The 57,671-nt window shown below is 34.0% G+C and carries 56 protein-coding genes and 1 tRNA gene (2 of these 57 running past the window's edge); 31 read left to right on the top strand and 26 right to left on the bottom strand.

All coding sequences use genetic code 11. The features are described from left to right. A protein-coding gene (locus Q0X14_RS03000; protein ID WP_297842239.1) for an outer membrane protein transport protein crosses the window boundary here: on the top strand, positions 1-1,110 show its 3' portion. It extends 156 nt beyond the left edge of the window; the window shows 1,110 of its 1,266 coding nt (coding positions 157-1,266); the start codon falls outside the window, past its left edge; the stop codon is at positions 1,108-1,110. A 45-nt stretch (positions 1,111-1,155) separates the two neighbouring features. Here Q0X14_RS03000 and Q0X14_RS02995 read toward each other — a convergent pair whose 3' ends face one another. Next, entirely contained in the window at positions 1,156-1,470 is a 315-nt protein-coding gene (locus tag Q0X14_RS02995; protein ID WP_297842236.1) for a carboxymuconolactone decarboxylase family protein, read from the bottom strand. Positions 1,471-1,492: 22 nt separating this feature from the next. Beyond that, positions 1,493-2,548 (bottom strand): hypothetical protein, encoded by a 1,056-nt coding sequence (locus tag Q0X14_RS02990; RefSeq protein WP_297842234.1) that lies wholly within the window; start codon positions 2,546-2,548, stop codon positions 1,493-1,495. Positions 2,549-2,740: 192 nt separating this feature from the next. Between Q0X14_RS02990 and lpdA the strand changes: the two genes are divergently transcribed. The 16 genes from lpdA to Q0X14_RS02910 all read left to right on the top strand — a co-directional run bounded on the left by lpdA (position 2,741) and on the right by Q0X14_RS02910 (position 25,559). Beyond that, positions 2,741-4,144 (top strand): dihydrolipoyl dehydrogenase, encoded by a 1,404-nt coding sequence (gene lpdA / locus Q0X14_RS02985; RefSeq protein WP_297842231.1) that lies wholly within the window; start codon positions 2,741-2,743, stop codon positions 4,142-4,144. 12 nt (positions 4,145-4,156) lie between these two features. Beyond that, positions 4,157-4,441: a nucleotidyltransferase domain-containing protein gene (locus Q0X14_RS02980; RefSeq protein WP_297842228.1), complete on the top strand. Its 285-nt coding sequence runs from the start codon at positions 4,157-4,159 to the stop codon at positions 4,439-4,441. Continuing rightward, positions 4,438-4,881, top strand: coding sequence for a hypothetical protein (locus Q0X14_RS02975; protein WP_297842226.1), 444 nt, complete (start codon positions 4,438-4,440; stop codon positions 4,879-4,881). Before Q0X14_RS02980 ends, Q0X14_RS02975 begins: the two co-directional genes overlap by 4 nt. Continuing rightward, positions 4,874-5,566, top strand: coding sequence for a lipoyl(octanoyl) transferase LipB (gene lipB, locus Q0X14_RS02970; protein WP_297842225.1), 693 nt, complete (start codon positions 4,874-4,876; stop codon positions 5,564-5,566). The genes Q0X14_RS02975 and lipB overlap by 8 nt, the downstream gene beginning before the upstream one ends. Positions 5,567-5,577: 11 nt before the next feature. Beyond that, entirely contained in the window at positions 5,578-7,686 is a 2,109-nt protein-coding gene (locus Q0X14_RS02965) for a dehydrogenase E1 component subunit alpha/beta (RefSeq protein ID WP_297842224.1), read from the top strand. A 43-nt stretch (positions 7,687-7,729) separates the two neighbouring features. After that, positions 7,730-9,424: a 2-oxoglutarate dehydrogenase, E2 component, dihydrolipoamide succinyltransferase gene (gene sucB, locus Q0X14_RS02960; RefSeq protein ID WP_297842222.1), complete on the top strand. Its 1,695-nt coding sequence runs from the start codon at positions 7,730-7,732 to the stop codon at positions 9,422-9,424. A gap of 41 nt (positions 9,425-9,465) precedes the next feature. After that, positions 9,466-10,386 (top strand): lipoyl synthase, encoded by a 921-nt coding sequence (gene lipA, locus Q0X14_RS02955; RefSeq protein WP_297842220.1) that lies wholly within the window; start codon positions 9,466-9,468, stop codon positions 10,384-10,386. 136 nt (positions 10,387-10,522) lie between these two features. Next, positions 10,523-12,601: a hypothetical protein gene (locus Q0X14_RS02950; protein ID WP_297842217.1), complete on the top strand. Its 2,079-nt coding sequence runs from the start codon at positions 10,523-10,525 to the stop codon at positions 12,599-12,601. A 10-nt stretch (positions 12,602-12,611) separates the two neighbouring features. Continuing rightward, entirely contained in the window at positions 12,612-14,762 is a 2,151-nt protein-coding gene (locus Q0X14_RS02945) for a T9SS type A sorting domain-containing protein (protein WP_297842214.1), read from the top strand. Between the two features lie 88 nt (positions 14,763-14,850). After that, positions 14,851-16,434 carry a fibronectin type III domain-containing protein gene (locus tag Q0X14_RS02940; protein ID WP_297842211.1) on the top strand — a complete coding sequence of 528 codons (1,584 nt, stop codon included), beginning with the start codon at positions 14,851-14,853 and terminating at the stop codon, positions 16,432-16,434. After that, a complete protein-coding gene (locus Q0X14_RS02935) occupies positions 16,431-19,238 on the top strand; it encodes a TonB-dependent receptor (RefSeq protein WP_297842209.1) in 2,808 nt (935 codons plus the stop codon). Before Q0X14_RS02940 ends, Q0X14_RS02935 begins: the two co-directional genes overlap by 4 nt. Positions 19,239-19,289: 51 nt before the next feature. Beyond that, positions 19,290-20,273 (top strand): PorV/PorQ family protein, encoded by a 984-nt coding sequence (locus tag Q0X14_RS02930; RefSeq protein WP_297842207.1) that lies wholly within the window; start codon positions 19,290-19,292, stop codon positions 20,271-20,273. After that, positions 20,270-21,349 (top strand): hypothetical protein, encoded by a 1,080-nt coding sequence (locus tag Q0X14_RS02925; RefSeq protein WP_297842205.1) that lies wholly within the window; start codon positions 20,270-20,272, stop codon positions 21,347-21,349. Before Q0X14_RS02930 ends, Q0X14_RS02925 begins: the two co-directional genes overlap by 4 nt. Beyond that, positions 21,346-23,661 carry a phospholipase D-like domain-containing protein gene (locus Q0X14_RS02920; RefSeq protein WP_297842202.1) on the top strand — a complete coding sequence of 772 codons (2,316 nt, stop codon included), beginning with the start codon at positions 21,346-21,348 and terminating at the stop codon, positions 23,659-23,661. Before Q0X14_RS02925 ends, Q0X14_RS02920 begins: the two co-directional genes overlap by 4 nt. A gap of 78 nt (positions 23,662-23,739) precedes the next feature. Further along, complete coding sequence (gene atpD / locus Q0X14_RS02915; protein WP_297842199.1) at positions 23,740-25,152, top strand: F0F1 ATP synthase subunit beta; 1,413 nt, start codon at positions 23,740-23,742, stop codon at positions 25,150-25,152. Next, positions 25,152-25,559: a F0F1 ATP synthase subunit epsilon gene (locus Q0X14_RS02910; protein WP_297842196.1), complete on the top strand. Its 408-nt coding sequence runs from the start codon at positions 25,152-25,154 to the stop codon at positions 25,557-25,559. Before atpD ends, Q0X14_RS02910 begins: the two co-directional genes overlap by 1 nt. 21 nt (positions 25,560-25,580) lie before the next feature. Here the strand turns inward: Q0X14_RS02910 and Q0X14_RS02905 are convergent, their stop codons facing one another. From Q0X14_RS02905 to Q0X14_RS02825, 17 genes are all read right to left on the bottom strand, one after another. Then, a complete protein-coding gene (locus Q0X14_RS02905) occupies positions 25,581-26,216 on the bottom strand; it encodes an LON peptidase substrate-binding domain-containing protein (protein WP_297842193.1) in 636 nt (211 codons plus the stop codon). A gap of 75 nt (positions 26,217-26,291) precedes the next feature. Next, positions 26,292-27,017: a superoxide dismutase gene (locus Q0X14_RS02900; protein WP_366522788.1), complete on the bottom strand. Its 726-nt coding sequence runs from the start codon at positions 27,015-27,017 to the stop codon at positions 26,292-26,294. A gap of 18 nt (positions 27,018-27,035) precedes the next feature. Further along, positions 27,036-27,386, bottom strand: coding sequence for an iron-sulfur cluster insertion protein ErpA (erpA, locus tag Q0X14_RS02895; protein WP_297842190.1), 351 nt, complete (start codon positions 27,384-27,386; stop codon positions 27,036-27,038). 17 nt (positions 27,387-27,403) lie between these two features. Then, positions 27,404-27,718 carry a hypothetical protein gene (locus Q0X14_RS02890; RefSeq protein WP_297842189.1) on the bottom strand — a complete coding sequence of 105 codons (315 nt, stop codon included), beginning with the start codon at positions 27,716-27,718 and terminating at the stop codon, positions 27,404-27,406. Positions 27,719-27,726: 8 nt separating this feature from the next. Next, positions 27,727-28,899, bottom strand: a complete 1,173-nt coding sequence (locus tag Q0X14_RS02885; protein ID WP_297842187.1) for a cysteine desulfurase family protein — start codon at positions 28,897-28,899, stop codon at positions 27,727-27,729. Continuing rightward, positions 28,896-29,252 carry an Rrf2 family transcriptional regulator gene (locus Q0X14_RS02880; RefSeq protein ID WP_297842185.1) on the bottom strand — a complete coding sequence of 119 codons (357 nt, stop codon included), beginning with the start codon at positions 29,250-29,252 and terminating at the stop codon, positions 28,896-28,898. Before Q0X14_RS02880 ends, Q0X14_RS02885 begins: the two co-directional genes overlap by 4 nt. Before the next feature lie 120 nt (positions 29,253-29,372). Beyond that, entirely contained in the window at positions 29,373-30,866 is a 1,494-nt protein-coding gene (locus tag Q0X14_RS02875) for an NADH-quinone oxidoreductase subunit N (protein ID WP_297842182.1), read from the bottom strand. Between the two features lie 23 nt (positions 30,867-30,889). Next, positions 30,890-32,494, bottom strand: coding sequence for an NADH-quinone oxidoreductase subunit M (locus Q0X14_RS02870; RefSeq protein ID WP_297842180.1), 1,605 nt, complete (start codon positions 32,492-32,494; stop codon positions 30,890-30,892). A gap of 20 nt (positions 32,495-32,514) precedes the next feature. Continuing rightward, positions 32,515-34,599 (bottom strand): NADH-quinone oxidoreductase subunit L, encoded by a 2,085-nt coding sequence (gene nuoL, locus Q0X14_RS02865; RefSeq protein WP_297842178.1) that lies wholly within the window; start codon positions 34,597-34,599, stop codon positions 32,515-32,517. A gap of 5 nt (positions 34,600-34,604) precedes the next feature. Continuing rightward, positions 34,605-34,916 (bottom strand): NADH-quinone oxidoreductase subunit NuoK, encoded by a 312-nt coding sequence (nuoK, locus tag Q0X14_RS02860; protein ID WP_014560490.1) that lies wholly within the window; start codon positions 34,914-34,916, stop codon positions 34,605-34,607. Between the two features lies 1 nt (position 34,917). Next, a complete protein-coding gene (locus Q0X14_RS02855; RefSeq protein ID WP_297842174.1) occupies positions 34,918-35,406 on the bottom strand; it encodes an NADH-quinone oxidoreductase subunit J in 489 nt (162 codons plus the stop codon). 8 nt (positions 35,407-35,414) lie between these two features. Continuing rightward, a complete protein-coding gene (locus tag Q0X14_RS02850; RefSeq protein ID WP_297842171.1) occupies positions 35,415-35,969 on the bottom strand; it encodes an NADH-quinone oxidoreductase subunit I in 555 nt (184 codons plus the stop codon). Beyond that, positions 35,969-37,042: an NADH-quinone oxidoreductase subunit NuoH gene (nuoH, locus tag Q0X14_RS02845; protein WP_297842169.1), complete on the bottom strand. Its 1,074-nt coding sequence runs from the start codon at positions 37,040-37,042 to the stop codon at positions 35,969-35,971. Before nuoH ends, Q0X14_RS02850 begins: the two co-directional genes overlap by 1 nt. Further along, on the bottom strand, positions 37,039-38,154 hold the full coding sequence (locus Q0X14_RS02840) for an NADH-quinone oxidoreductase subunit D (protein WP_297842166.1): 1,116 nt from the start codon (positions 38,152-38,154) through the stop codon (positions 37,039-37,041). The genes nuoH and Q0X14_RS02840 overlap by 4 nt, the downstream gene beginning before the upstream one ends. A gap of 1 nt (position 38,155) precedes the next feature. Next, positions 38,156-38,686 (bottom strand): NADH-quinone oxidoreductase subunit C, encoded by a 531-nt coding sequence (locus Q0X14_RS02835; protein ID WP_297842162.1) that lies wholly within the window; start codon positions 38,684-38,686, stop codon positions 38,156-38,158. Continuing rightward, positions 38,683-39,174 (bottom strand): NADH-quinone oxidoreductase subunit NuoB, encoded by a 492-nt coding sequence (gene nuoB, locus Q0X14_RS02830; protein ID WP_290663176.1) that lies wholly within the window; start codon positions 39,172-39,174, stop codon positions 38,683-38,685. Before nuoB ends, Q0X14_RS02835 begins: the two co-directional genes overlap by 4 nt. Before the next feature lie 2 nt (positions 39,175-39,176). Continuing rightward, on the bottom strand, positions 39,177-39,611 hold the full coding sequence (locus Q0X14_RS02825; protein ID WP_297842158.1) for an NADH-quinone oxidoreductase subunit A: 435 nt from the start codon (positions 39,609-39,611) through the stop codon (positions 39,177-39,179). Between the two features lie 159 nt (positions 39,612-39,770). Between Q0X14_RS02825 and alr the strand changes: the two genes are divergently transcribed. The 11 genes from alr (at position 39,771) to ftsE (ending at position 50,919) form a co-directional block, all read left to right on the top strand. Then, the gene (gene alr / locus Q0X14_RS02820) at positions 39,771-40,889 is read left to right on the top strand and encodes an alanine racemase (RefSeq protein WP_297842156.1); all 1,119 of its coding nucleotides are present in this window, start codon (positions 39,771-39,773) and stop codon (positions 40,887-40,889) included. After that, positions 40,889-41,743, top strand: a complete 855-nt coding sequence (locus tag Q0X14_RS02815; RefSeq protein WP_297842153.1) for a hypothetical protein — start codon at positions 40,889-40,891, stop codon at positions 41,741-41,743. Before alr ends, Q0X14_RS02815 begins: the two co-directional genes overlap by 1 nt. Positions 41,744-41,756: 13 nt before the next feature. Beyond that, positions 41,757-42,824: a mannose-1-phosphate guanylyltransferase gene (locus Q0X14_RS02810; protein WP_297842151.1), complete on the top strand. Its 1,068-nt coding sequence runs from the start codon at positions 41,757-41,759 to the stop codon at positions 42,822-42,824. Positions 42,825-42,925: 101 nt separating this feature from the next. Continuing rightward, a complete protein-coding gene (locus tag Q0X14_RS02805) occupies positions 42,926-43,687 on the top strand; it encodes a dihydroorotate dehydrogenase electron transfer subunit (protein ID WP_297842148.1) in 762 nt (253 codons plus the stop codon). Then, positions 43,684-44,601, top strand: coding sequence for a dihydroorotate dehydrogenase (locus tag Q0X14_RS02800; RefSeq protein ID WP_297842146.1), 918 nt, complete (start codon positions 43,684-43,686; stop codon positions 44,599-44,601). The genes Q0X14_RS02805 and Q0X14_RS02800 overlap by 4 nt, the downstream gene beginning before the upstream one ends. Position 44,602: 1 nt before the next feature. After that, positions 44,603-45,859: a folylpolyglutamate synthase/dihydrofolate synthase family protein gene (locus Q0X14_RS02795; RefSeq protein WP_297842144.1), complete on the top strand. Its 1,257-nt coding sequence runs from the start codon at positions 44,603-44,605 to the stop codon at positions 45,857-45,859. A gap of 162 nt (positions 45,860-46,021) precedes the next feature. Further along, positions 46,022-47,269: a transcription termination factor Rho gene (gene rho / locus Q0X14_RS02790; RefSeq protein WP_290663205.1), complete on the top strand. Its 1,248-nt coding sequence runs from the start codon at positions 46,022-46,024 to the stop codon at positions 47,267-47,269. A gap of 18 nt (positions 47,270-47,287) precedes the next feature. Beyond that, on the top strand, positions 47,288-48,550 hold the full coding sequence (locus tag Q0X14_RS02785) for a GWxTD domain-containing protein (protein WP_297842141.1): 1,263 nt from the start codon (positions 47,288-47,290) through the stop codon (positions 48,548-48,550). After that, positions 48,547-49,533, top strand: a complete 987-nt coding sequence (gene pdxA, locus Q0X14_RS02780) for a 4-hydroxythreonine-4-phosphate dehydrogenase PdxA (RefSeq protein WP_297842138.1) — start codon at positions 48,547-48,549, stop codon at positions 49,531-49,533. Before Q0X14_RS02785 ends, pdxA begins: the two co-directional genes overlap by 4 nt. Further along, positions 49,490-50,245, top strand: coding sequence for a class I SAM-dependent methyltransferase (locus Q0X14_RS02775; protein WP_297842135.1), 756 nt, complete (start codon positions 49,490-49,492; stop codon positions 50,243-50,245). Before pdxA ends, Q0X14_RS02775 begins: the two co-directional genes overlap by 44 nt. Beyond that, positions 50,245-50,919: a cell division ATP-binding protein FtsE gene (gene ftsE / locus Q0X14_RS02770; RefSeq protein WP_297842133.1), complete on the top strand. Its 675-nt coding sequence runs from the start codon at positions 50,245-50,247 to the stop codon at positions 50,917-50,919. Before Q0X14_RS02775 ends, ftsE begins: the two co-directional genes overlap by 1 nt. Here ftsE and Q0X14_RS02765 read toward each other — a convergent pair. The 3 genes from Q0X14_RS02765 to Q0X14_RS02755 all read right to left on the bottom strand — a co-directional run bounded on the left by Q0X14_RS02765 (position 50,916) and on the right by Q0X14_RS02755 (position 52,412). After that, on the bottom strand, positions 50,916-51,575 hold the full coding sequence (locus Q0X14_RS02765; protein ID WP_297842130.1) for an adenylate kinase: 660 nt from the start codon (positions 51,573-51,575) through the stop codon (positions 50,916-50,918). The genes ftsE and Q0X14_RS02765 overlap by 4 nt on opposite strands. A 44-nt stretch (positions 51,576-51,619) precedes the next feature. Then, positions 51,620-52,114, bottom strand: a complete 495-nt coding sequence (gene tadA, locus Q0X14_RS02760; protein WP_366522793.1) for a tRNA adenosine(34) deaminase TadA — start codon at positions 52,112-52,114, stop codon at positions 51,620-51,622. A 224-nt stretch (positions 52,115-52,338) separates the two neighbouring features. Beyond that, positions 52,339-52,412, bottom strand: a tRNA-Arg gene (locus Q0X14_RS02755). Positions 52,413-52,528: 116 nt separating this feature from the next. Between Q0X14_RS02755 and Q0X14_RS02750 the strand changes: the two genes are divergently transcribed. The 3 genes from Q0X14_RS02750 to Q0X14_RS02740 all read left to right on the top strand — a co-directional run bounded on the left by Q0X14_RS02750 (position 52,529) and on the right by Q0X14_RS02740 (position 56,160). Beyond that, positions 52,529-53,575 carry a tyrosine-type recombinase/integrase gene (locus Q0X14_RS02750; RefSeq protein ID WP_297842125.1) on the top strand — a complete coding sequence of 349 codons (1,047 nt, stop codon included), beginning with the start codon at positions 52,529-52,531 and terminating at the stop codon, positions 53,573-53,575. A 199-nt stretch (positions 53,576-53,774) separates the two neighbouring features. After that, on the top strand, positions 53,775-54,932 hold the full coding sequence (locus Q0X14_RS02745; RefSeq protein ID WP_297842121.1) for a hypothetical protein: 1,158 nt from the start codon (positions 53,775-53,777) through the stop codon (positions 54,930-54,932). A gap of 1 nt (position 54,933) precedes the next feature. Beyond that, the gene (locus Q0X14_RS02740; protein ID WP_297842119.1) at positions 54,934-56,160 is read left to right on the top strand and encodes a DNA methyltransferase; all 1,227 of its coding nucleotides are present in this window, start codon (positions 54,934-54,936) and stop codon (positions 56,158-56,160) included. 3 nt (positions 56,161-56,163) lie between these two features. On the opposite strand, the gene Q0X14_RS02735 is transcribed toward Q0X14_RS02740, so the two are convergent. The 4 genes in view from Q0X14_RS02735 to Q0X14_RS02720 are tightly spaced (at most 10 nt apart) and all read right to left on the bottom strand, a layout consistent with a single transcriptional unit that may run on beyond the window. Next, positions 56,164-56,379, bottom strand: a complete 216-nt coding sequence (locus Q0X14_RS02735; RefSeq protein WP_297842115.1) for a hypothetical protein — start codon at positions 56,377-56,379, stop codon at positions 56,164-56,166. Position 56,380: 1 nt separating this feature from the next. Then, a complete protein-coding gene (locus tag Q0X14_RS02730; RefSeq protein WP_297842113.1) occupies positions 56,381-56,665 on the bottom strand; it encodes a hypothetical protein in 285 nt (94 codons plus the stop codon). 10 nt (positions 56,666-56,675) lie between these two features. Continuing rightward, positions 56,676-57,095, bottom strand: a complete 420-nt coding sequence (locus tag Q0X14_RS02725; protein ID WP_297842110.1) for a hypothetical protein — start codon at positions 57,093-57,095, stop codon at positions 56,676-56,678. 1 nt (position 57,096) lies between these two features. Next, on the bottom strand, positions 57,097-57,671 hold the 3' portion of the coding sequence (locus Q0X14_RS02720; RefSeq protein ID WP_297842107.1) for a hypothetical protein. Its footprint extends 157 nt past the window's final position; the window shows 575 of its 732 coding nt (coding positions 158-732); its start codon lies off the right edge, out of view; it ends in the stop codon at positions 57,097-57,099.

Here is a 57,671-nt window from a genome sequence, read left to right as displayed (position 1 = left end):
ACTAATCCTGCTTCGATAATCAGAACTAACAATTCTATAGAAATTAATCTTTCAGTATTTAGTCCGAATCGTGATTATACAATTACCGGTAATCCAAGTGGTTTCCCACAAACATTTGGATTAACTCCAGGCAAAATAGAGAGTAATAAAAATATTTTCTTCTTCCCAACAATTGGATTGAAAAGAGGAATCGCAAATAATATGGCAATTGCACTTTCAATTTATGGAAATGGGGGTATGAATACTGACTATCCGGCTCAGACTTTTTATGAATCTTCTTCACCGAACACAGGAGTGAATATCGAGCAACTGTTTGCGAATCTAACTTACGCAATTGAATTAACAAAAGGACATACATTTGGTGTGGCTGGTATTTTTGGTTGGCAAAGATTTGCTGCAAAAGGTTTAGCAGCTTTTAGTCCATTCTCAAGTGACCCGGCTAATCTTTCTGGTAATTCATGGTCAACTTCAACTGGTTTTGGATTCAAGGTTGGATATCAGGGAATGCTGACCGATTGGTTAAGCATTGGTGCAACTTACCAATCAAAAATTAATATGAGTGAGTTTGAAAGATATGCTGGTTTGTTTGCTGAAAAAGGTGATTTTGATATTCCGGCAAATTGGACTGCAGGGGTTGCTGTTTCTCCGAATAAAGATTGGACATTTTTATTAGATGTAAAACAAATTCTTTACAGTGGAATAAAATCAGTAAGCAATCCGATGCTTCCGAATCTTCAGACAAGTCAACTTGGTAAAGATGATGGTGCAGGATTCGGTTGGAAAGATATTACAGCAGTGAAATTTGGTGTGATGTACAAAGCTATCGAAAATTATACTTTAATGGCCGGATATTCTTATAATGAAAATCCAATAAAAGAATCTGAAGTAATGTTTAACATTCTTGCTCCAGCCGTAATTCAGAATCATATAACTGCAGGAGTTACCAGAAAAATCAGCGAAGATAGTGATTTAACATTAGCATTTATGTATGCACTGAACAACAGTGTTAAAGGCGCTAATCCACTTGAAGCACCAGGACAGCAATCCATTGAAATTGCAATGCGTCAATGGCAAATTGAAATTGGTTATTCTTTCTGTCTTATCAAATAAACCAATTATCTCTTTTTATCAAAAGGCATCGATTATAGATGCCTTTTATTTTTTCTCTAATACATCTTCAACCCAACTCATAGCTGCCATTGTTGAAGGCAAACCAATCGTTGGTAGTGCAAGCATTACTGTCTGCATAATTTCTTCTTTTGAACAACCAACCTCGAGTGCTTTTCTGGTATGTGAATGAACTGCACCTTCAAGTCTGGCGCCTGTAGAAATTGCCAGTTTAATTAATGCTCTGGTTTTATCATTCAACGGACCTGCTTTGTGAACCGCTTTACCAAGTTGTTCGTAAGCGTTTGCTACATCAGGAAAATCCTTCTGAAACTTTTCAAATCTTTTTGGTAAATCACTCATTGCAATGCTCCTTTATTTGTGTTTAATTACTAAGTAACAGATAATAAAAAGATCTTGATAAAAAATATTTTATTCTTTTTATACCTCTTTCTGATTGAGAATCTTTCCAGCAGAAGGCAACTATTTTTCTGAATTGAGGAAAAAGATTCAGCATCTCATTAACTTCTTCAGCATATTTAGATTTATTCCTGTTAAGAAATTTTTGGAATAGTTTTCTGAAAAAAGTTGAAAGAAAAACATACCAGATAAATGTCAGGATCAGAGAGCGAATAATCATTACAAGTACTTCATATCTAGTATCGGAATATTCAGGAAACAAAAAAGTTAATAATAAAACAATTAAAGAAATTATAATTATTATCAAACCTGTTGGTCTTAAAATCCATAAACGTTTCTTTTTTCTTTTATCTTTTTTAGGTATTGCATCAACATTGTCGCTGAAATTAATTTTTTGCAATGTTTCAGAGTAAAGTTTAATCTTATCTGGCAATTTACCTGCATACAAACCTATTATAATTCCCACAATCACATGAATTCCAACATAACTTAAAATTATAATTAAACTATAATTCAAATCAGGATGAATACCGATTTGTAAAAATTCATTGCTTACTCCTTTTATAAAAATATTAATTGATTTCCATAATGTGTTTCCGAATAGTACTGTTAACACAATTATTTTCTGAATACCGGAATATAAAAGAGTAAGTATTCCGAGTATGAGAGCCGACAATCTGAAAAACTTTTTATTGTAAAAAACCAGAAAACCCAAAAGTCCCTGAATAAAAACAGCAAGATATGCTGTTAAAGGTGAGTGTGGACTAACGGCAGCTTTAACCAATATTACAATCAATGTAGCTTTTAGGATTTCTTTACTTTTTTCCGAGAACAAAGCAATTAAGGAAATAAACAGAACTGCTGCAGCATTTATAAACGCTCCACGAAATGGTAATGACAGAGCGTGAAGTATTCCTCCAAAAGCAGATTCACTGAAAGCCCATAACGCTGTTATACGGAAAATGGATAAATCTTTAGCAGATAAAGAATTGTTTTGCAAATGTGTAAAATTATCTTTCATGTAGATTTTATTTTCTTTAACTAAACTAAGGAAAAGCAACTTTTATTCAATATTATATAAAAAATGTTGGGTTAATACTCAAATGAGATCTTTCTGAACTCAAAAGTCATAAAACCTGTTAATAAGGTTTAATTATTAAAAGTGAGTTTTTATATTTGTTTCGCAATTAATAACTAATCAGGAAAATTTTTAATGGCAAATCATTATCAAATTGCCGTCCTCGGTGGCGGACCGGGTGGCTATGTTGCTGCAATTCGGGCTGGTCAGCTTGGTTTCAAAACAGTTGTTATTGATAAGGATAATTTAGGCGGTATTTGTTTGAATTGGGGCTGTATTCCAACAAAATCCTTGTTAAAAAATGCCGAGATATACGATACATTTAAAAATCATGGTAAAGATTTCGGCATCACTGCCAAAGAATTGACATTCTCTTTCAAAGACATTATCAAGCGAAGTCGTGATATCGCAGATCGCATTTCTAAAAATGTAGAACTTCTTGTTAAGAAAAATAAAGTTGACAGAATAAGAGGTTTTGGTAAACTCATCAGTCATAACCAGATTGATGTGTTTGATAAAGATGGAAAAAAGATTGATTCTATCATTGCTGATAAAATAATAATTGCAACAGGTGCACGACCACGAACTATTCCACAAATTCCTGTAGATAGAAAAAATATCATTACCAGTACAGAGGCAATGATACTTGAAGATTTGCCGAAAGAACTGATTGTTATTGGTGCCGGTGCTATCGGGATTGAATTCGCATACTTTTACAGTGTGCTTGGTACAAAGGTAACAGTTGTTGAAATGCTTGATAATATTCTTCCAATAGAAGATAAAGAAGTATCTCAAACTCTCGAAAAGAATTTTAAGAAAAGAGGAATCGAGATTTATACTAAAGCAACCGTTGAAAAGGCAGAAGTAAAAGGGAAAAAAGTAATTGTTACAATTAATCAGAATGGTAAGAAGATAGAACTCTCTGCAGAGAAATTATTAAATGCAATTGGTGTCGTTGGAAATGTTGAAGGTTTCGGACTCGAAGAACTTGGAATTGAGATATTCAAAAATCATATTAAAGTTGATAAGAATACTTACCAAACGAATATTCCGAATATTTATGCAATTGGCGATGTTATCGGTCCACCATGGTTAGCACATGTTGCATCAGCAGAAGGAATACATTGTGTTGAAGGCATAAAGGGAATTAAAAATCCACCAATTGATTATGATAACATTCCGGGTTGTACATATTGTCAGCCACAAGTTGCCAGTGTTGGATTAACAGAGCAAAAAGCAAAGGAACTTGGTTACGAAATTAAAGTTGGTAAGTTTCCTTTTATGGCAAGCGGAAAAGCATTTGCAGTTGGGGAAAGAGAAGGATTTGTTAAATTAATTTTTGATGCAAAGTATGGTGAAATATTAGGTGGACATATAATTGGTAGTGAAGCTACTGAATTAATTGCAGAGGTTGCGCTAGCAAGAGCACTTGAAGCAACAGGTCATTCAATTATTAAAACTGTTCACGCTCATCCGACTTTGTCTGAATCAATAATGGAAGCAGCAGCAAATGCTTACGGAGAGGCAATTCATATTTGATGAGTAAAGAATATGAGACTAAGCAAAGCCGAAATAGAAATTTTGCGAGAAGCTTTAAGAGAAATAGACCCTGATGCCAAATTATATCTTTTTGGTTCAAGGTTGTTCGATGATAGAAGAGGTGGAGATATTGATTTACTTGTTGTATCTAAAAAGTTGACTAAAAAAGATTTAAGAAAAATTAAAAGAGCATTTTATAATAAATTCGGTGAACAGAGAATAGATATTATTCTTGATAATGGCAGTTCAGATGATCCGTTTATCACAAAGGTAAGATCAGAAGCAGTTTTATTATGAGTAATCAAATATTAAAACAAAATATTGAATCACTTAATAAACAATTAAAATGGCTCGAAAGGTCTTTTAACATCTGTAAATCAATTGGAATTAAAGATTCTTACCGCGAAACTGAATTAGATAATTTTGAAACTCTCTCAGGAAGATTTGCTCGGTCGATTGATTTTTTAGTCCGTAAAGTTTTTAGATCTTTAGATGATATTGAATTTGAACCTCAAGGAACTTTAATAGACACAGTCAACAATGCTCATAAAAGAAATTTAATCAATGATATTAATATTTTTAATTCAATCAGAGATTTACGAAATGAAATTGTTCACGAATACCTTGAAGAAAACCTAATTGATAATTTTGATGAACTTTTGAAACTAACACCTGAACTAATTGATGTGATTAATAAAACTATCAAATACGCTAATCGATATATTTCGAATGAATAGACAATTAACATATTGCGATCTCGAATTTATTGATTATAAAGAAGCATGGGATTTACAATATCTTCTTCATAAGCAAAGAATAGAGGATATTATTTCAGACACTTTACTTTTACTTGAACATCCGAATACTTATACTCTTGGTAAAACTGCACACATTGAAAATTTAGTCGGTGGAAAAGATTTTCTCGAGAAAAATCATATCTCTGTTTATAATATCGATAGAGGCGGAGATATAACTTATCACGGACCCGGACAAATTGTTGGTTATCCGATTATCAAATTAACTGACTGGCATCAGGACTCTCACAAATATCTTCGCACACTTGAAGAAGTCATAATAAAAGTTTGTAATGATTATGGACTTACAGCCGGAAGAATTGAGGGATATACTGGTGTATGGATTGAAGATAGAAAAATCGCAGCAATAGGAATAAAAATCAGTCGCTGGGTAACGATGCACGGTTTTGCCTTCAATGTGAATACTAATCTCGATTTGTTTAATGGAATAATTCCCTGTGGAATTTCAGACAAAAGTGTTACATCACTTCAGAAAGAACTTGGCTGCGGAATTCCAATTAACGAAGTAAAAGAAAAATTGCTTCATCATTTTATGAATGAATTTAACTATACAGAAGTTGAATTTATTCCTAAAGAAAGTTTATTAAATCCAACTGTAAAAAACTGAAAGGTTTTTTGATGACAAAAAAAACAAACACACAGAAAACAAAAGTGAAATCATCGCTAAAGCCAACAAACGGTAAATCTATGATTGCGAAAATAAAAGCCGGTAATAAGGAGTTCACAAAGGATGAGCTGTTGCATGTTTTGAGAATGATGTTAAGAACAAGGACACTTGATAACAAAGCAATGAACCTATTAAGGCAGGGTAAAACATTTTTTCATATTGCTGCATCCGGACACGAAGCTGTTCAGGTTGCGATTGGAATTTCGCTCAATCCAAATAAAGATTGGTTATTTCCATATTACAGAGATTTAGGTACTGTATTGACATCAGGAATTACTCCGGAAGAAGTATTCCTTCAAACATTCGCAAAAGCAACTGACCCTGCAAGTGGTGGAAGACAATTACCAGTGCACTGGGGTTCAAAAAGAATTAATCTGCCAACTCAATCTTCTCCAACAGGGACACAATTTTTACAAGCTGTTGGAACTGCATTGGCTTCTGTGAAAAGAGGCGAAAGAAATATTTCATATGTAAGTAGCGGTGAAGGAACTACAAGTCAGGGTGAATTTCACGAAGCAGTAAACTGGGCAAGCAGGGAAAAGTTGCCTGTGTTGTTTGTAATTCAGAATAACAAATATGCTATATCAGTTCCTGTGAGTGCTCAAAGCGGAGGCAAAGGTCATTCAATTGCTGAAATGATGGCAGGCTTTGGAACTTTACACAGATTAAAAATTGATGGAACTGATTTTTTTGAATCTTATGAAAAGGTTCAGGAAGCAATAGATTATATCAAAAGTGGAAAAGGTCCGGCACTGATTGAAGCTGAAGTTGTAAGACTTCAATCCCATTCTTCTTCAGATGATCAGAAAAAATATCGCGATGAAAAAGAAATTGAAGAGGATATGAAAAAATGTCCGATTGAAAAGTTTGCAAAAGTTTTAATGGCTAAAGGAATTTTGACTGAAGAAGAATATTCGGAAATCAAAAAAGAAATTACTGATGAGATAAACGAAGCTTCAGACAGAGCATTCAAAGCACCTGATCCAAAACCTGAAGACGCAACAAAATTTGTATATGATGAAAGTGGTTTTAGGGAATCATTAGAATATGAAAAGAATGAGCCATCCGGAAATAAAATAGTGATGGTCGATGCAATTAATCATGCACTTCACGAAGAGATGGAACGAAATCCTGATATGTACATATTTGGAGAAGATATTGAAGATGGTAAAGGTGGAGTATTTACTGCAACAAAAGGTCTCTCAACAAGATTCACAAGGAAAAGAGTTTTCAATTCACCACTCGCAGAAGCAAGCATAATGGGTGTTGCAATCGGTATGGCATTCACAGGTTTGAAACCTGTTGTTGAAATTCAATTTGGTGATTATATCTGGCCTGCATTTATGCAAATGAAAGACGAATTAGCTACTATAAGATATCGATCTAACAATGCGTGGGAAAGTCCTGTTGTTACAAGAGTTGCAGTTGGTGGTTACATTCACGGAGGTTTGTATCATAGCCAGAACATCGAATCCATTTTTGCTCATGTTCCGGGAATATTTATCGCTTATCCTTCAAATGCAGCCGATGCTAAAGGACTTCTTAAAACAGCATGCAGAATTAAAGATCCGGTTCTTTTCTGTGAGCACAAAGGATTATACAGACAAAGTTTTGCAATGTCGCCGGAACCTGATGAAGAGTATTTGATTCCTTTTGGAAAAGCTAAAGTTGCTAAAGAAGGAAATGATGTTACAGTTGTTTCGTGGGGTGTGAGTTTCTGGGATGCGATGATTGCTGCAAAGAAATTGGAAGAAGAAGATGGTTATTCTGTAGAAGTAATTGATATCAGAACAATCATTCCTTTGGATGAAGAAACTATTTATAACTCGGTAAAGAAAACAAATAAGGTTATAATCATTCACGAAGATACTTTCACTGCAGGTTTTGGTGCAGAAATAGCAGCCCGGATTTCAGATAAGTGTTTCAGATTTCTGGATGCACCTGTAAAAAGAATAGCAGCTAAAGATGCGCATATTCCATATTCACCGATTCTTGAAAATGCTGTGCTTCCGAGTCGCGAAGAAATTTATAGAGGTATTAAAGAATTAATTCTCTACTAATAATCAATTAAAAGTCTGAATAAATTTTTATAGGAGTTACAAAATGGATATCATAATGCCGAAGATGGGTGAAAGTGTTAATGAAGGCACAATCATCAAATGGCATAAAAAAGTTGGCGATAAAGTAAAACGAGATGAAATTATTTTTGAAATAAGCACTGATAAAGTTGATACAGAAATTCCCGCTCCCGAAGATGGAGTTTTATCTGAAATCCTGGTAAATGAAGGTGAGACTGTCGAAGTAGGAACTGTTGTTGCCAGACTTCAAACTGAAGGTGGTGAAGTTGTGCAAAAAACAGAACCAAAGATCGTGGAAGAAGTTCCTCCGGTTCAAAAAGTAGAGGAAGTTGTTGAGCAAAAAGTTGAATCACAATCTGTAACATCATCCGCAACCTCTAACGGTAATATAATTGAAATCGCAATGCCTAAAATGGGCGAATCAGTTATGGAAGGAACAATAATCAAGTGGCATAAGAAAGTTGGCGATAAGGTTAAGAAAGATGAAACAATTTTTGAAATAAGTACAGATAAAGTTGATACAGAAATTCCATCACCTGAAGAAGGAACTTTAGTTGAAATTCTCGTGGGTGAACAGGAAACAGTTGAAGTTGGAACAATCGTAGCAAAGCTGGCAGTTGGTAGTGATGTAGTTATATCAAAACCTGTGACAGAAAAAGAACCGGTTACTGAAGTTAGAAGAGAAGAACCAGTTTCGATGCACGATAACTTTTCAGTTACAGAAAATATCAGAGAAGAATTAAAAACTGAATCTGACAGATTTTATTCACCATTGGTTTTAAGCATTGCTGAAAAAGAGAATGTAAGCTTCGATGAATTAAGAAAAATTTCTGGTAGCGGAATAGATGGAAGAGTAACAAAAAAAGATATTCTTGCATATATAGAACAAAGAAAATCAAAGACAACTAAAACACAAGAAGTTGTCTCGCAGACTTCTCAGCCACAGATTACCAAAACTGCTGCCCCTGCGCCATCATTTGTACCTGAAACTTCATCAACATATTCCTCAAGCGATGTTATTAAAATTCCAATGGATAACATCAGAATGAAGATAATGGAACATATGGTTCATAGTCGCGATACTTCAGTTCATGTTACAAGTATGATTGAAGCCGATATTACTCTTATTCATAATTTTATTAATCAGAAAAAAGATGAGTATCTGCAGAAAGAAAATGTTAAACTTACTTATATGGCATTCATTGCCGATGCAGTTGTAAAGTCACTTAAAAAATATCCACTTCTTAATTCAACAATCGATGGAAACACAATCCTGCAAAAGAAATTTATTAATCTCGGAATAGCTGTAGCAATTGAGCCAACAGGATTGATAGTTCCGAACATCAAAGGAGCAGGTGAAAGAAATACAATCGGTTTAGCAAAAGCAATCGCAGATTTAGCAAATCGTGCAAGAACCAAAAAGCTTACACCGGATGACATTTCCAATGGAACTTTCACAATTACAAATTATGGCGTCTTCGGAACTATTTTCGGAACACCGATAATAAATCAACCTGAGGTTGCAATTCTTGGTGTCGGAACCGTTCAGAAAAAACCTGTTGTTGTAGAAGTTAATGGATTAGATTCAATAGCCGTCAGACATATTGTTGCATTAACTTTATCACACGATCATAGACTGATTGATGGTATGTTAGGAGGACTGTTCCTGAAATCAATTAAAGATATTCTGGAGAATTTTGATCCGGAAAATTTTAACTAAGTTATTTGATATTAAATTGATTAGATGAAAGATCATTCTATATGCAGAAAATAAATCAACATCAGAAAGCATTTAAAGAACAAATTGAAAAGTCCAGACAGGATTTAGGAAAAAGACCTGAGTGGCTTAAAGTAAAATTACCGACCGGTGAAAACTACACTGATGTTAAGAATCTGATGCGAAGACAAAAGTTAAACACAGTTTGTGAAGAAGCCAGATGTCCAAACATTGCAGAATGCTGGAATCATCGCTCAGCTACTTTTATGATTTTAGGTGATACCTGCACACGAAGCTGTGGTTTTTGTAATGTAAAACTTGGAATTCCAAATGAACTTGATTTGAACGAACCTTACCGTGTTGTTGAATCAGTTATTGAATTGGATTTGAGACATGTTGTAATTACTTCAGTCAATCGTGATGAGCTGAAAGATGGTGGAGCAACAATTTTTAAAGAGTGTGTAAGATTAATTCGTGAACGAAAACCGGATTGCACTGTTGAAATTCTTATCCCTGACTTTAAAGGTGATGAAAATGCATTTGAAATAATTATGCAATCACCACCAGATATTCTTAATCATAATCTTGAAACAGTACCGAGATTGTATCACGCAGTCCGGCCACAGGCAAAATATGAAAGAAGTCTGAATCTTATCAGATGGTTCAAAAGTAAAGGACTTAAAACAAAAAGTGGAATTATGGTCGGAATCGGTGAAAAACCTGAAGAGGTGATTGAGTTGATGAAAGATTTGGTAAGTCACGGCTGTGATATTCTTACAATCGGACAATATCTTCAACCGACAAAACAACATCTTCCGGTTGACAGGTTTGTTACGCCTGAGGAATTCAGAATGTACAAAGAAGAAGGATTAAAAATGGGATTCAAAATTGTTGAATCCGCTCCTTTAGTCAGAAGTTCTTATCACGCTGATCAGCATGCGAGGGCGATTTTTAGCAACGACTAAATTTCAAATCATAAATTTGAGATTTTCCCTGAATGTGAGTTAAATTCGATCAGAATTAATTAATCAAAACTTAATACTTGATTTAAGAATTTTTTTTAATTTAGCAGCCGCTATCAAAAAGTTTAATTATTAATTGATGAAAAATTTTCTACGATTCTGTTTCATTCTGTTTTTTACTTCTTATATTGCTGCACAGCAAAATCCTGACAAAATATTTAAATCTTTAGATGATGATAATTCCAAATTCACAAATGTTGGTAACATTGGTCTTACAATAACTAACTTCGGAACTTACGGACATGGTTTTACACTTTGGCCCAGACAACCAAGTTGCGAATATCCTATCGGTTCAGGTATCGAACACATTTTTGATGGAGGACTTTGGATTGGCGCTTTCACTTCAAATGATTCACTTGGAAGTGGAAGACAAGGTCCGTTTGTAACTACTGCTGCAGTTGATGCTGCTTCAGTTTCTGCAAGAGGCGGAGGATTTGAGTTTACCAACAAACCTGGTGACAGAGTAGTTGAACGCTCGGCTTTACTCGATTCAAAAGTTTATAGCCCGCTTGCAATTTCACACCAGGACTTTGTGATGGAATATTCCGATACAAGCACTACTTTATCTGGTGGTGAAATTATTCCTGATCACAATCCCATCGGCGTAGTTGTTCATCACGAATCATATTCCTGGAATCTTTCCTTTGCCAATAACTTTGTTATAATGAATTACTGGATTAAAAATGTATCTGGCAAATATCTAGATAGTGTATTTGTTGGATTATGGACTGATGCAGTTGTCAGAAATACAAATATCACTTCACCAAGAAGTGGGTCAACATTTTTTGATAAAGGTGGGAATGGATACTCGCAAGAATTCAGAGTTGCTTACGAATTTGATGCAACAGGTGATATTGGATTTACTGATAGTTATGTTGGAATGCAATTCTTAGGAGCTTCAGCACCTTATGACTCAGTGAATTTTGTTAGCTGGCAATTCAGAAACACAACTGATCCAAACTTATTTGCCCCTCAAACCGATGTTGAACGGTACAGGAAAATGGAAGGATACTTCGGTGGAAATAATCGCTTTCCATGGCAGGTTTCACCGGCAACATTAAAATCTCCTTCCAACAGATCAGTTCTAATCACCGCAGGTCCTTTCAGAAAAATTTCTCCGGGCGATTCAATCAATGTTGTTTTTGCAATTATCACCGCTAAAAAATTCGGAACCGATCCTGCAGCATTAGATAATGATGAGCAGAAAACAAATTTATTCACCAGTGCCGAATGGGCATTAAGAGCCTACTATGGCGAGGACAGAAACAGAAATGGAGTTCTTGATGTTGGTGAAGATTTAGACGGCGATGGGAAGATAACTCGTTATATTTTGCCGACACCACCTCAAAATCCTAAAGTAAAAGTTGTTCCTGAGAGTCAGAAAGCAACGATTTATTGGGATAAAAGAGCAGAAGTTTCGGTTGATCCAATTACAGGTGAAAAAGATTTTGAGGGATATCGCCTCTACAGAACAATGTCCGGTTTTGATTTAACAGCAAGTCAGGATTTAAATGTTGCTCTTGTTAAAATGGCTGAGTTTGATAGTCTTGGTAATGATGTTGGCTTAAATACAGGATTCTCTTTTGTTGAATTATCTGAACCTATTACTTTTCCTGGCGATACAACGGAGTATTGGTATAAATTTGAAATTCAGAATCTTCTGAATGGATGGCAGTATGTCTTTTCTGTTACAGCTTTTGATAAAGGTGATGTTACATTTAATCTTGAAAGTCTGGAATCAGGAAAATTAGTTAATGCGATAAAAATAATTCCAGGTGTGCTTCCAACTTCAGATGAAAATGTTGAGATTGGTGTTTATCCAAATCCATATTATGCAAATGCTTATTGGGATGGAAATTCTGAGCGGCTTAGAAAAATTTATTTTTATAATTTGCCAGCAGAATGTGAAATCACTATTTATACTTTGGCCGGCGATGTTATAAAAAGAATTAATCATGACCTGTCGAGTAATGGTTCTGATTTAAGATGGTTTCAAACTTTTTCCAAAGATGGAAAACAAATTATGTCTGGCGGTGAACATGCGTGGGATTTAATTACGGATAATGATCAGGCAATTGCAACAGGTTTATATCTCTTCTCAGTTAAAGACCTGAGCAATGGAAACATTAAAACAGGAAAATTTTTAATCGTTAAATAAAGGTGACATTATGAAAACAAAATTATTATTCATTCTGATTCTGGTTTCGGGTTCTCTGATCTTTGCCCAGAATTATCCGAACATCAGTATTCGAGATATACAATTTCTTCCGAATGATTCATTATCTGCAGGCAGAGATGGTTCTTTGCATGTTGGAGATACTGTGCAGGTTACCGGTGTTGTAATGGTTTCACCGGTTGTTGATCCAACTTTCGACAGAAGACCGATTATGTGGGCAGGTTCGAGATGGCAGACTTATCTGCGAGATACAAATTTCACTTTTACCGAATGGGCAGGATTAAATATTATACAAAATGATACTAGTGCTGCTGCTCAGGGAACTTTGATGGATCTTCTGGATACTGCTCAGGTAGTAACGATAACTGGTGTGGTAGCGGAATTTGGCCAACAAACGCAATTAAATGTTCTTACTAATCCTTTAACACCGATTCAGTTTCATGGTGTTAAACCAAGCAGAGGCGAACCTCTTGAAATTACAATTGCAGATTTGAATACAGGAACACCTCCTGTAGGAAATTTATTGACCGGCGAAAAATATGAAGGAATGTATGTGATAATAAGAAATGTTATCACATCTGACAGAAACACATCTACCGGTACTTTTGCAATTAATGACGGACAGGGAAATCAGATATTCATTCATGATCAATCGGGCTATTTTACAAGAAGAAATCATCAACTTAGAACTTTTGATCCTCCGATTGATGGAACAACTATTCAATATATCAGAGGAGTTGTAGGTCATTTCAATAATCCTTCAAGATATGTCCTTCGCCCAATGTACCCTGATGATTTGTTGATTGGTCAATCACCTCCATCAATAACAAATATCAGAAGAAATATTGATTTGGTTGGACCAAATGATGCTGTAACCATCACAGCAACAATTACTGATATTGATCAAGGTGGAGATGTTACAGAAGCAAAAGTCAGATACAGAATTAATGGTGGAAATTTAAGCGAGCTTAATATGGTCGAAGGCTTAAATAATCTTTGGTCTGCAACAATTCCGGCAGTGGGATTGGATTCAGCATTAGTAGATTTTTATGTCTGGGCAAAAGATAACGATGGAATGATTTCAATAAATCCTGCTGATACAGTAAGAAACAAATATTTCTATTTAGTTCTTAACAGACCTGTTACCATTTATGATGTTCAATACAGTCCTTTTGGAAGCGGCTTCAGCGCTTATAATAATTACAGAGTAACAGTCTCAGGTGTTGTAACAGCAGATACTTCTGATTTACAGGGAGACGGAAATCAGGTTAGCCGAAGAGTTTATATGCAGGATGGAGTTGGTCCGTGGCGTGGAATCTGGATTGGTGGTCTTGCTGCTGATCCGTTGCAAAGAGGACAAAATGTAACTGTTAGCGGTTTAATCAGAGAAAGTAACAGCAATACATTTATCGATAGTATTACATCTGTTGTTGTAAATTCAACCAGCAATCCTTTACCGGATTTCGTTACTGTTTCCACTGCTGACATTGGAACATTGCCAAATGGAACTATTTCCGCTGAACAGTATGAGGGTGTCTTGATAAAATATCTTAATGTAACAGTAACAGATGATAATGCAGATGGAAATCCAGGTCCAAATGGTGGCGGAAACAGCAACTTTGGTGAAATACTCGTTGCAGATAATTCCGGAATTAATACCAGAGTTGAACTTCAGGAAGGAAATCACGAATATCATAATCTTTGGGTTGCAGGGTTAGATACAGTTCCAGGAAATATACGTGTATTGCAGAACAGTACATTTGAAGAATTAAGAGGTATTCTTTTCTACTCATTTGGAAATTATAAATTGGTTCCAAGAAAATCTGATGACTTTGTTGGATATGTATCCGATGTTAATGATAATGCAATAATGTCTGTTAACCAATATAAATTAGAACAGAACTATCCTAATCCATTTAATCCGATTACTACTATTCAATACAATATTCCGAAGGAAGGTTTTGTCCAGATTAAAGTATTTAATATACTCGGACAGGAAGTAATGACTCTTGTTAATATGAATCAGGTACCCGGAAATTATAAAGTTATATTCGATGCTTCTTCTTTATCATCAGGTGTTTATTTGTATCAAATTAATGTGAATGATTTTCAGCTGACTAAGAAAATGATTCTGATGAAATAAGAGTATTTAATGAAATTGTCAGTCTGCGTTGAATTTTTACAAGGACTGACAATTTCTAAATTATTTTTTTGAAGCTTAAAAGATGTAAATGAAAAAAACTTTACTAACTATTATAATTCTTCTTCAATCAGTCCTTCTGATTTCTTGTTACGATGAACTGATTGATGCACCGGTTGGAAATAAACCTCCAGATACTTTTATCTCCGTTTTTACTGACAGTACTATAACAAAACAACCGAGCAGTGTTAAGTTATATTGGTGGGGAGATGATTCTGATGGTTTGATAATTGGTTATTTCATTTCTATTGACGGTATAAACTGGACATTCACATCAAAAAATGATTCACTTATTTCATTTACTCTTTTAGGTTCTGATACAACATATCTTTTCAGAGTTGCTGCAGTTGATAATTCTGGCAATGGTATTTATGATAATCAATTAGTTTCGGGCAATATCAATTTCGGACCGGAACCTTTCACCGATCTCAACAATAATGGAAAATGGGATAATAATGAGCCGTTTATTGATTGTGGAGCAATTGACTCAGAACCTGCAACATTACTTCTGCCGCTTAAGAATTCGGCTCCAATAATCAAATTTCTTGTTGATAAAAATGATAATACGATTTTAATTCCCGATACAACTTTTCCTGTTGCTTCTTTTGGTTGGACAATAACTGATCTTGATGGAGATAACACAATCAGTAAAGTTTTCATTGCATTGAATGATACATCGCAGAAAATTCAATTGCCGGCATCAACACGATTTGTAACTATTAAAGTTGAACCTCCTTATAACTCGGATATCGTAGATTGTGATGTTTATCTCGGAACTTCTATCACAACTCCATATCACACAAAATTGCCGGGCTTAAAATTAAATGACCTGAATAAATTCTATGTCTATTGTGAAGATATTGCAGGCAGCGTAAGTCAGTTATTATCAATGCCATCAGAAAACAGCAGTCTAATTTGGTATGTTAAAAAACCAGCCGGAGATATTCTTATAATTGATGATTATGCCACCAACGATAATGCTGCTTCATTTTACTATCAGATTGCAGATAGTCTTAATTTATCATCTAGAGTTGATGTTTGGGATATCAAACTTGGTAAAACATCTACAACTCCAGCTAAACTTTTACCAAAATTTATTTCACCACAGTTCACTGAAACCTTAAAACTTTTCAAAGCTGTTTATTGGTACACTGATAATGATCCGACACTTGAACCAGCACAAATTTCTGTAAGAGAATATATCATCAGTGGTGGAAAAATATTTTTCTCAATGATATTTCCTCAGCAATTTGATCCAAGAGGATTAAGTGACTTTTTACCTGTTGATAGTTTAAGTCCTGCTCCGATTAGTTTTATTCCGAGGAATACTTTAATCAATCCTGCAGATGATGGAATCACCCTAAACTATCCATTACTTTCGATTGATGACAGCACGGTTCCTGTTGCACGCATTAGAACTTATTATCCAAATCCTTTTGCTGCAAAAACTCTTTACAAGTTAGCTTTAAGTGGTGAACCGATAATCGGATTCAAAACATCTGATTCTAAATTAATTTATATGGGGATTCCTCTGCATCGTGCTAATGGAAATCCGTTTAATATTAAAAATTTATTCGATAAAGTATTTTTTGAAGAATTCGGACTTCAAAGATGATTAAACATATTACATTTTTAATATTACTTGTATCATTAACAGTCTATCCGCAAGGCACAGGCAGTATTTCCGGAACAATTAAAGATAAAGCTAATGGTGAACCGCTACCTGGTGTTAATGTAGTTTTGAAAGGAACTTATTACGGTGCAGCGACTGATATAAACGGAAAATATACTATCCAATCAATCAATCCCGGAACATATATAGTTGAAGTTTCTTTAATTGGATATAAAACAGTTCAGTTTACAGGTGTGCAGATTGCAGCAGGTCAGAATAAAAAAATTGATGTTGAACTTGAGGAAACAGTCTTAACACTTGGTCAGGATGTAGTAGTTGTTGGAGAAAAACCTTTACTTGATGTTGAAGAAACTCAGAGCAAAAAGACTATTTCAAAAGAAGATATTGAAATTGCTATTATTGAGAATATTACTGATTTGGTTAGTCAACAAGCTGGTGTTATCAAATCCGACAATGCAATTCATATTCGTGGTGGCAGGTCTTATGAAAATGCATTTTTACTCGATGGAGTTTCAGTTCAGGATCCATTAGCAGGAACTGGTTTTGGTTTACAACTTTCTTCAAGTGCTTTGGAAGAAGTTGAAGTAATAACCGGTGGATATAATGCTGAATTTGGTCAGGCAACTTCTGGTGTTGTGAATGTCAGAACAAGAGAGGGTGGTAATAAATATCATGGTTATCTTTCTTATAAGCGAGATAATTTTGGCAATAAATCATCTTATCATGTTTTCAATATTGACATCACTGAGGCAAATCTTAGTGGACCTGAACCAATCACAACATACATACTTCCGGCAATTGGAGTTAATATTCCGGGTGAGTTAACTTTTTTCGGAAATTTTTATGCTGGCTTTAGTGATGGAATAACCCAGGGTTACTTTAAAGGTAAAGCAAAGCAACTTTATTCATCTACATTTTACGGTACTCGCTTTGCACCTCGCTCTGAAAACAGTTGGTTCTGGATGGGAAAACTGACTTATAAATATTCACCTACATTAAAGTTTAATTATTCCTTTAATCAGTCGGTTAATATTAATCAGAATTCTCAATCGCTTCAATCAAATCTTGAATATGTAGAGCCAAGTCCGGGTTATCAATACGAGTTTCAATACATTCTGGATAATGCAAATACTTTTACACATAATAATAAGTATCATACATTTACAATCACGCATACCTTAAATACAAAAACATTTTATGAGTTAAAGTTCAGTAATTACTATACAAATCTTCGTGCCGATGCAAATGGCAAGATGTGGTATGAATATCAGGAACCAAAAGATATCACGAACTTTCCAATAGAATATTACAACATTGATCGGGATACAATTGGTGTTATTCCCGGTGATGGATTCTGGGATTTGGGTAATCCATTTACCTGGCGTGATCACTTTCTTCAGGAGTTTTCTGTTCGTGGTGATTTAACAAGTTTCTTCGATGAAAAAAATAAATTTAAAGCCGGTTTTAGTATGCAATTTCAGGAAATGCAGGTTATTGATATATACAAACCCTGGATTGGTGAACTTGGTTTGAATAACGATTTATACAAAGTTTATCCCGCACTTGGTTCTCTTTATGCTCAGGATAATATTAATTTCAGCGGAATGATTTTGAATTTTGGTTTGCGTTTCGATTATTGGTTTCCCGGAAAATATGTTGACGATGCAGTTGAAAATCCTGAAGTTGTTACCATTCCGGATGAAACACGAGATAGGTACAGATCTAATTCATTTAAGTGGTTTGGTAACAGAAGATTTAAAGCAAGATTAAGTCCGAGACTTGGAATTTCACATCCGGTATCAGATAATCAAACATTATTCTTTTCTTATGGACACTTCAGTAAATGGCCTAAACCACAATTTGTTTATGCGAAATTAAGTCCTGCAAACGCAAAATCATCTTTCCAGAGATTTGGAAATCCAAACCTAAATCCTGAAACCACTGTAGCTTATGAACTTGGTTTGCGAACTCAATTTACAAATGACGATGTGCTTACAATTACAGCTTATTACAAAGATATATTTGATTATGTAAGCACAAGAACTGCACAGATTTCTTCAGCACGATTTGCAACTCAGCGATTCATCACTTATGTAAATACTGATTATGCTCGTTCCAGAGGTATTGAATTTGAATTCAAAAAGAGAATAGGCAAATGGTTCAACGGAAACGCTCAGTTTGCATATTCTATTGTAACCGGAAAAAGCTCAAGTGCAGACGAAGGTGTTCTGGTTTTAACTGGTGATTTAGATGAATCTATTAAAGAAGAATATGTTAGCTGGGATAGACCTATCAACGCTTCTATCTCAACAAGTTTTTATGTTGAAAAGGGAAGTCCACTCTTTGGATTTCTTCCGGGAATACTTGATGATTACAATATCTATTTAAGATTCTTCTATCAATCAGGCAAAAGATATACACCTGCAGTTTTCACTGGTGCATATCAAACTGATGGCAGACCTATTTATGAATTTGTGAGAAGAGAAAGAAATTCAAAGCTGGGAGATGATTGGTTCTGGATAGATTTAAACTTCGAAAAATATTTTGTTATCGATAACCTGAAATTTTCATTCTTCATAGAAGTGAATAATATTCTTGACCAGAAAAATTCTGCAATCATTAATCCTGTTACCGGAAAAGCTTATGAATACGGTGATCCGGTACCTTCAAGCTGGAATGATCCGAAATATCCGGATTTGCAGGCACCGATTAATCCGTATCCATTTAATCCGGCAAGATATTTAACAAGAAGAAATGTAAAGTTTGGAGTTAGTTTCAGGTTTTAAAAAACAAATTATTTAAATGATTAAAAAATCCCATAAGGGATAAAAGAGAATATGAGATTTAAGTATTACATCATAACTTTAATTTTGATTTTATTATGTAAGGATATCAATGCACAATTATTTCCAGTGCTTGGAGGTCAGCGTGCGGGCATTTCAACAGCTCAGTTTCTTAAAATAGGAGTTGGAGGAAGAGCATCTGCATTGGGTGATGCATTCGTTGCTATTGCTAATGATGCATCAGCTTTGTATTGGAATCCGGCTGGTTTAACTCAGTTTAACCAAAACCAGGTTTTCTTCTCACATAATAAATGGGTTGTTGATATAAATCATGATTTTCTTGGTGCAGTCTATCATCTTGATGAAACCAATTCTTTCGGTATTGCTCTCACTGCTTTAACAATGCAGGATATGCCAGTAACTACTGAGTTTGCACCATTCGGAACTGGTGAATATTTTGGTTTCAGTGATATTGCAGTTGCAGTTTCATACTCAAGAAAGATGACAGACAAATTCAGTTTTGGCGGAACTGTACGATATATTGAAGAAACTCTCGACAAACTTAAAATGCGTGGTGTAATGATTGACCTAGGTACATATTATTGGACCGGACTTGGATCAACCAGATTTGCAGTAGCTGTTACCAACTTCGGAAGTAATTTAGCTCCTGACGGCAAAGTTGTATTAGTCGGAAAAAGGGAAGTTTCATCCTGGCAGGATTTTGCACCACCAACAGTATTCAGAATAGGTTTTGCATTTGAACCTTATGAAGATGAACAACATAAAGTTACAACATCATTTCAGCTGAATCATCCAAACGACAACAGTGAAAATCTTTCCACCGGAGTTGAGTATGTATGGAACAACATGCTTTTCATTCGTGCGGGTTATAAGTTTAATGTAGATGAACAGAATTATTCTTTCGGTGCAGGAATAAATGTACCACTCGATATTGCAAACTTTACTCTTGATTACGCATTCTCAAATTTCTCAAGACTTGGATCAGCACATAGATTTTCAATTTTATTAGGCTTATGAAAATAACTTTAATTAAAATACTTCGAACTATTTCTCTGGTTTCTCTGATTTTATTCTTTCTCAGTTGTGAAGATAAATTCGAATTACCAACTACTTCCGGACCTGGAAATATTGCTGGTGACACAGTTTATGTTCAATTAAATCCTCCTTGGGAAGGTTTTAACAATCCGCAGGACATTTACATCGGTAATGAACCATTTATTTATGTTGCCGATACTGATAATGATAGAATTGTAATGATGAATCTTGCAGGAACCATCCTTGGAACAAGAACAATAAAAAAACCAGTTGCAATTGCTCAGGATTATCAACTTAATCTGATTGTTTGTTCAGAGTTCGACACACTTGGCAGTACATTCGGAGCGGTTTACAAAATAAATTTGGTTGCTGCAAATCATAATTTATCAGAAGCTCCGATTACAAGATTATTACCAAGACCAAATGTTCCTTCTGATTTGAAAACAGGAATTCGATACACTGGTATTGCAGTCTTTTATGATAATTCATTTTATGTTGCGCGAACCGGACCAAATAATTCAAGCATCTTCGATCCGGATAATTCAATATTGATTTTTCAGAAAAAATTATTGGATGATGGATCAAAGAAAGATACATTGATAGGCAGATTACCATCAATCGAACCAGTTGGAACAGGACTATTAACTGCATTTAATATCAGTTCATTAGCTTCATTCAAAAAAAGAAATACAGATTTTGTGATGACGCTTACTGGAAATTCCACATTCAAAACTCAATGGCTATATTTTAATTTCGCATCTGAAACACCTGGTTATGAAAGTAAACTTAGTCCTGGCACAAATCAGATGATGAGTGTAAATAAATTTTCCCGACCAGAAGGTGTTACAGTTGATAACTCAGGAAATATTTATGTTGCAGATGCTGGCCGTGATAGTGTTTACAAATTCAATTCTTTCGGAGATGAACTCCAATCCTTTGGAGGTCCTCAATTATTTAATCAACCTTATGCAGTAGCACACTTTGATAAAACATTGTATGTTGTTGATAAGGGTAATAACAGAATATTAAGATTCATATTATCAACGGATTTAAGATGAAAAAACTATTTTTATTTCTCGCTGTTCTTACATTCAATTTTTCATTCCCACAAACAGTCGTTCCAATCGCTGACTTAAAAATGAACGATCCGAATGGAGTTCCTCTAGATACTGGTCAGGTATTCACAGTAACAGGAATTGTAACATCTGCAAATCAGTTCGGTACAAATGGTCCTGGCTCAATTCAGGATGCAACTGCCGGACTTTCAATATTCGGGAGTGGTTTTGCAGGTCAGGTTCAAATTGGAGATTCAGTAACTGTTACATCAACATTAACACATTTTAACGGATTGACGCAATTCGATTTCCGAAGAGCGGGCTCAGTTTTGGTTAAACATTCCTCCAATCATTACTTTGATACAACCATTGTTACGATAAGTGATATAGCATCTCAACAATGGAATGGGTTTGAAGAATTTGAAAGCAGACTGATAAGAATAAATAATGTCACAATTCAAGCTACAGGAAATTTTGCAAGTGCAACCAACTATAATATCACCGATGCTACCGGAACATTATCAGCAGGACTAAGAATAGATAATGATGTTACATCAATAATTGGTCAACCTATTCCACAAACTTCTGTTGATTTGGTTGGAATTCTCGGTCAGTTCAAAACTAGTGCGCCTTACAATACAGGTTATCAGTTGCTTCCGCGTTTTCTGAGTGATATTATCTATGATAACTCACCTCTTATTCTTAATCCGGTTATCGCAAGCAATATTACTCCTGAAGGATTTACAGTTTACTTCAACACCGCACGAAATGGTAACAGTCAGGTGAAATATGGCTTGACACCATCTCTTGAACTTGACTCAGTTGTAATAAATAATGATACGACTGTTCATATTGTACCAGTATCTGGCTTGCAGGAAGGCACTTTATATTATTTCCGGGCTTATTCAACTAACAGTGCCGGAACAAGTTTCAGTTCATTGCAAACAGTTACTACCGCATCAGCAAATCCTCAAACAGGAACAATCAATGTTTATTTTAACTTTTCTGTTGATACAACAGTAGCTATGACAGGAAATGCAGCAAAAGGAAATGTTAACTTCGCTCAGAAACTTATTGAAAGAATAAATGCTGCTACATATTCAATTGATATGGCTCTATATAGTTTTTCAGATTTACCTGATGTTGCTAATGCTATAATTGCAGCAAAAAACAGAGGTGTTAAAGTTCGTGTTGTTTATGAAAATCGTACAACTCAAAACAGTATGCAGGCACTTATTGATGCTGGTATTCCGGTTATTAAAAGAACCTCAGGACTTAATGGAATTATGCATAATAAATTTTTTGTCTTTGATGCAAGAGATACAATTGCAGTTAACGATTGGTTATGGACCGGAAGCTGGAATGTTACATTGACTGAGAGTAATTGGGAAAATAATGTTGTTGAAATCAATGATCCTACAATTACACAAGCTTACAAAATTGAATTTGAAGAAATGTGGGGAAGCACAGGAGATTCTCCAAATCCATCAAATGCAAAATTCGGTTTTCAGAAATCAGATAACACACCTCACATATTTAACATCGGTGGCAGAGAAGTTAAAGTTTACTTCAGTCCTTCCGATGGTGTAATGGGTAAAATTGTAAATACCATTAACACTGCTAATAAAGATATTTACTTTGCTTTATATGCATTTACCCGTTCAGATATAGCTACAGCAATGAATAATCGTTTCAACGCTGGTGTTACTGATATTCGCGGTCTGATTGACCAGGTTAGTACTTCAGGTAGCCAATATTCTTATTTGAACACTTTTGCAGAAATGTTTGGAAATCAAGGGGCAACAATGCATCATAAATATGGATTAGTTGATGCAACTCAGACATATAGCAATCCTTATGTAATAACAGGTTCGGCTAACTGGTCAAATTCGGCATCAAATGATAACGATGAGAATATTTTAATCATTGATGATATTTTCATCGCTAATCAGTATATGCAGGAATTCAAGCGAAGATATAACGAAGATGGCGGGACAAATACATTTATTATTCCAATAATCATCAGTAATGATGATAAATCGTTTGAGATAGATGACTTTAAACTTTACCAAAATTATCCAAATCCATTCAATCCAACCACAACTATTAGATTTGAAGTAGCTAAAGCACAAAATCTTAAGCTCGTAGTTTATGACCTTCTTGGTAGGGAAGTAAAAGTTCTTTTCGATCAATTTGCACCGGTCGGTTTGGTCACAGTGGATTTTAAGGCGGATGATTTATCAAGTGGACTTTATATTTATCGGCTAATTGGTGAAAATGTTAATTTTTCAAGAAAAATGATGTTGCTTAAGTAGTAACTATGTCTAAATTATTTGTATTAAAGAGCTTACATTTTTAATTTTGTAACTCAAAATTCAATAAGAAAGGTTAAAATGAGTCAGTTAAAAGGTAAAATTATTCAGATTATCGGTCCCGTTGTTGATATTGAATTTGAAGGCGGGCAGTTACCATTGATATATAATGCAATCAGAATTCCAAGAACATCTGTTGAAGGCGTTCAAGAAGATTTAATAGTTGAAGTTCAACAGCATCTGGGAGAAGATAGAGTTAGAGCAGTTGCTATGGATTCAACTGATGGACTTGTAAGAGGTATGGAAGCATTTGATACAGGAAAACCAATTTCAGTTCCTGTCGGTCCTAATACACTCGGAAGGCTTATCAATGTTGTTGGAAATCCAATAGATGGACTTGGCGAAATAAAATCTGATAAAAGATATTCAATCCACAGACCTGCACCTGAATTCAAAAATCTTTCGACAAAAACTGAAATGTTTGAAACCGGTATTAAAGTTATTGACCTTATCGAGCCTTACTCAAAAGGTGGTAAAACCGGATTGTTTGGTGGTGCTGGTGTTGGTAAAACAGTTATCATTCAGGAACTTATTCACAACATCGCTCAGGAACACGGAGGTTATTCTGTTTTTGCAGGAGTTGGAGAAAGAACCAGAGAAGGAAACGACTTGTGGTTAGAAATGAAAGAATCTGGTGTTCTATCAAAGACTTCTTTGGTATTTGGACAGATGAATGAACCTCCAGGAGCGAGATTAAGAGTTGCGCTTACCGGATTAACAATTGCAGAATATTTCAGGGATGAAGAGGGAAGAGACGTTCTTCTCTTTATTGATAACATTTTCCGTTTCACTCAGGCAGGTTCAGAAGTTAGTGCGCTCTTAGGAAGAATGCCTTCTGCGGTTGGTTATCAACCAAACCTTGCGACTGAAATGGGTGCTTTACAGGAAAGAATTACTTCAACGGATAAAGGTTCCATCACATCCGTTCAGGCAATTTATGTTCCTGCAGACGATTTAACTGATCCGGCTCCTGCAGCAGCTTTTGCTCACCTTGATGCTACAACCGTATTAAGCCGACAGATTTCTGAATTGGGTATTTATCCTGCTGTTGATCCATTGGATTCAACTTCAAGGATTCTTGAACCTGGAATTATCGGACAGGAACATTATAATGTAGCCAAAACTTGTAAAGAGATCTTACAGCATTATAAGGATTTACAGGATATAATTAACATATTGGGTATGGATGAATTATCCGATGAAGACAAAATTGTTGTAAGACGAGCCAGAAGAATTCAGAGATTCTTTTCTCAACCATTTCATGTTGCAGAACAGTTTACTGGTTATAAAGGTCGTTATGTAAAACTTGAAGATACAATAAGAAGCTTCAAAGCTATTATTGATGGAAAGTACGATGATTATCCTGAACAGGCATTTATGTATTGTGGCTCAATTGAAGATGTTGAAGAAAAAGCTAAAAGGATGGCAAGTTAATGTCTGAGCTTTTTCTCGAAATAATATCTCCTGCAAAGCAAGTATTCTCTGGTCAGATTAAATCTATCACCGTTCCAGGAACAAAAGGTAGATTTCAGGTTTTGAAAAATCACGCCCCGATAATCTCTACATTTGAGATTGGAATGATTAAAGTCGAATTGAACGATAAACCAAAATATTTCGCTACTGCTGGAGGGACAATCGAAGTATTGGATAACAAAGTTCTCGTATTAGCTGATTCTATAGAGTCTTCTGATGAGATTGATTTGGATAGAGCACTCAGAGCGAAAGAGCGTGCCGAGAAAAGATTATTTGAAAAGTCTCATGAGATTGATGTTGAAAGAGCACAAGCAGCTTTAGCAAGAGCTCTGAACAGAATTAAAGTGAAAGAAAATTACGGTGATTAATAAAAAAGGATAGCATTTAAGCTATCCTTTTTTTTCATTTAAATACCCATCCGACATAATCAATTTTTTTAATGTCATTTCATCTGAATATTTTTTCTCAAGAAACTCCAAATGTTCAATCAAATATTTTAATCTTTCATTTTCGCTTTGCTTAATCAGTAATTCTTGTTGTTGCTCTAAAGTTAGTCCTGCCTTTTCGGCAATTTTAAAAGATTTATTTTTACTTTCAGAAAGATTAGTCCAAAATTCTTCGGGCAATTCATAATTTATCCTTTTCAGAAGCCCTTCAAATAATATCATCAGTTGAATTACCAAATCATTGTTTACATTTTCCGGTTTATCATTATGAGGTTCAACTTCTGCAACCAGATAGCCAACAGGGTGAACTGTTACACCATTTATCAAGTATCGATGAAAACCTTCTACCACAATATCAGATTCACCGTTATGATATTTCTTTAAAACTTTGACAATTTTAACATAGGTACAAACATCTGAAATCTTATTTTCAAACTTTGCAACGATTCCAAAACCGGTATCTCTTTCTAAAGACTCGGTGACAAGAGTTTTATATCTTGGTTCAAAAATATGAAGTGGATATTGAGAACCCGGAAAGATAACCAATTGAAGGGGAAACAGAGGTATTATTTTAGACATAAAATTTTAACAGTAATAACAGAAAAACCGGAATAGAGAATTCTACTCCGGTTTATTCATGAATCGGATTAGTTATTATTTAGCTTTTGAGAACAACTCAGCAACTTTATCCCAGTTAACAACATTCCACCAATTTTCAATGTATTCTGGTCTTCTGTTTTGATATTTCAGGTAATATGCGTGCTCCCAAACATCAAGACCAAGAATCGGACTACCTTTAACATCTGCAACATCCATCAAAGGATTGTCCTGATTTGGTGTTGAGGTAACTACCAATTTGTTATCTGAAACTACTAACCAGGCCCAACCAGAACCAAATCTTCCGGCAGCGGCATCAGAAAATTTCTTTTTGAAATCATCAAAAGTTCCAAATTGAGCATTGATAGCATCTGCCAATGCGCCTGATGGATTTCCACCACCATTTGGTTTCATCAATGTCCAGAATAATGAATGATTCCAATGTCCACCACCATTATTCCTTACTGCTACAGGCAGCTTTGAAACTGAAGCAAACATCTCTTCGAGAGACATCTTCTCCATATCAGTTCCTTCAATAGCTTTGTTAAGGTTATTGATATATGCCTGATGATGTTTTGTGTGATGAATTTCCATCGTCATCTTATCAATGTATGGTTCTAATGCATCATAAGAATAAGGCAATGGAGGCAATTCAAATTTTCCCATAATATTTCTCCTTTCAATTAAGTTATTATTTAATGATTCAATTTTCTTTGTAAAAGGTTCTATAACATTAACTGCAGATAACGCAGCCAAAGTTGTAATAAAATTTCTTCTTTTCATTTTACTTCCTTTTTTTTATTAAACACCAAAAGATTCACCACAACCACAAGTCTTTTTTGCATTCGGATTATTGAAAACGAAACCTTTGCCATTTAAACCATCAGAGAAATCAAGTTCAGTCCCGGATAAATAAAACAAACTTTTTCCGTCAACAAAAAGCTTAATACCATTAGATTCAATTATTGTGTCGCTTTCTTTTTGTTCACCATCAAATCCGAGTGTATAAGTTAAACCAGAGCAACCACCACCTTTAACTCCAACTCGCAATCCAAATGTTTCCGGAATTTTATTTTCATCCATTATGCGCTTGATTTCTTTTGCAGCTTTTTCAGTTACTTTGATTTCCTGTTCAATTTGAATATTTGTCATAATATTTCTCCTTTGTTTTAATAACTAAACGGATCACCGGGTTTAGAAGTTTCAAATTCAGGATAATTTACTTTCCAGCTTTGAGAGCTTGTCTCAACGAAAATCCCTTCCTTTTTTAGAAACTCTGCTATCTGCTTAGCCAGAGTTTCTGATTCAGAGTATGAAAGTTTTATATTTCTTTTTTCAAAAAAACTTTTAATACCGAATTGTAAATCTCTGAAGAAAAAGTTGGAATTATGAAACACTGGAAATTTCGCTCTTAAAAATTCAAGCAAAACATTTATTTCATTTATTAATTCGCTGTAAAGTTTATTAACATCATTTTTCGCCATAAATGTCCTTAAATTGTTGATTGTAAATTTCTTTTTAATTTAAGATTTGTTATTGCCTCAATAAATTTTTCTGAAGCATAATCAATTTCTTCAATCGTATTAAAACGACCCAGACCAATTCTGATACAACACTTTGCATCCTCATCGCTTAATCCGATTGCTTTTAATATTCTGCTCGGTTTACCGGTTTCTGATGAACAGGTAGCTCCCGAAGAGAACGCAATATTCCGAATACTCGAAATTAAAGAATCTGCTTTAATTCCTTTGATTAAAAGATTAAGATTCCCAGGTAACCGATTTTCTTTATCTCCGTTTAGTATAACATTATCAAGTGCAGATAAAAGATTTTTATAAAGTCTGTCTCTTAAACTTTTTGTATGATTAAAATCTTTTTCAAAATCGCAATGGCAAATCTCTGCAGCTTTGCCAAAACCTACAATTCCTGGAACATTTAAAGTGCCTGCTCTGATTCCTTTTTCCTGACCACCACCAAAAATTAATGGAGTAATTTTCTGTTCAAGTCCTTTTCTGATGAATAGTCCTCCGATGCCTTTTGGACCATAAATTTTATGCGAAGAGAAAGAAAGAAAATCAATGTTCATTTCATTAACATCAATTTTAATTTTTCCAAAAGCTTGAGTAGCATCAGAATGGAATAAAATATTATTTGCTCTGCATACTTTTCCAATTTCTGAAATATTATTTATAGTTCCGATTTCATTATTAGCGGCAATAATGCTGACAAGAATAGTTTCAGGTCTGATTGCTTCAATTATCTGCTCAGGATGAATAAAACCTTTACTGTCACACTTCAAAAAAGTAATGTCAAAACCCTTTTTCTGAAGTTGAAGCAAAGATTCGTAAGATGCACTATGTTCAACATAAGACGAAATAATATGATTACCAATTGAAGAAAGTTTATCTGCAATACCAAAATGAATTAAATTTATTGATTCCGTAGCACCACTTGTAAAGTAAATTTCATTTTTATTTGCATTGATTAAATTAGCAATTTGCTCTCGGGCTAAATCAACTGCAGCATTAGTTACATAACCAAAAGTATGTTTACTCGAAGGATTTCCAAACTTTTCAGAGAAATAGGGAAGCATTGATTCCAATACTCTTGGATCAACAGGAGTTGTAGCATTGTTATCTAAATAAATAGGCAACTTAAAATTCATATCAAATCACTTAGTTTCGTTTCAATAAATATTTTATCAATTTTTTTTTGAACTTCTGCAAGCGGATCTTTTATTTTGCAACAGTTGAAATAAGAACAACTATCTTCCTCAAACCCATTTCTCATGCATTCTGTAATCTCGTAAGCGGGTTCAATCGCTTTAATTATTTCTGCAAGAGTAATATTTTCTGCTGGTTTGTTTAATGAATAACCGCCTTTCACTCCCTGATAAGAATGAATTAATTTATTTTTAGCGAGGATTTGCAAGACCTTAGCTACTAATTCATAGGACAATTTATAGCTATTAGCAATTTCTCTTGCTGTAACATATTTGCCATTTTCATTCAAAGCCATATATCTGGCTGACATTAGAGCGTATTCTGTTTTCTTTGATAGCTTAAGCATAAAATAAGACTAAATTTGTCGGATTTAACTTAATAATAAGTTTTGGCAAATTCAAGTGAAGTATAATTTCTATAAACCTAAGATTTGAATTGATAATTTGGCAAAATCAACTATTGGAGTAAAATAGACTCCAAACAGGATAACCGGGATTACCAGTAAAAGGATTGTAATGAAACTTAGTGGTTTAAGTTCGATATGAACTGATTTATTAATATCTCTTACCAAATACATATTCTTCAAAACACGAATATAGTAATACAATGAAACGACTGTATTAAGTAAAGCTATAATCGCAACAACAATCATCTTGGCGTCAACAAGAGCAACAAAGAGATATAACTTTGCTATAAAGCCAGCTGTTGGAGGAAGTCCGGTTAAAGAAACAAGAAATATTGCTAATACTGTCCCAAGAAATGGAATTGAATATCCAAGACCTTTGTAGTCATCAATATTTTCTGAGCCAATTTTGTTAGCAATGAGCATTACTATCAGAAATGCTCCAAGGTTCATAAACATATAAATTGCGAAGTATATAAGAACTGCGGTGATACCCTGATCGGAAAGTACAGCAACACCAAGCAAAATATATCCGGCATGAGCAATGCTGCTGTATGCTAACATTCTTTTAAGATTATCCTGCCAGAGAGCAGTAAAGTTACCAAGAGTCATAGTGACTATCGCAATTAGAACCAATACTGCCTGCCAATCAAAATAAGATAAAAGATTCCAATATCCACCTTGCGAAATTCCCGAAAAGAAAACTGATTTTATGAATCTGATTAAAACTGCAAAACCTGCGGCTTTACTGGCAACCGAAAGATATGCAGTAATTGTTATTGGTGCACCTTCATAAACATCAGGAGTCCAGAAATGGAAGGGTACAACTGAAATTTTGAATCCAAATCCTGCCAGAATCATGAACATAGAAAGGATGAAAGTAATATCAATTGTTGTTGCACCACGAAGTATTGTGTTTATTTCATTAAGATTGGTTGTCCCGGTTAATCCATAAAGCAAAGAAATTCCGAATAACATAATTCCAGATGAAACCGAACCATAGATAACATATTTCAATGATGCTTCACTGTTTCTGATGGAATTTTTTACAAACCCTGATAAAACATAAGATGAAAGTGAAAGCAATTCCATTGAAAGATAAATAAGTATCAGATCATTTGATGAAACAAGGAAAAACATTCCTATCATCATTCCAACAAGCAGGGAATAATATTCTCCGTGTCTTTCTCTGCAGGATTTTATTTCACTTGAAAAAATTGAAAACAAAACGATGAAGAATGAGGTAACTAAAATAATACCTTTGAAATAGGTTGAAAGATTATCAATTGATAATAAATTATTTTTTGTGCTGTATTCAAAAGCAGGAAGATTTGTTCCGAATTGCATTACAACAAAAATAAAAGTAATAAGTATTCCTGCTAAGCTTAATACAGGAAGCCAAGATTGTGACTTTTTGAAAATAAGGTCAAATAAAACTACTACAATCAGAGTAGTTGTTAAAACAATTTCAGGATAGATTAAAAATAAATCTGATGTAAAATTCATAATATCCAATTTTAATCTCTCAATTAAAGTGATCCTAATGTTTGATAAAATGCCTGAGCTTTCTCAATGAACTCAACCATTGTATTTACTGATGTATTCATTAAGCTAAGCATTGGTCCGGGATATACACCAAGGAAAATTATTATCAGTGAAAGTGGAACTAACATTGCAAATTCCCTGAAGTCCATATCTTTTAGGTTAGCCCATTTTTCATTCAAAGGACCAAGGAATACTCTTTGTAATGTCCAAAGCATATAGCCAGCACCTAATAAAATTCCAAGTGTAGAAACAACTGCCAGCACTCTTGTAATATCATTTCCAAATCCACCAAGGAATACCAATGCTTCGGAAATGAACCCACTTAAACCTGGTAATCCAATAGCAGCGAAGAAAGCAACTGTAACAAATCCGGTGTAAACAGGCATTTGCTTTCCCAAACCACCAAATGAATCGAGGTCACGGATATGTGCACGATCATAAATAACTCCAACTATCAAGAAGAGCATTGCAGTTATAGTTCCGTGATTGAACATTTGTAATATCGCTCCTGAAATTCCCATTGTATTTAATGCAGCCATTCCAAGCATTACATAACCCATATGAGAAACTGACGAATAAGCAATAAGTTTTTTGAAATCCTTCTGAGCCATTGCGCAGAATGCACCATAGATAATATTAATCATTCCGAACAGAGCTATATACCAAACTAACTGTTTAGTAATTTCAGGAAATATTGGATACGAGATTCTGAGAATTCCATAAGTACCCATTTTCAAAAGCACACCAGCAAGTATAACGCTGATTGCTGTTGGCGCTTCAACATGTGCATCAGGAAGCCAGGTGTGGAATGGAAACATTGGGATTTTAATTGCGAAACCGATAAACAATCCAATGTAAGCTATAAATCTCAAGTTGTTTGGATTAAGTGGAGATAGAATTCCGCCAACTGTGTAGTTAGCAGGATTCATCATTTCAAGCATATTGAAAGTGAATACTCTTGTTCCATCTGCAAGAGTTTCCATAGAGCTGAAATACAAACCAATCATCACAAGAAGAATGAGAACACTTCCAAGCAAAGTATAAAGGAAAAACTTAATTGCAGCATATTCTCTTCTCGGACCACCCCAGATTCCAATGAGGAAATACATTGGAAGCAACATTAATTCCCAGAATACATAGAAAAGGAAGAAATCAAGTGCAACAAATACTCCCATCATTCCGGTATCGAGTAGCAAGAACATTGCAAAATAACCTTTTAACGATTTATCAATTGTCCACGAGGAAATTGAAGCGATAAAAGTTACAATTGCAGTCAGTAATACCATTGGCATACTTAGACCATCGACACCAAGGAAATAATCAATTTTAATTTTACCAATCCAGGAGAAACCAGTAATTTCAATCCATCTGAACTTTTCAATGAACTGAAATGATTTTATATCATTGATTCCTCCAAGAGAATAATTGTAGTTCATTAGTAAAATTATTGCAAGAACCACCTGAACAGCAGTTATTACAATTGTAAGACTTTTAATTGCCAATTCCTGCTTTTTAGGAATCAGCAGAACTACAATCATACCCAGAATGGGTAAAAAAGTGATTAGCGAAAGTATAGGAAAATTTGTCATCTCAATTCCTGATTTTCTTTTTATCTAAATATGAATAATAAAATAACTATTGAGAAAATTACCAATACGATATAAGTCTGTACTTTTCCCGTTTGAATTCTTCTGAATATTAAACCGAAAAATCCACTCAAGTATGCTGTAAGATTAACAAGTCCATCAATTACAATCTTATCAAAATTTCCAATGAAGAAAGACAAAGATTTTGTTATTGATGCAGCTCCGTTAACTATTCCATCAATTATTTTCAGATCGAACCAACCAAGAGCTTTGCTGAGTAAAATCGTTCCACTTACAAAGGTTTTATCATACAATTCATCAAAGTACCATTTGTTAAGCGAAAAAGTATAAAGAGGTTTAATCTTTTCAGTAAGTGAATCAACATTAACTTTCTTCCAATGATAAAAAATAAATGCTAATAAGATTCCGCTTATTGCAACAAATAGTGAAATGAACATTGCAGGATAGTGAGCGTGATGCATTGCTTCGGAATACATCGTTGAGTAGATAACATGTTCAGGAATGTCTTTAAATGATTCACTATCAGGTTTCATAAAATCGAATCTTGTTTCAACAGGTGTATGCAGTACAGGTTTCTCAATCCATTTTGAAAGAACCCAACCCTGATCAGCATTGAGTGGATTTGGTGTATACCAGATAAAAATTGATAATGTTGCGAGAACAACCAAAGGCATAACCATTACAAACGGAGATTCGTGTGCGTGTTCAAACTTGTGATGATCTCTTGGTTCACCGTGAAATGTAATGATAATCAGTCTGAACATATAAAATGCTGTAAGCAAAGCGACCAGAAATCCGGTAATAGGGAAGAGCCAATGTCCGGTCAAATTTGCAAAAGCAAGTGAGCTGGCAAGTATTCCATCTTTACTTAAAAATCCGGAAGTTAATGGAATTCCTGCAATTGCAAGTGATGATATTACAAATGTCCAGTAAGTCAACGGCATTTTCTTTCTCAGTCCACCCATATATCTGATATCCTGTTCGTGATGCATAGCGTGAATAACAGAACCAGAACCAAGAAATAATGCAGCTTTGAAAAATGCGTGAGTAACTAAATGAAAGAAAGCAAACTGATAAGCACCAACTCCAAGTGCCATTATCATATATCCGAGCTGAGAGATGGTTGAGTAAGCCAAAACTTTTTTAATATCATTTTGTGTTAAGGCAATTGTTGCAGGAATGAAAGAAGAAATCATTCCGATTACTGCAATAAACATCATTGCATCTGCTGTGAGCAATCCAAATATTCTTATAACAAGATAAACACCTGCAGCAACCATTGTTGCAGCGTGGATTAAAGCACTTACAGGAGTTGGACCTTCCATTGCATCGGGTAACCAGACATGTAGCGGAAACTGAGCGGACTTACCGATTGCTCCACAGAATAAAAGTATTCCTGTAACACTTAACCAGAATGTGCTGTTGAATGGAAGAACACCTGAAGAAATTGAATTAAATATTTCATCGAATGAAAATGTTCTGTAAGTAAAGAAAAGAATCAGAATACCAGCGAACATTCCAATATCGCCAACACGATTCACTATGAAAGCTTTTTTACCTGCATCGGAAGCAGATTTCTTTTCAAACCAGAATCCGATTAAAAGATAAGAAGATAAACCAACAAGCTCCCAGAAAATGTACATCATCAGAATGTTATGGGTGAGTACAATTCCGTTCATTGAAAAAGTAAAAATTCCAAGATAGGCAAAGTATCTGTTGTATCGTTCATCTCCCTTCATATATGCAATTGAGTAAAGATGAACAAGCATACTAATCAGTGCAACTACAAATAACATCATCGCAGTGATGTTATCAATCATAATTCCAAGTTTTATGGAAATATCACCAAACAAAGGTGTGTTTGCGAAACTAAACCACTCAACTTCAGATACTATTTTGCTATCGGGAAAGTTGGTGAGTTTATTATAAAGTATAAAAACTGATGCAATAAAAGTCAGAATGAGAATTAGATTCTCAAACAAATAAATTGATTTAACTTTCTTTCCAAGTAAAAGTGTTACAACAAATCCAAGCAATGGAAGAAACAAAACATAAAGAGAAGTATTTATTAAAAACTGACTATCCATATTTTCTATTCTTTTAAGTTATCAACTTCGTCCACATTAACTGTGGAAAGATTTTTATAAATGTTTAGAACAATTGCTAATGCTATCGCGGCTTCGGCTGCTGCCAGAACAATAACAAATAAAGCAATCAATTGACCATTGAAACCAAAATTTCCGAACCTTGAGAATGCAATGAAATTAATATTAGCTGAATTTAAAACCAGTTCAACTCCCATCAGAACCATCACAGCATTTTTTCTTGTGATGATTGCATAAATCCCCATCGAAAATAACAGTGTGCTTATAATTAAAAAGTGTGTTAATCCAACTGTAACCATTTTATCTTCTCGCAATTGATGCTGCACCAATAAGTGCAATTAAAAGAATTATTCCGAGTAATTCGAAAACAAGTACATATTCATTCATAAGCAAAGAGCCAAGAATTCCCGTTGTAGGAAATGGTTCCTGAACAGTTGTAACTTTCCAGGGAGCATAAATAACAGCAGCTAACAATGCACCTGAAAACAATCCGACTCCAATTGTGGCAGAGAAAATATTTATTGTACCTGTTTTAATTTCAACATTTGTAATTTTATTGGTAAGCATTACTCCAAATAGAAGCAATATAAGTATTCCACCTACATAAACAATCAATTGAACAATTGCCACGAAGTCAGCTCCAAGCAAAACATAAATTCCTGCTACTCCGAAAAAAGTAAATAATAAATAAAATGCTGAATGAACAATGTTTTTATTAGTTACAACAAAGAAAGCTGAAATTAGTGTTAATGCTCCGAATAAATAAAATATTAAGTCGTAAATATTCATTTCAAATATTAAGATTCTTTTTTAGGTTCTTCTTTTGGTGCTTGTTTAGCAGCAGCGTCTGCTGCAGCTTTTTCAGCCATAAATTTTTCGTAATTAAGTTTTTTCTGCTCCCTTTCTTCGGGAGTTAAAGTAACAAAATCATATATAAGATTTTCTCTTTCATATTCAGAAAATTCATAAACATCTGTCATATAAATACACTCAGTCGGGCAAGGGAATACGCATAACTGACAATAACAACATTTTGCAAAATCTATGTTAAACTTTGTAACCCATAAAACTTTTTTCTTACCGTTTGAAGTCTTACCAAGGTCTTCACCCGGAACTGATTTTACAGTTTCAATTTCAATACAACTAACAGGACAAGCTCTTGAGCATTGATCGCAACCAATGCAATCATCCATATTTACATATAATCGGTTTCTTTCTCTCTCAGGAAGTTTTAACTTAACATCCGGATATTGAATAGTAACAGCAGGAATGAATAAGTGTCTGAAAGTAATTTTCATTCCAACAAAAATCGTGTACAGAGCAGTAAATATGTTATTAAAATATTCTTTCATCAGATTAAAGTAATTATTCCAACAATTAAGAGATTAACAAAAGCAATTGGTATAAGATATTTCCAGCTTGCTGTCATAAGCTGGTCTACACGAAGTCTCGGTAGTGTCCATCTTAACCACATTTGAACGAAGACAAAGAAAACTCCTTTGAAAGTAAACCAGAAAAATTGTTCTACAGGAATTAGCCACTGCATATCCAATGTATTACCCAAATATCCGAATGGCGAATGATATCCACCAAAGAACAATGCTGAAACGATTGCAGATACAGCAAACATATTAGCATACTCAGCCAGGAAAAACATTGCGAACTTCATTCCTGAATATTCTGTATGATAACCTGAAACCAATTCTGATTCTGCTTCGGGAATATCGAATGGAGTTCTGTTTACTTCAGCAAGAGTACTGATATAAATAATGAAAAATGCAATTATCATAAACGGAATTAAGAGAAACTTCGCAAGACCAAGTTCAGGACCACCAAATATATTCCAGTTCCAAAAGTAAGCTGTTTGATTTTCAGAAAGCGTCATAAGATTTGTTGTACCGGTGAACATCACTAGAGTAAGTACAACAAGAATAGTAGGAATTTCATAACTAACGATTTGAGCAGCAGAACGCATTGCACCAAGCAAAGAATATTTATTATTCGATGCCCAGCCAGCCATCAAAATTCCGGCTACAACTAAGCCAGTAACCGCAATAATGTAGAAAATTCCTAAGTCAATGTTAGCGCCTATGTAAGCACTTGTAAATGGAATAGCTGCGAATGCTGCATAACTTCCTGCAAATACAAGCACAGGTGCAATATTGAAAAGTAACTTATCATTTTCTCTTGCAATAATGTCTTCTTTCTGAAGAAGTTTTATGATGTCAGCGATAGTTTGCAAAATTCCGTGATAGCCAACTCTCATTGGTCCTAATCTGTCCTGCATATGGCCGGCAACTTTTCTTTCAAGAAGCACTGCAATCAATGCAAAGGGAAGTATGAAAATCAAAAGTGGAAGACTTGCGGCAATAAATCCAGCAATGATTTCGTTTCCAATGAGATTATTAAAGAATTCGTAAATCATCTATCAACCTCTCCTAAAACTATATCAACACTTCCGAGGATTGCTACAACATCTGCAACCATATGTCCCCGACAGAGTTCATCCATTATTTGTAAGTTCACAAAAGAAGGAGCACGAACTTTAACTCTGAAAGGACTTGTAGAACCATCACTAATTAAAAAGTAACCAAGTTCACCACGAGGGTTTTCTACTCTTGCATAAACTTGTCCAACAGGTGGCTTAATTCTTTTTGGAATTGCAGAAGTAACATCACCTTCAGGAAGTTGGTCAAGTGCTTGTTCAATTATCTTTAAGCTTTCTTCCATTTCACGAACACGGACAAAATATCTGTCCCAACTATCACCAACAGTTCCCATTTTACCTTCGCCAACAGGAATTTCAAAATCAAATTTATGATAGACTGAATATGGATCATCTTTTCGCAAATCCCATTTCATTCCACTGCCACGCAACATTGGTCCGGTAACTCCAAAGTTAATTGCTGTTTCAACAGGAAGAATTCCAACATTGGCAGTACGATCGATAAAAATTCTGTTATATGTAAGTAAGTTGTTTAATTCAACAAGGTTAGGTCTGAATTCTTTGATAAATTCTCTCGTAAGTCTTTCAAAATCCGGATGAAGATCGTGTGAAAGACCACCGGGCCAGATATAATTATAAAGTAATCTTGCACCGCAGGTTATTTCAAAAAGATGTAGAATTTTTTCACGATCACGAAAACAATATAGGAATGGTGTGAAAGCACCAATATCAGCACCGTAAGTTCCAATTGCTACAAGATGTGAGGCAATTCTTTGAAGCTCAGCCATTATTACTCTTATGTACTCAACGCGTTCTGGAACCTGAATGTTTAATAATTTCTCTACAGCGATTGCATATCCTAATTCATTTCCCATTGCAGCAAGATAATCCATTCTGTCTGTGTAAGGAACCACTTGTTGATAAGTCATCGCTTCACAATGTTTCTCAAAGCAGCGATGAAGGTAACCAATGTGAGGGACAACTTTAGTTACAATTTCGCCTTCGAGAGTAAGTTCGAGTCTTAGCACTCCGTGTGTTGACGGATGCTGCGGACCCATATTCAAAACCATTTCTTCAGTTCTAACACTCATATCAATAAGGTACTTTCATTCCTTGATAAAATTCAGGATTCTGATAATCCTTTCTTAACGGGTAACCAAATTCCCAATCGTAAGGCATTAATATTCTTCTTAAATCAGGATGGTTGATAAATTTAATTCCGAACATATCATAAGCTTCGCGTTCGTGCCAGTTAGCTGATTGCCAAATTTCAGAAACCGAAACAACTTCCGGATTTTCTCTTGATGTTGATGTCTTTAATACAAGTTTATGTCTGAGTGAGGTTGATTCGAGGTGATAATAAACGCTTAAAGTTCCGCCTTGCATAACTTCATTGCCAGCTTCATCTTTAATTTTCTGACCATTAAAATCATCAACTCCTGAAAGGCACATTAACGAATCAAACTGCAAATCAGGATTATCTCTTAGAAAAAGAGAAATCTTATCAACATCCAAAGGTGATATGATAATGAATTGTTCTAAAGGAATATCTGTTTTCAGTGTAAGTTCTGAATCAGGAAAATTATTTTTTAATATCTGAAAAATTTCTTCAGTAGTTTTCATGCGCTTTTCTTTACCATTGATTCATTACGGATTTTTTCTTGCAACTTTAATAATCCTTCAAGTAAAGCTTCTGGTCTTGGCGGGCAACCAGGAACATAAACATCCACAGGAATAACACGATCAACACCTTTCAGGACATGATAACCATGTTCCCAATAAGGTCCACCACAATTAGAACAACTTCCCATCGAAATTACATATTTCGGATCAGGCATCTGTTCGTATAATCTTTTAACACGCAGAGCCATTTTAAGAGTAACGGTTCCGGAGACTATAATTACATCCGATTGTCTTGGAGAAGGACGAGGAATAACACCAAATCTATCAAAATCATAATGCGAAGCTGAAGTTGCCATCATTTCGATTGCACAACAAGCCAAACCAAAACCAACTTGCCACAAAGAAGATAATCTTGCCCAGTTGAATAGATCTTCGGTAGTTGTTATGATAATATTGCCATCAGAAAATTCTTTATCTAATAATCCCATACTTAAACTTCCACAGCTTCATTTTTAATGACAGTTTGAGTTGATTTGGTCTTCTTTATTACGGGAGGTTGTGGTCTCGGTCTATCCCACTCAAGGTCACCTTTCCTCCATTCATAAGCCATACCAATTGCAAGTAAGATCAGAAAAAATCCACCAACAAGAAATCCAGCCCAACCGAATTGTTTGTAAACCAAAGCCCAGGGAATGAGTAAAACAACTTCAACATCAAAAATTAAAAATATGAGAGCAACAACATAAAACCTGATATTGAATTTTATCCACGGAGAACCTTCAGGGTTTTCACCGCATTCATAAGTTGTGAGCTTTTCGTAAGTAGGGCGGGCAGGTCTGATTAATCTTGATACGGCAATTGCAACAATCACAAAGAGAATTGCAATCAGGAGAAAGATGAAGACTTTGCCGAATTCTGTTATCATTATTTTCTAAAAATTGTTTGACAAAATTAGTTTCACTTGTTAGTAATGTCAAGAATTTACAAATAACACACTTCAAGATAGTTTGAAAGCAAATTTCTAACTAATTTTGCGCCAGTAATTTTTTTGTTAATAATTGGAAAAAATTTGTAAAAATTAAGCATGCGTTCATCTCAGGCAATAATAAATTTATCAAATCTAAAAAAGAACTTCTCAAACATTAGAAAAAAAGTTTATCCTGCTAAAGTAATGGCTGTTGTAAAAGCTGATGCTTATGGTCATGGAGTGAAAGAAGTAGTTAATACTTTAAAATCACTTAATGATAAACCAGAGTACTATGCTGTTGCATTAGTTGATGAAGGTATTGAGCTAAGAAAATATGGTATTAAAGAACCAATTCTTGTTTTTGATGCAGTAGCTAATAATAATGTCGAAGATTATCTCAATTATAATTTGATTCCGACTGTTTTCACAATCAAAGATTTAGATTTTCTAAAAGTTGCCAGAAAAAAAAATAATTACAGAAAGAATATTTGTGTTCATGTAAAAGTTGATACAGGAATGAACAGACTTGGTGTCAACTACAAACACGCTTTTGATTTCATAGAATATCTTTCTTATCAAAAAGATTTTATAATAGATGGAATTTATACTCACTTTGCAACTTCTGATGTTTACAATGATTCGTTTGCTAAACTCCAACTGAAAAGATTTAAAGAGTTAATTGAAAAACTTCGTGCAAAAAATTTTTCAACCGGATTAATTCATGCTGCAAACAGTGGAGCAATAATTAATATGCCTGATTCATACTTTGATATGGTTAGACCGGGAATTTCTTTGTATGGTTATTATCCTTCACAGCAAACAAATGAATCAATCAAATTATTTCCTGTAATGTCAGTTATTTCCAAAGTTGCTTCATTCAAAAGAATTGAGAAAGGTGATACAGTTAGTTATAGTAGAAAATTCAAAGCTTCAAAACCGACTAATATTGTTTCAGTAAGTTTAGGATATGCAGATGGATACTCAAGAAAAATGACCAACAAATCTTTTGCAATTATCAATGAAAAAATTTACAGACAGGTTGGTGTAGTTACGATGGATAGAATTATGTTTGATGTTGGAAATGATAAAATTAATATCGGTGATGAAGTAATACTTTTAGGTAAATCTAAAAAACACGAAATTTCGGGTTGGGATTGGTGCAATATTTTAAAGACCATTCCTTATGAAATTACCTGCAACATAAGTAAAAGAGTTCCAAGAATTTATATCGAATAATGGAATTTATTAAACAATACATTACTCAAAGCATCAGTGCTGCAGCAAACAGCTTAAGGCTGAGTACACATCAAATTGAAATTGTAGCTTTGCTGAAAGATGCTATTATCAAATCGGATAATTTGGGTAATGATTTGATTAAAATGAAAAAAATAACTGAGCTTTCAACGCTCGCAATTAAGTTAAATGAGATTTATAATTTTCTTAATCAAAATACAATTGACTTCTTTAAAATTTCCGATCAGTTCAAAGACCATAGCAGAAATCTGATTAAAGATTTAAACCATCTTCTTGATACTACAACTCCATTATCATTCAAGAATGCACTCGAAAAATTAAATCCTAAAGAAGAATCTTTAACTGAAAACAATGAAGAAATAAAAGTAGACCTCTCAAAAAGAAAATTTGATGATGAAATCTTTCTGAAACCTGAAACAGAGAAGATTAAAGAAAAAATAATTCTTGATGATGAAAGTGATAACGAAGAACTATTCATTCAGAATTTTGAAACAAACATTTTAAAACCCATCAAACCGTTAGACCTGATGTTAAAAAATCTAGCAAAGGATGATTTTGATTACGAAGAAATTTCATCTTTCATCAAAGTGATGTCTGATAACGGAAAATTGTCGAAGAAAATCGGATTTGAAATCATATCAGATATGCACGAAACAATTGCTCAAACACTCACACTTATCAAAAACAGAAAGCTGATGCCCGGGAAAGAAATAATTGAAGGATTAAGAGCTTGTTTAATCGTAATAGTTGCAGTTGTTAAAGGTAAAGAGGTAGATATTACAAATTATCTTAATCGGGCAGACGAATTACAACAAAAAATTTCCAAAATAAAATAGAGGATTCATACTGATGAACATTTATGCTGTTATAATGGCGGGAGGAGTTGGTTCCCGTTTCTGGCCAAGAAGCAAAAAAGCATTACCAAAACAGTTGCTGAAAATTTTTGGTGATAGCACTATGATTCAGGCAACGGTTGAACGAATCGATGATCTTATTGACAGAAATAAAATTTTCATTATCACTAATGAGATACAAGCACCGGAAGTTAAGAATCAGTTAAAAGATATTCCTGAAGAAAATATTATTGTTGAACCATTCGGAAGAAACACTGCCGCTGCAATTGGTTTGGCATCAATCATCATAAAAGCAAAAGATCCGGAAGCTGTTACAATCGTTCTTCCGGCAGATCACATAATAAAAGAAGAAGAAATTTTCAGAAACACTCTTCATAATGCTGCTAAGTTTGCTTTTGAAAAGAAAGCATTAGTAACAATAGGAATTCATCCAACAAGACCTGAAACAGGTTATGGATATATTCAGATTGATGACAAGAAAATTCAGGATAACATTTATAAAGTTTTAACATTTGCTGAAAAACCGAATTACGCTACTGCTGTCAGATTTCTTGAAAGCGGTGATTTTCTTTGGAATAGTGGAATGTTTATCTGGCGTGTTGATACAATTCTTGAAGAAATAAGAACTTATATGCCTGATTTATTTGAAGGTCTTGTTGAAATTGAAAATCATCTTAACAAAAAAGACTTTCACGATGTTCTGGTAAAAACTTATGGACAAATGAAAAAGATTTCCATCGATTATGGAATTATGGAGAAATCAACTAAAGTTTATCTTACAAAAGGATTTTTTACCTGGAGTGATGTAGGAAGTTGGGAAGAGGTTTATCAATTATCCGAAAAAGATTCGAACGGTAATGCGCTGGTTGGTAAAGTTTATACTGACAAAGTAATTGATTCGTATATTTATTCACCGGATAAATTTACTGCAGTAATTGGAGTTGATAATCTTATCATAATAAACTACGATGATACATTACTTGTATGCAGAAGAGACAGAGCTCAGGATGTTAAAAATATTGTTGAATACTTAAAGATGAATAAAATGGATGAGTATTGTTGACACTTTTTTCGATATGATTTTCTTTTCTAAATTTGTATGGCAGTTCAAAAAGTTTTTTTACTTGCCTTTAAATTCAATTCATTATTTCAATTGAGGACAAGTTGCTTATTGTTAATTCTCCGGTTAAAGAGATAAAAGAGATACAAAAAGATATTTTTCTTCAAAAAATTTATTCACCCGAAATTGCACGACAGATTAAACCTGGTCAGTTTCTTAATATTCGTGTCAGCGAAACTGTTTCTCCATTATTAAGAAGACCTTTTAGTATCTGCGATGTTGATGAGGATTACATCTATCTGATGTTTAACATATTTGGCGAAGGAACAAGAATACTTTCGCATAAACATATTGATGACACTATTGATATTCTTGGGCCACTTGGTAATGGCTTTAATTTTACAAATGATTTTGATACTGCTATAATTGTTGCAGGTGGACTTGGTTCAGCACCATTTCCTTTCCTCACCAGATTGCTAAAGGATAAGTTCGATATCTACAGCTTTGTCGGTGGAAGATCTAAAAACGATGTGATTACTTATAATCTGTTAAATGTGCAAACAGCAACAGATGATGGCTCGCTCGGCTTTAATGGAAATGTAGTTCAGTTATTTGAAAAAAATCTTCCATCGTTCAAATCAAAGAGAATTAAAGTTTTCGGTTGCGGACCAAATGCAATGTTAAGAGCTTTGAAAGAAGTTTGCATTGCTCACAATATCAATTGTGAAGTTTCAACTGAGTGCGCAATGGCTTGTGGTTTCGGAATCTGTCAGGGTTGTCCAATTGAATCAACTGAACAATCAGATAAGTATCTGCTTGTTTGCAAAGATGGTCCTGTTTTTAATGTGAAGGATGTGAAAATATGAGCACGGTTGATTTATCCGTAAGTATTGCGTCGCTTAAACTTCGTAATCCGATAATGCTTGCATCGGGTACAGTAGGATATGGAAATGAAATTGCAGAGTTTATTGACTTAAATAAAATCGGAGCAATAGTTACAAAGTCATTGAGTTTGAAACCAAGGAAAGGAAACGCACCACAAAGAATAACTGAAACTCCGGCTGGAATGTTAAACGCAATTGGTCTTGCAAATGTTGGAGTTGAGGTATTTCTTAAAGAAAAAATTCCTTTTCTTAAGAAGTATGATGTTCCTTTAATTTGTAATATTGCTGCAAGCTCTGTTGAGGAGTATGTTGAATGCACAAAAATTTTAACTGATGAAGATACTATCAAAGCGTTTGAGATAAATGTTTCGTGTCCAAATGTTAAAGAAGGTGGATTGCAATTTGGAAATAATCTTAGTGCGGTTGGAAAAGTAACTGAAAAAGTCAGAGCGGTTACAAATAAACCATTGATAATAAAACTTTCACCAAATGTTTCTTATATCCACGAATTTGCAAAAGTTGTTCAAGATTCCGGCGGTGATGCAGTTAGCGCTATAAATACTTTGGTTGGAACTGCATTTAATATTTTTACGAAGAAACCGAAGATTAACAATGTATTCGCCGGACTTTCCGGTCCAGCGATTAAACCAATAGCTCTTGCAAAAGTTTTAGAGATACATCAGAAAGTTGATATTCCTATAATCGGAATTGGTGGTATTATGAACTGGAAAGATGTTGTGGAATTTATGATTGTTGGTGCATCAGCAGTACAAATTGGTACTTTAAACTTTATTGATCCAACAGCGCCAATAAAAATTTTAGATGATTTGGAAAATTATTGTAAGCAGATGAAAATTAATTCAATTTCAGAATTAACCGGATCATACATCATATAAAATGGACTTAAAACAATCTCTCGAAAAACTTTTTTCTCTTCATACATTCGGAATAAAATTAGGTCTCGATAACATCCGAAAGTTTTTGGAGCACATCGGTAATCCACAAACATCATTAAAGGCCTTTCATATTGCTGGCTCAAATGGAAAAGGCAGTACTTCTGCTTTCATTGCAAGCATACTGATGGAAGCCGGATATAAAGTAGGGCTTTATACATCTCCTCATTTCGTTCGTTTTAATGAAAGAATAATTATTAACGGGAAGTATATTGAAGATGAATTCATCGCTGATTTTATAAATAAGCACAATGACTTTATTGATAAACACGAATTAACATTTTTTGAAGTTACCACTGCAATGGCTTTTGAATACTTCAAAACAAAGAAAGTTGATTATGTAGTTATTGAAACTGGTTTAGGTGGAAGATTGGATGCTACGAATGTACTAAATCCACTTGCTAGTATAATTACATCCATCTCGCTTGAACATACTAACATTCTTGGTGATAAAATTTCACAAATAGCTTTTGAGAAAGCTGAAATCATTAAACCTCACGCCAAAGTATTCATTGGTAAACTATCGGATGAAGCGGAATCAGTAGTGGAAAAGAAATGTGAATCAGTTAAAGCAAAACTTTTCAGATTGGAAGATTACCTTATCGAGAAAAACGGAATAGTTGAACTCTATACAGAAGAAATTGAACTTCAGGATTGGGAGATACCTCTAAAAGGGAAATATCAAAGATATAATGCTGCGCTTGCTGTTCTTTCTGTTACAAAGACACTCGATATAGATGACCCCAGAATTGTTTATGACGGAATTAAGAATGTAATCAAAAACACTTTGATTCAGGGAAGATATGAATATATTCGCAAGCAACCTTTTATATTACTTGATTCTGCACATAATCCGGATGGATTAAAAGTATTTCTGAATGAGTTTCAGCAAGAGAGAAAAAATTATTCAAAAGTATTTTTACTTTTCAGTGCACTCAAGGATAAAGACATTGACTCGATGATAAAATTGTTGTCTGATCAATTTGATAATTATTATCTGACTGAAATCAATTATGAAAGAGCTGAAAAGCTGGATGATTTGAAGAAACGATTTGAAGCATCTAACATAAAAGCTGAAACGGTTATTGATAAAAGAAAATTTATCTCGGATTTTCTTAAAGGGGATAAGAACAATTGTCTGGTAATTACAGGCAGTATGTATCTGCTTGGAGAAATTAAATCAATATTAGAGGAACTTTGAATCTTGACAAATTAAACTTCTTACTTTATGTTTGAAGTAGTCCTCAGGTTCCTTTCAACATTTATGAAAATCCCCGAGAACTTATCAGGATAAATCAATTTGAAATCAACTATAATCAAAAAACTAAATCAAAAACAAATTACAGGATAAACAAAAATGCCGATGGACATTTCTGAATTAAAGTCGAAGAAAATTGTTGAATTAAACCAGATTGCAAAAGACTTAGGAATTTCCGGTTATAGCGACTTGCGAAAGCAGGAACTTATTTTCAAAATTCTCGAAGCACAAACTGCTAAAGATGGATTAACCTTCTCAAAAGGTGTGCTTGAGGTTTTACCGGATGGATACGGATTTTTAAGATCATCAGATTATAATTATTTGCCATCGCCTGATGATATTTATGTTTCACCTTCGCAGATTAAAAAATTTCTTTTAAGAACCGGCGACTTTGTTAGTGGTCAGGTGAGACCACCAAAAGAAGGTGAAAGATTTTTTGCTTTACTAAGAGTTGAAGCTGTAAACGGTCTTCCACCTGAAGCAATTCGCGAAAGAACTTTATTTGATAACTTAACCCCTGTTTATCCTACTAAAAAAATACAACTTGAATCTGCACCTGGTGAATACTCGATGAGAATAATGGATTTACTCGCGCCGATTGGAAAAGGTCAAAGAGGTTTGATTGTTTCTCCTCCTAAGAGTGGTAAAACTATACTTCTTCAGAAAATTGCAAACTCAATTACAAGAAATCATCCTGAAATAAAACTTATAATATTGCTGATTGATGAAAGACCGGAAGAAGTAACTGATATGGAACGCTCTGTAAAAGCTGAAGTAATAAGTTCAACATTTGATGAACCTGCTGAAAGACATGTTCAGGTTGCTGATATGGTGATTGAAAAAGCAAAAAGAATGGTTGAAGCTAAAGAAGATGTTGTTATTCTACTGGACTCAATTACCCGATTGGCAAGAGCACACAACCTCGTTGTCCCTCACAGCGGAAAAATTCTTTCAGGTGGTGTTGATTCAAATGCACTTCACAAACCAAAAAGATTTTTTGGTGCCGCAAGAAATACTGAAGACGGAGGAAGTTTAACTATTATCGCCACAGCATTGATTGACACAGGAAGCAGAATGGATGATGTTATCTTTGAAGAGTTTAAAGGAACTGGAAATATGGAACTTGTTCTTAATCGTGATTTGAGTGACAGAAGAATTTTCCCTGCAATTGATGTTAACCGTTCCGGAACAAGAAGGGAAGAGTTGTTATTGAAAGAAGAAGACTTACAGAAGATTTGGATTCTGAGAAAGATACTAAGCGAATATTCTCCTGTTGAAGCAATGGAATGGCTGCTTGATAAGATGCGCGGAACGAAGAACAACAAAGAGTTCTTAGCAAATATGAATAGCTAAATATTCAATCATTGATTGATGAAAAAAATATTTTTGATACTTTTCATTTCATTCTGCCCGATAATTTTCGGGCAGAATGGTTTTTTCTACAAAAGAGAAATTCCTGTTTTCAGACCAAACATTCACACTCAATTTCTAATCTATAAATTAAACGATGATTATCAGATAACTTATCTTTATAAAATTCCTTATTCACGACTGGTATTTGAAAAAGTAAATGATCATTTTGAATCTCAGTTTGAACTGGCTATTGAAGTTAAGAATAAAGAAAATAAAATTGTAAAGAGAGAATTTGTAAAAGATAAGCTTGTGTCTTATAACTTTGATGAAACTATTTCACACAACAAATTTCTTGAAAATTTTATAACTCTTTATTTACCAAAAGATGTTTATACTTTTCAGATAATTTTTGAAGATAAATTAACCAACAGACAAAGACCTCAGCCACCAATAAAAATTTCAATTGGCGATTCGGTTACTAATTATTCGCCTATTCTGATAAATAACAAACAATCGAACGGAAAATATTCAGTAGCTAACTTTTCCGGAATAATACCATTCAGTAAAGAAAATTACGATTTAATTTTTTTCTCTGATAAAATTCTCGCAAGCGAAAAATACACTGTCAGAATCCTGCAGAAAGATTCTGTTTACTCAGAACAGAACTTAACTGCTTCAGTTTTTGGTAAACCAGTATTTGAAAAAGTGAATGATAAAATTTCTGTTAGCTTTGATTCAACTTATGCTTTAAATGGAATTATTATCAGGGATGTGAATAAAAAATTATTTGAAGGTGAGTATAAATTAAAATTGCTTTCAGATGATGGGGAAGAAATTAATACTGCCTCATTAAAAGTTAACTGGTTTAATAAACCTTTCTCACTGAATGATGTTGATTTTGCTTTAGAAATGATTTCAAACATCGAATCAGAAAATGCTTTTGATAATCTGTTGAAAAAAAATCTGAGCAGTGAAGAATTATTAAAACAATATTGGAATTCAAAAGATCCAACACCTGAAACTTCGTTTAACGAATTGATGGAAGTTTTTTACAGAAGAGTCGATTATGCTGAATCGAACTTTCTCAATCTTTCCGGAACATCAGGAGCCAAATCAGACAGAGGAAGAATTTATATTCAAAATGGTCCGCCTGACAGAATAGAACGAGGTGTAAACTTTGATGGAAAGATTACAGAAACCTGGTACTATGAAAATCCCAAAAGAGTTTTTGTATTTGTTGATAGAAGAGGTGATGGAAGTTTTAAACTTGAATCACAATGAAAAAAAAATTTTTATTTACTTGTGGTGATATAAACGGAATTGGTCCGGAAATATCTTTAAAGCTTTTCAATCAACTTCTTAAAAAGAAATACACTGACCATTACATTTTTATTTGTCCCTTAAATGTATTTGAGTACTATCAGAAATTGTTAAAAATTAAACTCGAATACAAAGTCATATCAAATGTTACAGAATCTGAACAAAATATTATTAATCTTATAGCACTTAACAATTCTGAACTTAACATAGGCAAGCCAACTAAATCATCAGGAAAGACTGCATATCAATCACTAATTACATCAATTAAAATTCTCAAAGCAAAAACTGCTGATGCTGTAATCACTTCTCCGGTTTCAAAGCATGCTTTTGAACTTGCCGGAATATACTATCCCGGACAAACTGAAATTCTTGCCAATGAGTGCAATTCTAAAAACTACATGATGATGTTTCTTTCAAGGAAAATGAATGCTGCACTTGCAACTATTCATATTCCAGTAAAAGATGTCAGCAAGTCGCTTTCAGTTAATCTTATCAAAGTTAAGATTCAGATTTTATTACAAACTTTGAAAAAAGATTTGGGAATTGATAAGCCCAAAATAGCAGTTCTTGGATTAAATCCTCACGCAGGTGAAAAGGGAAGAATAGGCAACGAAGAAAGAGATAAAATTATTCCTGCATTGAAATCATTTGGTGAAAATGTTTCAGGTCCTTTTGTTCCCGATGCTTTTTTTGCAAATCACCTTTATAAAAATTTTGATGCGGTTTTGGGAATGTATCACGATCAGCTTTTAATTCCATTTAAGATGATGAACTTTAACAACGGCATTAATTTCACTGCAGGATTACCAATTATCAGAACTTCACCAGACCACGGAACTGCTTTTGATATTGCCGGAAAAGGAATTGCAGATTACAAGAGTTTGTTAGCTGCATTCAGATATGCAAAAATCATTTCAACCAACCGCAGTAAAATTGAAAGATAATTACAAATATGTCTCAGATATTTATGATCAACTGATGGAAAAAGTTGATTATAAATTCTGGGCAAATTATATAAAAAAATTATCTTCACTTTACATCAGGAGAAATTCACGCGTTCTCGAAGTTGCAGCAGGCAATTGTAATTTAGCAAAGTATTTATCTGATTATTTTAGTTTTTATGTTGCGAGCGATATTTCTATTTCAATGCTAAAGAAGAATAAGTCAAAAAATTTGAATAAGGTTTGTTGTGATATGACTTCTCTTCCATTTAAAACTCATTTTGATTTGGTGATTTGTGCTTTCGATAGTTTAAATTATCTTACTAACAAAAAAACAATTGCCGGATTTTTTGTTGAAATAAAAAATGTCCTTAGCGAACAAGGAATATTTTTATTTGATGCTGCTCTTGAAAGAAACAGTTACAAACATCAGAAATATGCAATTAAAAAAGGTAAGCAAAATGGTGTATTGTTTAACAGGCAAAGTTTATATTTGCATAAAAGCGGAATTCATAAAAATATTTTTGAAATTATCTATCCCGATGGAAGTAAGATGAAAGAAATTCATCGCCAGAAAATTTATCCTTTGGAATTTTATTTTGAACTACTTGATAAATGTGGATTATATGTAGTCGAGTGTTTTAATGCTTTCACATTTCGTAATTGTAAATCGAATGATCTTCGTGCACAATTTGTAGTAAAGAGGAAATACTGATGCTGTCAATTAACAATCTAACTTTTCATTATAAAAACCAACCGCTGTTTGATAATATTTCTCTTGAGCTTGCGCCTGGTGAGTTCGCATTTTTAATTGGTAAAAGTGGTAGCGGAAAAACCACATTATTGCAATTAATTTATATGAATGTTTTGCCGGAGTCAGGAACCATAACTGTAGGGCAATTCAATTCATCTTTGATAAAGAAAAATCAGTTAGCATTACTTAGAAGAAAAATCGGAATTGTGTTTCAGGACTTTAAATTGCTTAGCGATAGGAATGTTTACGAAAATCTTGCATTCGTGCTGGAAGTAACAAACACACCCAAACGAGATATAAAAAGAAAAGTTAATGATGCGTTAACCGAAGTCGGATTGTCGCATAAAAGATTAAATATGCCAAATCAACTTTCTGGTGGCGAAAAACAAAGAGTAGCAATCGCAAGAGCGATACTTAATGATCCACTCATAATTCTTGCAGATGAACCAACTGGAAATCTTGACCCTGAAACATCTTCAGAAATCCTGGACTTACTGATGAAAATTAATAAAAGAGGAACAGCAATTCTTTTCGCGACTCATAATTATGAATTAGTGAGGAAAAATTCTAATGCAAGAATTTTCAAAATAGAAAATGGAAAAATTACAAAGGGATACTTAAAACAGTCTGTTTAATTCTGAACTTTTTTCGATTTCAATACATCAATCAGTTCTTTGTTCACTTCTTCAATAGTTCCGAGTCCATTTATTGTTACAACTTTTCCTTTTGATTCGTAATAACCAAGCACAGGTTTGGTGTTGGTCTCATAAACTTTCAATCTTTTTCTTATTACATCTTCTTTATCATCATCGCGAAGATAGAAACTATTTTCAGCTCCACACTTTGGACAATTTTTAAGTCCTTCAATTTCACTCAAAGTAAAAATACTTCCACAAACTTTACAAGCTCTTCTTCCGTTTAGTCTTTTAATTATTTCTTCTTCATCCGCAGTAATATGAACGAGCAAAACATCATTAAGGTGCAATTCAGCGAAAAGTTTATCTAAAGCTTCCGCCTGAATAGTAGTTCTCGGAAAACCATCGAGTATAAATCCGTTTTTACATCTTTCGGATTTAAGGACATCTTTAATTATTCCAATCATAATATCATCGGGAACAAGTTCACCACGATTCATAATTTCAGCAGCTTTAAGTCCAAGTTCTGTTTTATCCTGAACTGCTTTTCTTAAAATATCGCCTGTTGAAATATGAGGAATGTTAAATTGTTCTGAAAGAAGTTTTGCCTGTGTTCCTTTGCCCACACCGGGAGAACCGAATAGAATAATTTGCATTAATTTCCTAAATCTTTTCTGGAAAATTAGAAGTATTCATTTTCTTAAGCAAGATTATCCTTGCCCATTGGAAAGATTTTATTTCTTTTTTTTGAAAAGAATGCTTTAAGCAATTGTTCACTCTCTGAAGCCATTAAACCCGAATATACTTTTATTTTATGATTTACCTTGAATTCTTCGGCAAGATTATAAACACTACCGCAAGCACCGAATTTTGTATCATAAGTCCCAAAATAAAGTTCATTTATTCTTGAATTTAACAAAGCACCTGTACACATTATACAAGGTTCAACTGTTACATAAATGCTGCATTCGTTTAATCGCCAGTTGCCAATATGATTTGCAGCCGATGTAATGGCAATCATCTCTGCGTGTGCTGTTGCATCTTTAAGTCTTTCGACCTGATTATAACCACGACCGATAATTTTATCCTCATAAACTACTACTGCACCAATTGGTACTTCGTCATCTTCAAAAGCTTTCTCAGCTTCCTGAAGTGCTGCATACATAAATCGATATTTATCTTCTGAAAAAATCAATGCCACTGATTTCACTAATTGACACGAATTTGACTATTTAATTGAATGCATTTATTAAAATAGAAATTGCTTTTTAAGTAACTGAAACTTTTATATCAAAACTGAAAATTCAACTCACGAATTGATACAAATTTAATTAGTGATAATTTGTGCAATTCGTGGCTAAAAATAAAAATGTACAACTCAGCCAGAATTGTACATCTTTTAATATTCATTGGAATTTGTACGCCCGTAGGGACTCGAACCCCAAACCGCCTGATCCGAAGTCAGGTGCTCTATCCAATTGAGCTACGGGCGCATCAAAAAAGTGTTTTTTCCGCTATTTTTCGCAATATATTTTGTAAGCAACAAATTGATTTTATGATTTTGACTCCATAATTTGGAGTCAAAATTTTTAATAAATTGGAGAAAAAATTGTACCTGCGAAAAAGGGGAAATTATTATCATATAGTTTATACTTCCAACGGTAAAAAAACTTCAATTTCTACTGGTAAAAAAAAATATAAAGAAGCAAAAATTATTTTAACAGAATTCCGGTTAAATACCGCACCGATAAGCACTGTTTTAAAAGAGTTTGATAAAAAACATAAAATCACACAAATAAAATATAAAGATTTTTGTGAAAAATATCTACTATACTCAAAAGTTCATCACTCAGAGCGATACACTGAAATTATTGAAGATTGCCTTCTGCTATTAGAAAACTTTATAAAACCTAATTGTTATCTTTCTGAAATATCAACCATCCACGCTAAAAAACTATTCTCTCTTAAGCAAAAATATGCTTATTCACATAACAGTATGTTACGTACTTTAAAATCGATTTTTAACTATGCCAGGAGAGAAAAACATATACGTATTAATCCTTTCCTGGGAATAAAAAAAATACCCACCCCCAAGAATAATCCGATTTATATTAACAAAGATGATTTTGTAAAGATAATAGGCGAAGTAAAATATAGAATCTATAAAGCTTTCTTCATAATACTTTACTATACAGGTATGCGTGTAAGTGAATTGATACATCTGCGATGGGTGGATATTGATTTAAATAAAAAAGAAATCTACGTGCGAAATCACGATTCTTTCAGAACAAAAAGCCACAGGGAAAGAACAATACCTATGAACAACCGTGTGTATCTTGTATTTAGGTATATGAGAAAATTTAAAGACCCGAAAATCAATTACATATTCTACGAACCTGAGGGTCGCGAGAATTTTAAATTATTTGATAGAAGAAAAATATCCAAACTGTTCAAACATATAGTTAGACAACTTGGTCTGAATCCGGACTATAAGCTTCACGGTCTGAGACACACTTTCTGCACTAATCTTGCAAGGCAAAAAGTGTCTATTCACGTTATTAAAAAACTTGCAGGGCACTCAGATATTAAAACAACTGAAGTTTATCTATATGCTTCAGACGATCAGCTTGTAGAAGCAATTAGAAAACTTACTTAGGAATTTGTAAACAATTTTTTATTTTTACTCTGCCTATGAAAAAAGTAATTGACTATATAAAACGAAAGTGGTGGTTTTTACTAATCGTACTTGCTCTGATTATACTGAATATAATTATCTGGAGAAGCATATTCAGTCATAAATTCCAAGAAACCAGACCACTGAAAAAATTCACATACTTAAGTATAGGAGACAAACTTTGGGAGAGAAAACTACATCAAAGTTGAACTTTTTGTTACTGAGTCGAGCTTTTAATATCAAGGATATTGACTTGGTTATTACTATTTTAAAGAGTCCTCTGGAATTAGCCCTTAAACTTACCAACCATATAATTGATAAAAATTTAGAAGAAATTTCTCAAGATTTGGATGACATCAAAGGATTCAGTGCAGGAATCACTTCTTCAAATCGTTTTGAGAATTTTATTGCAAAGTATCACGGTGATTTATTTAAATTTCAACAATATTATCATAGTTCATACAGAGCAAGACAGGGTAAAGTAATTGAAAACCTTCTTGCTGAGGTTTTAAGGGAAAACGAAATTTTAGTTGCTGATACAGCTGCAGGTGCTCGTCAAATTTTGTCAGTTAATTATAAGAACGATATTGGGAAGACTGATGTAGATATATTAGGATTAAAAAATAATAAAATCCTTATTATCCAACTTCGTTCAAGGGACGATACAGGAGGTACAACCGCAAAAGCATCTTTAGTGAAATTATTAAAAATACTCCTTGAGCAACCCAATATTATTGATAGTGGATTGGAAATTTTATACCTCATACACATATTTAATTCTGATTCTGAACTTCAAAAGCAATCTTTAATAGACAACATAGCTGAGTATCTTAACATAGTAAATAAAAAAGAATTTAATTCAGATATTGTTGCTTCTGGTTATTCGTTTTCACAAAAAAAAATATTACTAAAATTATCGTATGGTCATAAGCAATTTGCTGATACAGTAGGTAACTTCTTTAGTATAAAAAGTAATAATCTAATAGATTCAATTAATAAGAATATTGAATTATTGTCTTCCTGGGATGACTTGTGGACATCTTATGTTGTTGCATCTTTTGAATTGAAAAATATTGTTGAGAAAGGTTCTTCATCGTTCGATTACTTAAAAACTATTCTGAACAGCCTCAAAAGCTCCTCTGAAAAAGTTCAATTAAATTATAATAGTATTGAGGAACTCCAAGGGTCAATAAATTTGATTAAAACGAAGGTAATTGAAAATTGGAAAGACTCAGACTTGATTCCGGTCAGATCACCCGCAGACCAATCTTTTTATATCGAATTATTGCTTTATTTATATGCCATAAATTCAATTAAGAACAAAATATCGATTGATTAATATGAACGAAAATTTAAGAGAAATAAGTTTTAGAAATCTGGTTTCGGAAATCAGTGATACTGGTTATTTAACACACTCAATTCACTATTATCCTGCTAAATTTATACCTCAAGCAGTTAAATATTGTATTAGTAGATATTCAAAGGAAGGTGATATTGTTATTGATCCTTTTGCTGGTAGCGGTACAGTTGGACTTGAAGCAGTCTTGGAAAATCGGTCAACTTATCTGCTTGATTTGAATCCTATGCTGAATCATATAATACCTTTGAAAATTCCAACAATTAAAACTTACCTTTCACAAACAAAATTGTATGAATATATTGAACAGATACTTGAAAGCGATACAAGTTTTGTTCCCGATTGGAGCAAAATTGATTATTGGTATCCAATAGAATTTTTAAATAGAATTCAAAAATTATGGGGTGGATTAAATAACCTTCATAATTCTACCTATAAATTGATTATTGAATCTTCACTTCTTAGAATTAGTAAAAAATATTCATACGCGGAACATAAGGTACCAAAACTTTTCAGATCTAAAAGGAAGATTGAACAAATCAATACTCTAGCAAAAAAACGCTGGTACAAGTCACTAATCTTAGACCTTTACAGTCTTTCATCCGAAACTCTACAAAAGGTTAACCAAACTGTTGATCTATTGAAAAACAGAAAAATAAATATTTTCTTTAAAGGAGGGGTTGATTCGTCAACTTATAATTATGGTAAAGAAGATTCGTTCGATTTGCTTGTGAGCTCACCACCTTATCTACAGGCTCAGGAATATATCAGGACTGCCAAACTAGATTTGTACTGGTTAGGATACTCTGAGGCGCAAATAAAGGAATTAACAAAGCTTGAAATTCCATATCGAAAGCCAACTGAAATTATTAGTACTCCTTCTCTTGATGCACTCAAAGAAAAGATTGAACGCAAAGATTTAATTGAGCTTGTCGACTCGTATTTCTGTCATACGTTAAACACTTTTAAAAACGCTATGTATCACATAAAAGATGGAGGCATCATATGTATTTTTATTGGTAACCCCAAAGTTGATGGTGAGGAAGTAGAGATTTGGAAGATATTCAGGGAATATTTTGAAAAATTAGATTTTAAATTAATTGAAGTTCTTGAGGATAAAATAGTAACAAGACAGCTTTTCAGTTCGAGAAACAATAAAAATCCTGAAGGTATGAAGTCTGAATTTATGCTTATTATGAGGAAAAACTAAGTTTTACTTGCCTTCAAGATATTTCTGAACAAGCGAAACGCCTAATATTGAAGCAACAATCAGTATAATATCAGGTGTGGGTTCAAATTTCGGTTGCCTGTCGATGACACGTGTATAAAGCCAATCAAACACGAAAGTTATCGATATGAGAATCTTCACAAATCGTGTTGATGATATATAACCTCGTGATGAAAGAAGGTATTTGATAAACTTAAGCATATTATTTATTTAAGAAACTTGATATAAAATTTATAGCAAGAGTGATTGCCGCTGAAACAAGCGCCCCGATTAAAGTTATGTTACTTTTTATTACCGCCCGCCACTGTTCTAAAGATGAAACTCTCGTTGTCATCGATTCTATGCCAGATAATATGTTATCGAGCTTTCTGTCTGTTTCGCTGAATTTTCTGTCTATGAATTTATCTGTTTGAACGAGCCGCTCTTCAATTGTAGCAAGTCTTCTTTCTATTGAAAGTTCACGATTGATTGAGAAATTGCCGTCCATAGAAAAAACCTTATGTGCTTCTGATTATTAGTGATATTGAATATAAATCGAATTCATCCTTTTTTATTTCGACCGAGTCAGTTTCAATTATGCCGGTAATCGTTTTTTTTACCAGCGCATCGTCATAGTGGATTAACGTGAAAGGTTGAAAGCTGTTGTTGAAAGATTTCAGGAAAGTAACAAAATTGTCTTTGTCGGATTCAAGTAATCCTGACCAGGTAAGTTCTGTTTTTTCCGATGCAATCAGGTTATATGCTGTTTTGTAATCCGGAAATTTCACCGCAGTAAAAGAATCAGTACCGTCAGCGGTGGGTGGAAATTCGATGCTTACTTTATAGTTCTGATCATAAACGGGAACTATAAAGCTGTAATTGCCGGTCTGTGACGGGTCCGAATAAATTTTCGGTACTTTTAATTCAAGGTACTGCACTTTATAACTCCTGTATAGAAATTGAAACGTTGAAATAACCAGCATACGGCTCCATGTATGTTAACCCCCTGAATATTCCGAAAATCCAGCTTTCAGAATTATTCAGGTCTTCAATTAACCACATAGGCAGGCACCCCTTGCCTAAAGTAAACACCTGGATTAAGTTTTGTTTTTCTGCTTCAGTGATGAAATTGAATTCAAGCGTGTAGGATTTTCTGAGTCCCTGATTTGCGAAACCATCATATTTGGTCTGACCAAGTAAATTGAAATAAACTTTTGATAACTCATATTTGTGAGTTGTTGATTGTATTTCAAGTCTGAAATCAGAGGGGAGTGAATACAATCGCCCGAAGCTTAAATTTTTTAATCGGAGATCAACCCCGGTTGGATTTATGCGATAATAATTGCTACCCTGATTTGAATAGATGATTAGCTTTTTATTAAGACCATAAATTCCGCCCGCGTTCATATTTATTATGGTTTCAAAATCTTCTTCAGTTGAAGACTGAACAACAGGTGTAGCAGTGTAGTTTTCAGTCCATAAAACAAGGGCCTGTGTGCCTGGATTTATCTGCG

The sequence above is a fragment of the Ignavibacterium sp. genome (assembly GCF_025998815.1).
Taxonomy (GTDB): Bacteria; Bacteroidota; Ignavibacteria; order Ignavibacteriales; family Ignavibacteriaceae; genus Ignavibacterium.
This window is presented reverse-complemented; position numbering and strand designations above follow the sequence as displayed.

Coding starts and splice junctions, on each gene's coding strand:
- Q0X14_RS02995 (WP_297842236.1), bottom strand. CDS start 1,470: ATGAGTGATTTACCAAAAAGATTTGAAAAGTTTCAGAAGGATTTTCCT.
- Q0X14_RS02990 (WP_297842234.1), bottom strand. CDS start 2,548: ATGAAAGATAATTTTACACATTTGCAAAACAATTCTTTATCTGCTAAA.
- lpdA (WP_297842231.1), top strand. CDS start 2,741: ATGGCAAATCATTATCAAATTGCCGTCCTCGGTGGCGGACCGGGTGGC.
- Q0X14_RS02980 (WP_297842228.1), top strand. CDS start 4,157: ATGAGACTAAGCAAAGCCGAAATAGAAATTTTGCGAGAAGCTTTAAGA.
- Q0X14_RS02975 (WP_297842226.1), top strand. CDS start 4,438: ATGAGTAATCAAATATTAAAACAAAATATTGAATCACTTAATAAACAA.
- lipB (WP_297842225.1), top strand. CDS start 4,874: ATGAATAGACAATTAACATATTGCGATCTCGAATTTATTGATTATAAA.
- Q0X14_RS02965 (WP_297842224.1), top strand. CDS start 5,578: ATGACAAAAAAAACAAACACACAGAAAACAAAAGTGAAATCATCGCTA.
- sucB (WP_297842222.1), top strand. CDS start 7,730: ATGGATATCATAATGCCGAAGATGGGTGAAAGTGTTAATGAAGGCACA.
- lipA (WP_297842220.1), top strand. CDS start 9,466: ATGCAGAAAATAAATCAACATCAGAAAGCATTTAAAGAACAAATTGAA.
- Q0X14_RS02950 (WP_297842217.1), top strand. CDS start 10,523: ATGAAAAATTTTCTACGATTCTGTTTCATTCTGTTTTTTACTTCTTAT.
- Q0X14_RS02945 (WP_297842214.1), top strand. CDS start 12,612: ATGAAAACAAAATTATTATTCATTCTGATTCTGGTTTCGGGTTCTCTG.
- Q0X14_RS02940 (WP_297842211.1), top strand. CDS start 14,851: ATGAAAAAAACTTTACTAACTATTATAATTCTTCTTCAATCAGTCCTT.
- Q0X14_RS02935 (WP_297842209.1), top strand. CDS start 16,431: ATGATTAAACATATTACATTTTTAATATTACTTGTATCATTAACAGTC.
- Q0X14_RS02930 (WP_297842207.1), top strand. CDS start 19,290: ATGAGATTTAAGTATTACATCATAACTTTAATTTTGATTTTATTATGT.
- Q0X14_RS02925 (WP_297842205.1), top strand. CDS start 20,270: ATGAAAATAACTTTAATTAAAATACTTCGAACTATTTCTCTGGTTTCT.
- Q0X14_RS02920 (WP_297842202.1), top strand. CDS start 21,346: ATGAAAAAACTATTTTTATTTCTCGCTGTTCTTACATTCAATTTTTCA.
- atpD (WP_297842199.1), top strand. CDS start 23,740: ATGAGTCAGTTAAAAGGTAAAATTATTCAGATTATCGGTCCCGTTGTT.
- Q0X14_RS02910 (WP_297842196.1), top strand. CDS start 25,152: ATGTCTGAGCTTTTTCTCGAAATAATATCTCCTGCAAAGCAAGTATTC.
- Q0X14_RS02905 (WP_297842193.1), bottom strand. CDS start 26,216: ATGTCTAAAATAATACCTCTGTTTCCCCTTCAATTGGTTATCTTTCCG.
- Q0X14_RS02900 (WP_366522788.1), bottom strand. CDS start 27,017: ATGAAAAGAAGAAATTTTATTACAACTTTGGCTGCGTTATCTGCAGTT.
- erpA (WP_297842190.1), bottom strand. CDS start 27,386: ATGACAAATATTCAAATTGAACAGGAAATCAAAGTAACTGAAAAAGCT.
- Q0X14_RS02890 (WP_297842189.1), bottom strand. CDS start 27,718: ATGGCGAAAAATGATGTTAATAAACTTTACAGCGAATTAATAAATGAA.
- Q0X14_RS02885 (WP_297842187.1), bottom strand. CDS start 28,899: ATGAATTTTAAGTTGCCTATTTATTTAGATAACAATGCTACAACTCCT.
- Q0X14_RS02880 (WP_297842185.1), bottom strand. CDS start 29,252: ATGGCTTTGAATGAAAATGGCAAATATGTTACAGCAAGAGAAATTGCT.
- Q0X14_RS02875 (WP_297842182.1), bottom strand. CDS start 30,866: ATGAATTTTACATCAGATTTATTTTTAATCTATCCTGAAATTGTTTTA.
- Q0X14_RS02870 (WP_297842180.1), bottom strand. CDS start 32,494: ATGACAAATTTTCCTATACTTTCGCTAATCACTTTTTTACCCATTCTG.
- nuoL (WP_297842178.1), bottom strand. CDS start 34,599: ATGGATAGTCAGTTTTTAATAAATACTTCTCTTTATGTTTTGTTTCTT.
- nuoK (WP_014560490.1), bottom strand. CDS start 34,916: ATGGTTACAGTTGGATTAACACACTTTTTAATTATAAGCACACTGTTA.
- Q0X14_RS02855 (WP_297842174.1), bottom strand. CDS start 35,406: ATGAATATTTACGACTTAATATTTTATTTATTCGGAGCATTAACACTA.
- Q0X14_RS02850 (WP_297842171.1), bottom strand. CDS start 35,969: ATGAAAGAATATTTTAATAACATATTTACTGCTCTGTACACGATTTTT.
- nuoH (WP_297842169.1), bottom strand. CDS start 37,042: ATGATTTACGAATTCTTTAATAATCTCATTGGAAACGAAATCATTGCT.
- Q0X14_RS02840 (WP_297842166.1), bottom strand. CDS start 38,154: ATGAGTGTTAGAACTGAAGAAATGGTTTTGAATATGGGTCCGCAGCAT.
- Q0X14_RS02835 (WP_297842162.1), bottom strand. CDS start 38,686: ATGAAAACTACTGAAGAAATTTTTCAGATATTAAAAAATAATTTTCCT.
- nuoB (WP_290663176.1), bottom strand. CDS start 39,174: ATGGGATTATTAGATAAAGAATTTTCTGATGGCAATATTATCATAACA.
- Q0X14_RS02825 (WP_297842158.1), bottom strand. CDS start 39,611: ATGATAACAGAATTCGGCAAAGTCTTCATCTTTCTCCTGATTGCAATT.
- alr (WP_297842156.1), top strand. CDS start 39,771: ATGCGTTCATCTCAGGCAATAATAAATTTATCAAATCTAAAAAAGAAC.
- Q0X14_RS02815 (WP_297842153.1), top strand. CDS start 40,889: ATGGAATTTATTAAACAATACATTACTCAAAGCATCAGTGCTGCAGCA.
- Q0X14_RS02810 (WP_297842151.1), top strand. CDS start 41,757: ATGAACATTTATGCTGTTATAATGGCGGGAGGAGTTGGTTCCCGTTTC.
- Q0X14_RS02800 (WP_297842146.1), top strand. CDS start 43,684: ATGAGCACGGTTGATTTATCCGTAAGTATTGCGTCGCTTAAACTTCGT.
- Q0X14_RS02795 (WP_297842144.1), top strand. CDS start 44,603: ATGGACTTAAAACAATCTCTCGAAAAACTTTTTTCTCTTCATACATTC.
- rho (WP_290663205.1), top strand. CDS start 46,022: ATGGACATTTCTGAATTAAAGTCGAAGAAAATTGTTGAATTAAACCAG.
- Q0X14_RS02785 (WP_297842141.1), top strand. CDS start 47,288: ATGAAAAAAATATTTTTGATACTTTTCATTTCATTCTGCCCGATAATT.
- pdxA (WP_297842138.1), top strand. CDS start 48,547: ATGAAAAAAAAATTTTTATTTACTTGTGGTGATATAAACGGAATTGGT.
- Q0X14_RS02775 (WP_297842135.1), top strand. CDS start 49,490: ATGCAAAAATCATTTCAACCAACCGCAGTAAAATTGAAAGATAATTAC.
- ftsE (WP_297842133.1), top strand. CDS start 50,245: ATGCTGTCAATTAACAATCTAACTTTTCATTATAAAAACCAACCGCTG.
- Q0X14_RS02765 (WP_297842130.1), bottom strand. CDS start 51,575: ATGCAAATTATTCTATTCGGTTCTCCCGGTGTGGGCAAAGGAACACAG.
- Q0X14_RS02740 (WP_297842119.1), top strand. CDS start 54,934: ATGAACGAAAATTTAAGAGAAATAAGTTTTAGAAATCTGGTTTCGGAA.
- Q0X14_RS02735 (WP_297842115.1), bottom strand. CDS start 56,379: ATGCTTAAGTTTATCAAATACCTTCTTTCATCACGAGGTTATATATCA.
- Q0X14_RS02730 (WP_297842113.1), bottom strand. CDS start 56,665: ATGGACGGCAATTTCTCAATCAATCGTGAACTTTCAATAGAAAGAAGA.